Annotated in this window: 31 protein-coding genes and 1 tRNA gene; 11 read left to right on the top strand and 21 right to left on the bottom strand. The window is 72.4% G+C overall.

Annotated features, from left to right (window positions below; translation table 11 throughout):
- Positions 1-221: 221 nt before the first annotated feature.
- Positions 222-1,346, bottom strand: coding sequence for a zinc-dependent metalloprotease (locus MTQ10_RS02710; RefSeq protein ID WP_247461791.1), 1,125 nt, complete (start codon positions 1,344-1,346; stop codon positions 222-224).
- A 215-nt stretch (positions 1,347-1,561) separates the two neighbouring features.
- Complete coding sequence (gene dacB / locus MTQ10_RS02715; RefSeq protein WP_247461793.1) at positions 1,562-3,175, bottom strand: D-alanyl-D-alanine carboxypeptidase/D-alanyl-D-alanine endopeptidase; 1,614 nt, start codon at positions 3,173-3,175, stop codon at positions 1,562-1,564.
- 79 nt (positions 3,176-3,254) lie between these two features.
- Here dacB and MTQ10_RS02720 point away from each other — a divergent pair, with 79 nt between their 5' ends.
- Positions 3,255-3,746 (top strand): inorganic diphosphatase, encoded by a 492-nt coding sequence (locus tag MTQ10_RS02720; RefSeq protein WP_247461842.1) that lies wholly within the window; start codon positions 3,255-3,257, stop codon positions 3,744-3,746.
- Between the two features lie 150 nt (positions 3,747-3,896).
- A complete protein-coding gene (locus MTQ10_RS02725) occupies positions 3,897-5,621 on the top strand; it encodes a threonine/serine ThrE exporter family protein (protein ID WP_247461795.1) in 1,725 nt (574 codons plus the stop codon).
- 95 nt (positions 5,622-5,716) lie between these two features.
- Here the strand turns inward: MTQ10_RS02725 and MTQ10_RS02730 are convergent, their stop codons facing one another.
- A complete protein-coding gene (locus MTQ10_RS02730) occupies positions 5,717-6,748 on the bottom strand; it encodes a DedA family protein (protein WP_247461798.1) in 1,032 nt (343 codons plus the stop codon).
- A 132-nt stretch (positions 6,749-6,880) separates the two neighbouring features.
- Here MTQ10_RS02730 and MTQ10_RS02735 point away from each other — a divergent pair, with 132 nt between their 5' ends.
- Together MTQ10_RS02735 and MTQ10_RS02740 are read left to right on the top strand one after the other, a co-directional pair.
- On the top strand, positions 6,881-7,246 hold the full coding sequence (locus MTQ10_RS02735; protein ID WP_247461800.1) for a YbjQ family protein: 366 nt from the start codon (positions 6,881-6,883) through the stop codon (positions 7,244-7,246).
- A 4-nt stretch (positions 7,247-7,250) separates the two neighbouring features.
- Complete coding sequence (locus MTQ10_RS02740; protein ID WP_247461802.1) at positions 7,251-8,657, top strand: glutamate decarboxylase; 1,407 nt, start codon at positions 7,251-7,253, stop codon at positions 8,655-8,657.
- Positions 8,658-8,844: 187 nt separating this feature from the next.
- Here the strand turns inward: MTQ10_RS02740 and MTQ10_RS02745 are convergent, their stop codons facing one another.
- The 3 genes from MTQ10_RS02745 to MTQ10_RS02755 all read right to left on the bottom strand — a co-directional run bounded on the left by MTQ10_RS02745 (position 8,845) and on the right by MTQ10_RS02755 (position 12,205).
- Complete coding sequence (locus MTQ10_RS02745; protein ID WP_247461804.1) at positions 8,845-9,486, bottom strand: PadR family transcriptional regulator; 642 nt, start codon at positions 9,484-9,486, stop codon at positions 8,845-8,847.
- 139 nt (positions 9,487-9,625) lie between these two features.
- Positions 9,626-11,089 (bottom strand): aldehyde dehydrogenase family protein, encoded by a 1,464-nt coding sequence (locus tag MTQ10_RS02750; RefSeq protein WP_247461806.1) that lies wholly within the window; start codon positions 11,087-11,089, stop codon positions 9,626-9,628.
- Between the two features lie 291 nt (positions 11,090-11,380).
- Entirely contained in the window at positions 11,381-12,205 is an 825-nt protein-coding gene (locus MTQ10_RS02755) for a helix-turn-helix domain-containing protein (RefSeq protein WP_247461844.1), read from the bottom strand.
- Positions 12,206-12,572: 367 nt separating this feature from the next.
- Here MTQ10_RS02755 and MTQ10_RS02760 point away from each other — a divergent pair, with 367 nt between their 5' ends.
- Complete coding sequence (locus MTQ10_RS02760; RefSeq protein ID WP_247461808.1) at positions 12,573-13,070, top strand: ATP-binding protein; 498 nt, start codon at positions 12,573-12,575, stop codon at positions 13,068-13,070.
- Positions 13,071-13,272: 202 nt separating this feature from the next.
- Here MTQ10_RS02760 and MTQ10_RS02765 read toward each other — a convergent pair whose 3' ends face one another.
- Positions 13,273-13,542: a DUF397 domain-containing protein gene (locus tag MTQ10_RS02765; protein WP_110629541.1), complete on the bottom strand. Its 270-nt coding sequence runs from the start codon at positions 13,540-13,542 to the stop codon at positions 13,273-13,275.
- A gap of 481 nt (positions 13,543-14,023) precedes the next feature.
- Here MTQ10_RS02765 and MTQ10_RS02770 point away from each other — a divergent pair, with 481 nt between their 5' ends.
- On the top strand, positions 14,024-14,572 hold the full coding sequence (locus tag MTQ10_RS02770) for a hypothetical protein (protein ID WP_247461810.1): 549 nt from the start codon (positions 14,024-14,026) through the stop codon (positions 14,570-14,572).
- A 160-nt stretch (positions 14,573-14,732) separates the two neighbouring features.
- Complete coding sequence (locus tag MTQ10_RS02775) at positions 14,733-15,314, top strand: DUF4232 domain-containing protein (protein ID WP_374117554.1); 582 nt, start codon at positions 14,733-14,735, stop codon at positions 15,312-15,314.
- 161 nt (positions 15,315-15,475) lie between these two features.
- Here the strand turns inward: MTQ10_RS02775 and MTQ10_RS02780 are convergent, their stop codons facing one another.
- Positions 15,476-16,621: a DUF2786 domain-containing protein gene (locus MTQ10_RS02780; protein ID WP_247461812.1), complete on the bottom strand. Its 1,146-nt coding sequence runs from the start codon at positions 16,619-16,621 to the stop codon at positions 15,476-15,478.
- Positions 16,622-16,732: 111 nt separating this feature from the next.
- Between MTQ10_RS02780 and MTQ10_RS02785 the strand changes: the two genes are divergently transcribed.
- Both MTQ10_RS02785 and MTQ10_RS02790 read left to right on the top strand, forming a co-directional pair.
- Positions 16,733-17,470 carry a Clp protease N-terminal domain-containing protein gene (locus MTQ10_RS02785; RefSeq protein ID WP_247461815.1) on the top strand — a complete coding sequence of 246 codons (738 nt, stop codon included), beginning with the start codon at positions 16,733-16,735 and terminating at the stop codon, positions 17,468-17,470.
- A gap of 132 nt (positions 17,471-17,602) precedes the next feature.
- A complete protein-coding gene (locus MTQ10_RS02790; protein WP_247461816.1) occupies positions 17,603-19,303 on the top strand; it encodes a bifunctional 3'-5' exonuclease/DNA polymerase in 1,701 nt (566 codons plus the stop codon).
- A gap of 42 nt (positions 19,304-19,345) precedes the next feature.
- Here the strand turns inward: MTQ10_RS02790 and MTQ10_RS02795 are convergent, their stop codons facing one another.
- The 13 genes from MTQ10_RS02795 to bldG all read right to left on the bottom strand — a co-directional run bounded on the left by MTQ10_RS02795 (position 19,346) and on the right by bldG (position 41,321).
- Positions 19,346-22,873 carry an AfsR/SARP family transcriptional regulator gene (locus MTQ10_RS02795; RefSeq protein ID WP_247461819.1) on the bottom strand — a complete coding sequence of 1,176 codons (3,528 nt, stop codon included), beginning with the start codon at positions 22,871-22,873 and terminating at the stop codon, positions 19,346-19,348.
- 295 nt (positions 22,874-23,168) lie between these two features.
- The gene (locus MTQ10_RS02800) at positions 23,169-24,062 is read right to left on the bottom strand and encodes a glycosyltransferase family 2 protein (RefSeq protein WP_247461848.1); all 894 of its coding nucleotides are present in this window, start codon (positions 24,060-24,062) and stop codon (positions 23,169-23,171) included.
- Positions 24,063-24,251: 189 nt separating this feature from the next.
- Positions 24,252-24,328 (bottom strand) — tRNA-Thr (locus MTQ10_RS02805).
- Positions 24,329-24,493: 165 nt separating this feature from the next.
- Complete coding sequence (locus tag MTQ10_RS02810; RefSeq protein ID WP_247461821.1) at positions 24,494-26,116, bottom strand: alpha/beta hydrolase; 1,623 nt, start codon at positions 26,114-26,116, stop codon at positions 24,494-24,496.
- Positions 26,117-26,317: 201 nt separating this feature from the next.
- Entirely contained in the window at positions 26,318-27,523 is a 1,206-nt protein-coding gene (locus tag MTQ10_RS02815; RefSeq protein WP_247461823.1) for a DNA polymerase III subunit delta', read from the bottom strand.
- Between the two features lie 307 nt (positions 27,524-27,830).
- On the bottom strand, positions 27,831-31,082 hold the full coding sequence (tmk, locus tag MTQ10_RS02820; RefSeq protein WP_247461825.1) for a dTMP kinase: 3,252 nt from the start codon (positions 31,080-31,082) through the stop codon (positions 27,831-27,833).
- A 501-nt stretch (positions 31,083-31,583) separates the two neighbouring features.
- Positions 31,584-34,418, bottom strand: a complete 2,835-nt coding sequence (gene topA / locus MTQ10_RS02825) for a type I DNA topoisomerase (protein WP_247461827.1) — start codon at positions 34,416-34,418, stop codon at positions 31,584-31,586.
- A 257-nt stretch (positions 34,419-34,675) separates the two neighbouring features.
- Entirely contained in the window at positions 34,676-34,873 is a 198-nt protein-coding gene (locus MTQ10_RS02830; RefSeq protein WP_247461829.1) for a hypothetical protein, read from the bottom strand.
- Between the two features lie 438 nt (positions 34,874-35,311).
- Positions 35,312-36,826, bottom strand: a complete 1,515-nt coding sequence (locus tag MTQ10_RS02835; protein WP_441350993.1) for a DUF7059 domain-containing protein — start codon at positions 36,824-36,826, stop codon at positions 35,312-35,314.
- A 29-nt stretch (positions 36,827-36,855) separates the two neighbouring features.
- Positions 36,856-37,458: a small secreted protein gene (locus MTQ10_RS02840; RefSeq protein ID WP_247461833.1), complete on the bottom strand. Its 603-nt coding sequence runs from the start codon at positions 37,456-37,458 to the stop codon at positions 36,856-36,858.
- A gap of 269 nt (positions 37,459-37,727) precedes the next feature.
- The gene (locus tag MTQ10_RS02845) at positions 37,728-40,133 is read right to left on the bottom strand and encodes a sodium-translocating pyrophosphatase (protein ID WP_247461835.1); all 2,406 of its coding nucleotides are present in this window, start codon (positions 40,131-40,133) and stop codon (positions 37,728-37,730) included.
- Positions 40,134-40,445: 312 nt separating this feature from the next.
- Complete coding sequence (locus MTQ10_RS02850; RefSeq protein WP_247461837.1) at positions 40,446-40,871, bottom strand: ATP-binding protein; 426 nt, start codon at positions 40,869-40,871, stop codon at positions 40,446-40,448.
- A gap of 108 nt (positions 40,872-40,979) precedes the next feature.
- Positions 40,980-41,321 (bottom strand): anti-sigma factor antagonist BldG, encoded by a 342-nt coding sequence (gene bldG / locus MTQ10_RS02855; protein ID WP_009189842.1) that lies wholly within the window; start codon positions 41,319-41,321, stop codon positions 40,980-40,982.
- A gap of 82 nt (positions 41,322-41,403) precedes the next feature.
- On the opposite strand from bldG, the gene MTQ10_RS02860 reads away from it, so the two are divergent.
- Complete coding sequence (locus MTQ10_RS02860) at positions 41,404-43,746, top strand: DEAD/DEAH box helicase (RefSeq protein WP_247461838.1); 2,343 nt, start codon at positions 41,404-41,406, stop codon at positions 43,744-43,746.
- A 52-nt stretch (positions 43,747-43,798) separates the two neighbouring features.
- Positions 43,799-44,524 (top strand): molybdopterin-dependent oxidoreductase, encoded by a 726-nt coding sequence (locus tag MTQ10_RS02865; RefSeq protein ID WP_247461840.1) that lies wholly within the window; start codon positions 43,799-43,801, stop codon positions 44,522-44,524.
- Positions 44,525-44,639 lie beyond the last annotated feature (115 nt).

The following is a 44,639-nucleotide window of genomic DNA, read 5'->3' on the forward strand; positions in this document are numbered from 1 at the left end:
CGCCGCGACCGCAGGATGGGGACCCATGTCCGGTTCCCTTCATGAAGTTTTTTCGGGGGGTGAGCCCGTGTCGGTCACTCAGAGTGTGTCGATGGTGACAGAAACGGGCGGTTCCCTGAGCATTGCACGCCTGTCCACGGCTCACGGTCCCTCGGACGGGTGATTGGAGGGGCGTTCGCCTGCCGTCGGCCGAATGTGTTTCACGACGGTCGCCGCCGGGTTCACTGTTCGGGTTTGCGGTGCACCCGGGCGACCCAGTCCGCGGGTTTGGCGATCTCCGCTTTGGTGGGGAGGGTGTTGGGGGAGGTCCACACCCGGTTGAAGCCGTCCATGCCGACCTCGCCGACGACGGCCCGTACGAAGCGTTCGCCGTCGCGGTACTGCCTCAGTTTGGCGTCGAGGCCGAGGAGTTTGCGCAGGGCGAGGTCGAGGCGGGAGGCGCCCTTGGCGCGGCGCTGCTGGAACTTCTCGCGGATCTCGGCGACGGTCGGTACGACCTCGGGGCCGACGCCGTCCATGACGAAGTCGGCGTGGCCTTCGAGGAGGGACATGACGGCGGTGAGGCGGCCGAGGATCTCGCGCTGGGTGGGGGTCTGCACCAGTTCGACGAGGGACCGGCCGCCGTCGTCCTCCTCGCCCTCGGGCCGGCCGCCGGCCAGGGTCTGGGCGGCTTCCCGGATGCGTTCCAGCACGGTCATCGGGTCGACGTCGGTCTCCGCGAGGAATGACTGGATCTCGCCCTCGAGGTGGTCGCGCAGCCAGGGCACCGCGGAGAACTGGGTGCGATGGGTCTCCTCGTGCAGGCACACCCACAGGCGGAAGTCGTGGGGCTGGACGTCGAGTTCGCGCTCGACGTGGACGATGTTCGGGGCGACCAGCAGCAGCCGTCCGCCGCCGTTCTCGCCGGCGGGCAGGTCGCGGGTGGCGGGCGCGAACGTCTCGTACTGGCCGAGGACGCGGGAGGCCAGGAACGACAGCAGCATGCCGAGTTCGACGCCGGTCACCTTGCCGCCGACGGCGCCGAAGACGGCGCTGCTGGTGCTGGTACCGCGGCGGTCCTGCATCTTCTCCAGCAGGGGTTTGAGCAGTTCCCGGAATCCGGCGACGTTGGCGCGCACCCAGCCGGGGCGGTCGACGACGAGGACCGGGGTGTCGTGTTCGATGTCGGTGCCCATACGAGTGAAGCCCCGGACGTGCTCCTCCGAGGCTTTCGCGTGCCGGCGCAGCTCCGCGACGACGGCCCGGGCCTCGTCGCGGCTCACCTCGGGGCCCGGCCGCACGAGCCGGGTCGCGGTCGCCACCGCGAGATTCCAGTCGACCATCTCGGCTCCACCGATGCTCGTCATGCGTCAACGGTACGTGAGCACCGGCCGCGGGGGCAGGGCTGCGCGGCGGGGGCGGGGCGCGCGGGCTTCCGCGGCCCCGGTCGTACGGCTGCGGGCGGCCGGTGCCGGGTGCGCCGGGCGTCGGGCCGCACGGGCGCTCCGGGCGGCCCGTACGGGGTGCGCGGGGTGTGCGGTGGGCGCCGCCGGCCCGGCCGTGGGCAGCGGGGCCGTCCCGGTCAGCGGCAGCCGCAGCCCGCGAGGGTGGTGGCGGCCCTGTCGAGGGCCTTCTGGGCGGCTGTCGGGTCGGTCGTCCCCGACGACAGGAAGGCGAAGGCGAGGAGCCGGCCGTCCTGGTCGACGACGGTTCCGGCGAGGGTGTTCACGCCGGTGAGGGTGCCGGTCTTGGCGCGTACGACACCGGCGGCGCCGTCGCCGTAACGGCTGGTCAGGGTGCCGGTGAAACCGGCCACGGGGAGGCCGGTGAGGACGGGGCGGAGTTCGGGCCGTGAGGGGTCGCCGGCGAGGGCGAGCAGGTCGGTGAGCAGGTCGGCGGTGAGCCGGTCGGTGCGGTCGAGGCCGCTGCCGTCGTGGAAGACGGCGCCATCGAGGCGAAGGCCGAGCTTCTTCAGCTGGGCGGCGACGGCGCGTCCGCCGCCGGTGAAGTCGGCGCGTTCGCCGGTGGCGACGGCGGTGTGGCGGGCCAGGGTCTCGGCGATGTCGTTGTCGCTGTTGGTGAGCATGCGTTCGACGACGGCGGACAGCGGCGGTGAGGAGACGGTGGCGAGGGTCTGGGCGCGGCCGGTGGCCTTGGAGGGGCCGGGCGGGCTGGTCTTGATGCCGTGTGCGGCGAGGAAGCCGGCGAACTTGGCGGTGGCGTCGGCCGCCGGGTCCGCGACGCGGGGCGCCGGGCCGCTGGCGGAGCCGTCGGTGCGGCCCTCGTCGGCGGTGAGGGCGGTGACGAGGGCGATGTTGGGGTTGACCCCGATGGGGTGAATCCGCGGTCCGGTGAAGAGCGTCGTGTCGTACGACAGGGTGACCTGGCGGATGCCGCGTTTGTGCAGGGCGGCGGCGGTGTCCGCGGCGAGGTCGCGCAGATCTGCGGCGCCCGTGGTGTCCTGGCGTGCGGTGAGGGTGGGGTCGCCGCCGCCGACGAGGACGAGTTCGCCGGTGTCGGCCTCCAGGGCGGCGCGGGTGGTGAAGCGGTGGTCGGCGCCGAGCGCGGACAGCGCGGCGACAGCGGTGGCGATCTTGGTGGTGGAGGCGGGGACGAGCGCCTGCCCGGCGCCGGCGCCGTACAGGCGGGTTCCGGTGGCGACGTCGACGACGGAGGCGGTGTGCCGGGCGCCGAGGGCGGGGTCCTCCAGCAGAGGTCCGAGGAGGCGGGCGAGGGCCTTGGCGCTGGGCAGGTCGGGGGCCTTGGGGCCGGCCTGGACGGCGGTGGTGGCGCCGCCGAGTCCGGTGAGGACGGGGGGCGCGCTGGGTGCGGGCCGGGGGCTCGCGGTCGTTTTTCCGGGGGTACGGCCGTGATCTGCGCCACCCGTGCGCTGCTGGGCGGCGGCCCACTGCCGCTCGGCCGTACGCTGACCCGTGGCGTCCCAGGGACCCGCGGCGGACACCACTCCGGCGGCCAGTGCCAGCCCGGCGGTGGCGGCACCCGCGGTGTACTGCCAGGTCTTGCTGGTGTCCGGCCGCGTCACCCGCCTGAGCTGCGGTTTCACGGCCTGCGCGAGCCGTGCGACCCGCGGCCGGGCCACCGTCGCGACGCGGGCGAGACGCGGCCGTACGGCGGCGGCGATCCGCGCCACGTGCGGTCCCGCGACCCGCCAAGGCCTCAGTTCTGGCACGACCACCAGCCCCTTTCGCGATCACACACCTGCGTGAGGGACACTTAATCACCCGAAGTATGTGCTGATCATGGAGGAGCCACCGGTGGAGTTCGACGTCACGATCGAGATCCCGAAGGGTTCGCGGAACAAGTACGAGGTGGACCACGAGACCGGCCGGATCCGCCTGGACCGTCGACTCTTCACCTCGACCGCCTACCCGACCGACTACGGCTTCGTCGAGAACACCCTCGGCGAGGACGGCGACCCGCTCGACGCGCTGGTCATCCTGGACGAGCCCACCTTCCCGGGCTGCCTGATCCGCTGCCGCGCGATCGGCATGTTCCGCATGACCGACGAGGCGGGCGGCGACGACAAGCTGCTGTGCGTGCCGGCGACGGACCCGCGTGTCGAGCACCTGCGCGACATCCACCACGTCTCCGAGTTCGACCGCCTGGAGATCCAGCACTTCTTCGAGGTGTACAAGGACCTGGAGCCCGGCAAGTCCGTCGAGGGCGCCAACTGGGTGGGCCGTGTCGACGCCGAGGCCGAGATCGAGCGGTCGTACAAGCGTTTCAAGGAGCAGGGCGGCCACTGAGGTCTCCTGCGTCCCGTCCGCCCCTGGGCGGAGCGAGCGGGCCGTACGCGTGCGCGTGCGGCCCGTCCGCATGTCCGGGGGCAGGTGGGTAACGAGGTCTGTGCGCATACTGAGGCAGGGCGCAGGCGTCGTAGAGGGAGTGCTGCGGAAGTGACGGAGGCGGAGGACCGCAAGCCGCAGTCCGACGAGGTGCGGAGCAGCTACGACCCGGAGATCACGTCGGAGTTCGCCGTCCCCGAAGGGCTCGCCGTGCCGAAGACGGCCGGGGACGCGGAGACCACGTCGGAGTTCGCCGTCCCCGAAGGGCTCGCCGTGCCGAAGACGGCCGGAGAGCCCGAGACCACCTCCGAGTTCGCCGTCCCGGAGGGGCTGCACGTGCCGCAGCCGCCCGCGGGCGAGGCGGAGGGGTCGGCGTTCAGCCCGCCGAGCACCTACAGCGTCCAGAGCCCGCCTCCCGCGTTCACGCCCGCCTCCGGGCTGCCCGCCGTCAGCCTCACCAAGGACGTGCCCTGGCAGGACCGGATGCGCACGATGCTGCGCATGCCGGTCGCCGAACGTCCGGCGCCCGAGCCGGTGCAGCGGGGCGAGGAGGGCGGCCCCGCCGTGCCACGCGTGCTCGACCTGACGCTGCGTATCGGCGAGCTGCTGCTCGCGGGCGGCGAGGGCGCCGAGGACGTGGAGGCGGCGATGTTCGCCGTGTGCCGCGCCTACGGGCTGGACCGCTGCGAACCCAACGTCACCTTCACCCTGCTGGCGATCTCCTACCAGCCGTCGCTGGTGGAGGACCCGGTCACGGCGTCCCGGACGGTACGGCGGCGCGGCACCGACTACACGCGGCTGGCGGCCGTGTTCCGGCTCGTGGACGATCTCAGTGACCCCGAGACGCATGTGTCGCTGGAGGAGGCCTACCGGCGGCTCGCGGAGATCCGCCGCAACCGCCACCCGTATCCGGGCTGGGTGCTGACCGCGGCCAGCGGACTGCTCGCCGCCGCGGCGTCCGTGCTGGTCGGCGGTGATGTCACCGTGTTCTTCGCGGCGGCGCTCGGCGCGATGCTCGGCGACCGGCTGGCGTGGCTGTGCGCGGGGCGCGGGCTGCCGGAGTTCTACCAGTTCATGGCGGCGGCGATGCCGCCCGCCGCGATCGGGGTCGCGCTGACGCTGGCGCACGTCGACGTGAAGGCGTCCGCGGTGATCACCGGTGGGCTGTTCGCGCTGCTGCCGGGGCGGGCGCTGGTCGCGGGCGTGCAGGACGGGCTGACCGGCTTCTACATCACGGCGTCGGCGCGTCTGCTGGAGGTGCTGTACTTCTTCGTCGGCATCGTCATCGGCGTGCTCGTGGTGCTCTATCTGGGGGTGCAGCTGGGGGCGCACCTCAACCCCGACGCGGCGCTGGGCATCACGGAGCGCCCGCTGTGGCAGATCGGCGCGTCGATGCTGCTGTCGCTGACGTTCGCGGTGCTGCTCCAGCAGGAACGCTCCACCGTGCTGGCCGTGACGCTGAACGGCGGTGTCGCCTGGTCGGTGTACGGGGCGATGCGCTACGCCGCTGATCTGTCGCCGGTCGCCTCCACGGCCGCGGCGGCGGGGCTGGTGGGGCTGTTCGGGCAGCTGCTGTCGCGCTACCGGTTCGCGTCCGCGCTGCCGTACACGACCGCGGCGATCGGGCCGCTGCTGCCGGGCTCGCCGACGTATTTCGGGCTGCTGGCCATCACGCAGAACGAGCTGGACAAGGGGCTCGTGTCGCTCACCAAGGCCGCGGCGCTGGCCATGGCCATCGCGATCGGCGTGCACCTCGGGTCGGAGATCTCCCGGCTGTTCCTGCGGGTCGGCTCGGCGGAGAAACGCCGGGCGGCGAAGCGGACGCGGGGGTTCTAGAAGCTGTGGCGCAGGCCCGCCGGACGGGCAGGTCCGGCGGGCCGGGGGCTGTCAGGCGCGTGAGAGGTCACGGCCGTGCCGTCACGGGCGCGGCGTCACCGCCCGCCCTGGTCGTACGGGTACTGGCCCCCGTAGGGCTGGGGCTGCTGCGGCTGCGGCTGCGGGTAGTACGGCTGCTGGTGGCCGTGGTTCGTGTCGGCGTACTGGTCGTGGCCGTTGCCGTACCCGCCCTCGTAACCGTTGCCGTGGCCGTTGTCGTACCCGCCCTCGTAACCGTTGCCGTAGCCGTTCCGGTCGTAGCCGCCCTGGTTCTGGCCGTACCCCTGCCGGGGCTGCTGCGGCTGCGGGTACTGCTGCTGGGGCTGACGGGGCTGCTGCGGCCGGCCGTAGGCCTGGGGCTGCTGCGGGGCGTCGTCGATGCGGCGCAGCTGGGTCGTCGCGTCGTCCATGACCGGCGGGTGCGCCGTCGCGGCCTGCGGGTCCTGGTCCTGGAGCTGCTGCGGGGCGCGCTTCTTCTTGGCGCGCTCGCGCAGGTACTCGATGGCGATCGGCACGACGGAGATCAGGACGACCAGTACGAGGATCGCCTCGATGTTGGTCTTGATGACCGTGATCTGGCCGAGCCAGTAGCCGGCGAGGGTGACACCCGTGCCCCAGGCCGCGCCGCCGATGATGTTGTACGTCAGGAAGGTGCGGTACTTCATCCGGCCGGCGCCCGCGACGATCGGGCCGAAGGTGCGCACGATGGGCACGAAGCGGGCGAGGACGATCGCCTTGGGCCCGTACCTCTCCATGAACTCGTGCGCCTTCTCCAGGTTCTCCTGTTTGAAAAGCTTGGAGTTCGGTCTGTTGAACAACCTCGGCCCGAAGAACTTGCCGATCGTGTACCCCACCTGGTCGCCGATGACGGCCGCCAGCACGATCAGCGTGCACACCAGCCACAGCGGCTGGCTGATGTAGTTCCCCTCGGCCACGAACAGGCCCGCGGTGAACAGCAGGGAGTCGCCGGGCAGGAAGGCGAAGAGTCCGGACTCGGCGAAGACGATCAGCAGAATGCCGGGCAGGCTGAAAGTCCTGATCAGATAGTCCGGGCTGAGCCACTCGGGGCCGAGCGCAAGCGTGGTCACGGGATCGTGGCTCCTGCGGGTGGGAGACGGGCGGGACTGGCTGCCCAAACGTATCAACGTGGCGGTGCCGCCCCAGGTTCCATGGGTGCCCTCAGGATGCACCGTGGCCGCGTTGGGGCAAAGCTGTGATCCATGAGCCTTGACGACTTCGGTGGCGGCCAGGGGCCGCAGCCCGACGTGCTCGTGGTCACCACGAACGACGTGCCGGGCTACCGCGTCCAGCAGGTGCTCGGTGAGGTGTTCGGACTGACGGTGCGTTCACGGCACCTGGGCAGCCAGATCGGCGCCGGGCTGAAGTCGATGATCGGTGGTGAGCTGAAGGGGCTCACCAAGACACTCGTGCAGACCCGCAACCAGGCGATGGAGCGTCTGGTCGAGCAGGCACGCGCGCGCGGCGCCAACGGCGTGCTGATGTTCCGTTTCGATGTCACCGAGGCGGCGGACGTCGGCACCGAGGTGTGCGCCTACGGCACCGCCGTGGTCCTGGTCCGGGAGTAGGCCCATGGCTCTGCACCGAGGTCCGGGCGCGCCCGACGAGCGCCCTGTCGCGATCAACCCGTTCTACGGGGAGGCGAACCCGGCGGTCGGCATGACCGAGGCGCCGCCCAAGCACCGGCTGCCCGACTCGCCCATGCCGCCGTCGACCGCGCACCAGCTGGTGCGGGACGAGCTGATGCTGGACGGGAACGCGCGGCTGAACCTCGCCACGTTCGTCACCACCTGGATGGAACCCCAGGCCGGTGTCCTCATGGCCGAGTGCCGCGACAAGAACATGATCGACAAGGACGAGTACCCGCGCACGGCCGAGCTGGAGCGGCGCTGTGTGGCGATGCTCGCCGACCTGTGGAACGCACCCGACCCGAGCGCGGCCGTCGGCTGCTCCACGACCGGGTCGAGCGAGGCCTGCATGCTCGCCGGGATGGCGCTGAAGCGGCGCTGGGCGCGACGGAACGCCGACCGGTACCCGGGGGCGCGGCCCAATCTCGTGATGGGGATCAACGTCCAGGTCTGCTGGGAGAAGTTCTGCAACTTCTGGGAGGTGGAGGCGCGGCTGGTGCCGATGGAGGGCGAACGGTTCCATCTCGACCCGCAGGCGGCGGCCGAGCTGTGCGACGAGAACACCATCGGCGTCGTCGGTGTCCTCGGCTCCACCTTCGACGGCTCGTACGAGCCGATCGCCGAGCTGTGCGCGGCGCTGGACGCGCTCCAGGAGCGCACCGGCATGGACGTCCCGGTGCATGTCGACGGGGCGTCCGGCGCGATGATCGCGCCCTTCCTCGACGAGGACGTGGTGTGGGACTTCCGGCTGCCGCGTGTGGCGTCGATCAACACGTCCGGGCACAAGTACGGGCTGGTGTATCCGGGGGTCGGCTGGGCGCTGTGGCGGGACGCGGAGGCGCTGCCGGAGGAGCTGGTGTTCCGCGTGAACTATCTGGGCGGCGACATGCCGACGTTCGCGCTGAACTTCTCCCGGCCGGGGGCACAGGTCGTCGCGCAGTACTACACGTTCCTGCGGCTGGGCCGCGCCGGTTACCGGGCGGTTCAGCAGTCCACGCGGGACGTGGCCCGTTCGCTCGCGGAGCGGGTGGCGGCGCTGGGTGACTTCCGGCTGCTGACGCGGGGCGACGAGCTGCCGGTGTTCGCGTTCACCACGGCGGACGACGTGACGGCGTACGACGTCTTCGATGTCTCCCGGCGGCTGCGGGAGCAGGGCTGGCTGGTGCCGGCGTACACCTTCCCGGCGAACCGTGAGGATCTGTCGGTGCTGCGGGTGGTGTGCCGCAACGGGTTCTCCGCCGATCTGGCCGACCTGTTCGTGGAGGACCTGACGCGGCTGCTGCCCGAACTGCGGCGGCAGCCGCATCCGCAGACCCAGGACCGGGCGGCGGCGACGGGGTTCCACCACTGAGGACGCCGGGGACCATCGGGGGCAGCCGAGAACCACCGGGGACCGCAGGGGACCGCCGGGGACCACCGAGAACCGCAGGGGGCCGCCGAAGACCGCCGCGAACCGCAGGGGACCACCGAGAACCACCGGGGACCACCGGGGACCGTCGAGGGGCCGGCGCGAAGACGGTACGGCTGTGGGGCGGGCCTCAGAGGTCGTCGCCGGGGTAGTGCTCCCCGGTCGCGTAAGGGTTCTCCCGGCCGTCGGGGAGGACGGCGACGAAGGGCGCGCCCTCACCGGCGAAGGTGTAGGCGCCGCCCTCGACACGGTCGATGAGGCCGCGGGTCCAGGCGGCCTGGCTGTCGGCCGTGTGGAGCCACATGTTCATGACCTCGCCGAGGTGGCCGAGCTTCTCGGTGCCGCCCTCGGGGATGTAGTGGTCGGTGACGGACTCGCGCCAGACGGCGAGCCGGCGCAGCCGTTCCCGCAGCAGCCCGACCACCTCGGCGCGTTCCAGGTCGACCATGAAGCCGATCGCCGCCGACAGCACGTCCACGCCGCGGTCGGGCACGACGAGCGCCTCGCGCAGGAGGCGCAGATACTCCTCGCCCCCAGCGTCGGTGACCTCGTACTCGACGCGGGGTGGTCCGCCGGCCGTGGAGGGGGCCATCTCGTGCGCGCGCAGCAGGCCCTGCCGGGCCATCTGTTTCAGCGCGTGGTAGATCGATCCGGGCTTGGCGTGGGACCACTCGTGCGCGCCCCAGTACTCCAGGTCGTTGCGCACCTGGTAGCCATGGGCGCGCCCGTGCTGGCGGACGGCCCCCAGCACCAGGAGTCGGATCACAGACATGGGGCACAGCGTAAGCGGGGCCGTTTTTCGGACGTTTCCGGGGTTGGCCGGTCCCGCCTCGCATGCGCCGGGCCCAGGACTCTTTCAGGCTCTTCCGGGCTCTTCCGTGCTCTTTCGGACTCTTGCGGGCAGGCCGCCCTCAGAAGGGGAACGCGCTGCGCCCGTGCTGCACGGAGATCCACTTCAGGGTAGTGAAGGCGTCCAGGGTGGACTCGCCGCCCAGACGGCCGATGCCGGAGTTCTTCTCGCCGCCGAACGGCACCAGCGGCTCGTCGTGGATGGTGCCGTCGTTCACATGGAACATGCCGGTGTCGATGCGCTTGGCGAAGGCGACGCCGCGTTCGACGTCGGCGGTGTGGACGGCGCCGCTGAGGCCGTACGGGCTGTCGTTGACGATGCGGACGGCCTCCTCCTCGCCGTCGAAGGTGATGAGGAGGGCGACGGGGCCGAAGATCTCCTTGTGCAGCAGGGAGGAGCCGGCCGGGACGTCGGTGAGGACGCTGGGGCCGACCAGATTGTCGCTGGTCTCCCCGCGGACCAGGACGGTGGCGCCCTCCGCCTCGGCCTGTTCGACGGTGGCCGTGATCTCGTTGGCCTGGAGGGCGTTGATGACCGGGCCGATCAGGGTCTGCGGGTCGCGCGGGTCGCCGGTCTTGAGCGTACGGACCTTGGCGACGAACTTGGCGGTGAACTCCGGGGCGACGGAGCGGTCCACCAGGACGCGGTTGGCGGCCATGCAGACCTGGCCCTGGTCGGCGTACCGGCTGAACACGGCCGCGTCGACGGCGTAGTCGAGGTCGGCGTCGTCGAGGACGACAAGCGCGCTGTTGCCGCCCAGTTCCAGGACGGTGCGCTTGAGCTGGGCGCCGCACACGGTGGCGATGTGCCGGCCGATCTTGTCGGAGCCGGTGAAGGAGATGACCCTGGGCACGGGGTGCTCCAGGAACGCGTCACCGATCTCCGCGATGTCGGTGAGGACGACGTTGAGCAGACCGGGCGGCAGCCCCGCGTCCTCGAACAGCTTGGCGATCAGGGTGCCGCCGGCGATCGGGGTGTCCTGGTGCGGCTTGAGCACGACGGCGTTGCCGAGGGCGAGGGCGGCGGCGACCGGCTTGAGCGACAGCAGGAACGGGAAGTTGAACGGGCTGATCACACCGACCACGCCGACGGGGACGCGGTAGAGGCGGTTCTCCTTGCCTGCGACCGGGGACGGCAGGATGCGGCCCTCGGCACGCAGAGTGAGCTGGGCGGCGTCCCGCAGGAACTCCTTGGCCAGACCGATCTCGAAGGCGGCCTTGAGTCTTGTCCCGCCCAGCTCGGCGGTGATCACCTCGGTGATGTCCGCCTCGCGTTCCTCCACGAGCCGCAGCACCCGCTCGAACACGGCCCGCTGGCTGTAGGGGTTGGTCGCGGCCCAGGCCCGCTGGGCGCGGGCGGCGGCACGATAGGCCTGGTCGATCTCGTCGACCGTGGCTATCGGGATCGACGCCAGTTTGGCGCCGTCGTACGGATTGAAGTCGATGATGTCCCAGGAGCCGGTACCCGGACGCCATTCACCGTCGATGTACTGCTGAGCCAGGTCGGTGAAGCAGGACGACGACATGCGATCCCTCAAATCCGGTGGCGTCTCCGATCAGCCTGATCACTCGTCATCGTAACGGCGATTTACGCGAGTTGAAGGGGCTTCAGAAACCCATGGTGAACACATGGGGAACGCTCACAGCCACCCTTGGTTCCCACGCGGCGCGGGCACAATCGGCAGCCGGTGCGGTGATCGGTGACCGACTGACTGCCGGCGATCGCCTGCCGGTGCTCGACCATCGGCCATCGGCCATCGGTCATCGGTGACCGACTGCCGGTGATCGGCTGTCGGCTGTCGGCTGTCGGCGATCAGCTACGACAGCTGGAGCAGTCCGCGCAGCAGGTCGCGGCTCTCGGCCGGACCGGGGCTGTCCTGCTGGAGTTCCTTCAGGGCCTGCTCGTACTGCAGTACGTCCTCATGCTTGTCGAGGTAGAGGGCGCTGGTGAGCTGTTCGAGGAACACCACGTCCGACAGGTCGGACTCGGGGAAGCTGAGGATGGTGAAGGCTCCGGACTCGCCGGAGTGGCCGCCGAAGCTGAACGGCATGACCTGGAGGCGCACATTGGGCCGCTCGGACATGTCGATCAGATGCTGCAACTGCTCGCGCATCACGTCCCGGTCGCCGTAGGGGCGGCGCAGGGCGGCCTCGTCGAGCACGATGTGGAACTCGGGCGCGTTCTCCGCGACGAGATACTTCTGCCGCTCAAGGCGCAGCGCGACGCGCTTCTCCACGTCCTCCTCGCTCGCGCCCTTCATGCCGCGCCGGACGACAGCGCGGGCGTACGCCTCGGTCTGTAGCAGCCCGTGCACGAACTGCACCTCGTAGACACGGATGAGGGACGCGGCGCCCTCCAGGCCCACATAGGTGGGGAACCAGTTGGGCAGTACGTCGGAGTAGCTGTGCCACCAGCCGGCGACGTTGGCCTCGCGGGCCAGGGCGACGAGGGCGTTGCGCTCCTGCTCGTCCGTGATGCCGTACAGCGTCAGCAAGTCCTCCACATCCCTCGTCTTGAAGCTCACCCGGCCCAGCTCCATCCGGCTGATCTTCGACTCGGAGGCACGGATGGAGTAGCCCGCCGCCTCGCGGGTGATCCCGCGCGCCTCGCGCAGTCGCCTGAGTTGCGAGCCGAGCAGCATGCGTCGCACCACCGATCCGGGCTCTCCCGCGCTCACGTTCGCCTGCCTCCCCAACCGTCTTCAGGGCCCGAAGTCTGCCACTAAAACACTTCGAGCTGTACTCGCGCGATTACAGAGACGGAAAGAAGTCGAAGGGTCCGTTTCCGCATCGGTCCCGGTCCGGACGGCGGCAGGGTCGTGAACGGGTCAACGGATGGCGGGAGTTGCGCGAGAAGGTGGCGGAAAATATGGACAAGAAGCGGTACGGGAGGGTCCAATTCGGCCACGTGCACGTGCATCTGCCCTTGCATCTGTTGTGCGCATCCGAAACCATGGTCCCGCGCCACCGCCGCATCGCACCGACCGCGAATCTCCGGGAGTGCCTCGCATGGGGACGAATGGATCGACCATGCTCGAGCCGTTACGGCAGGGCCTTCCGCCGCTGGATCCCGCGGCCGTGTCCGACGCCGCCTCCTGCGCCCTCCCCGCCCGCTACGAAGCGGTGCGCGAGGCCCGGCAGTTCACCCGCAGCACTCTCGACCAGTGGGATCTCGGCGAACGTCTCGACGACATCGGTCTCGTCGTGTCGGAACTGGTCACGAATGCCCTGCGGCACGCCCTGCCGTCCGACCATGCGCGCATATCCGAGCAGCCCGCGGTACGGCTCCACTTGATGCGGTGGGCGGAAAGACTGGTGTGTGCGGTACGCGACCCCAGCAAGGAGTCGCCCGTGGCCCGGGAGACCGACGACTTCTCGGCGGAGTCGGGCCGCGGGCTTTTTCTTGTCGACTCCTTCAGCGACAGCTGGGGCTGGCACCCGCTCGCCGGCACACTCAGCGGCAAGGTCGTATGGGCCCTGTTCCGGCTGCGGCCCTGCGGCGACTGACGATCCGCGGCTCCTATCGGCGCTGCGGATCTACGCGCGTCGCCGCGGTTGTTCCGCCCACGGGGTTCCGTCTCGCCGAGCAGTACGGCCGTCGCGTCGCCGGGCGGCCGTCGCGTCGTCGGGCGGTACGGCCGTCGCGTCGCCGGCCGGTGCGAGGTGTGCGGCCCGCTGTGCCGGGTCGCCCCGCCGTGACTGTGCCGGGTCAGCCCGCTATGAGGTGGTCGAACTCGCCGTCCTTGACGCCGAGCAGCATCGCCTCGATCTCCGCCCGGGTGTAGACGAGCGCCGGGCCGTCGGGGAACCGCGAGTTCCGCACGGCCACGTCGCCGCCCGGCAATCGGGCGAACTCCACGCAGGAACCCTGCGAGTTGCTGTGCCTGCTCTTCTGCCAGGCCACACCGTGCAGCCGCGTGGCGGCGATGCCGTTGTACACGCCGGACGCGTCGTGTGCGTCGTACACGTCGTGATCCACAGGTCGCTCCCCAGTGGTGCACCGGCTGATGAGGCCGAAGATGCAACGGTTAATGAATGGGTCAACTGAGCCGGATCATAGCTGTGTTCACGTGCAGATGCATGGGCAGATGCACGTGCACACGGGGTGTTCCTCCGGTTACAGCTTTGACGGACGCTTTACCGAAATCCGTCCAGCGTCTGCCCCCAGGAGCGCATGACATGCCTGCGTCCTCCAGCCCCCGCCGCGATCCCGCGCACCGTCCGGCGCACCGGATCGTCCGGATCGAATCCCTCGTGTACTAGGAAGAGACGCTCGGGGCACCGTTCCTGTTCCAAGGTGGGGGTGATCGTCCTCGCGATCTGCCCGGAGCGGCGTCCTGGCCGAAAGGGCCGGGGCCCGTGTGACGGGAGACAGACACAGAACCGGTTGGTAACTTGCTGCGGACCATCGGCCGTCGCGGCGGCCGTACGGCTACAGCTTGGGGGCTCCAGTGATCTCGGTGAACTTCCCGCGCCCGTCCCGCCGTTCTCCCGGGGACCGGCCCCGACGACCGGTACGGGGTGCGACGGCGGTCGCCGCGCTGGCGGGCGCGCTGCTGCTGACCGCGTGCGGTGGCGGCGGCTCCGACGACCGGTCCGACGACAACGCCTCCGCCTCGCCGTCCCCGTCGGCCACGGCGAGCGCCGACACAGGCGGGGGCACGGGCGGCGGCGAGGCCTCCGGCAAGCCGGCCGACGGGATGGAGGGCAGCTGGCTCGCCACGACCGGCGGGAAGGCGGTGGTGCTGGTGATCACCGGCACCGACGCCGGGGTGTTCACGACCGGCGGCAGCGTGTGCAACGGCACCGCCGAGAACGCGTCCGGCACCCGGACCATCCGCCTCAAGTGCAACGACGGCAACACGGACCGCGCTTCGGGCACCGTCGACTCGCTCTCCGGGAAGACGCTGAAGGTCACCTGGACGGGCAAGGCCGGCACGGAGACGTTCACCCGCGCGGAGGGCGGCGAACTGCCGACCGGGCTGCCCACGGCGGGCATCGGGGGCTGACAGCCGGGCCGCTGGTGGGGCGGCCAGAGGCGACCGGTCGGGGGCGTCCGCTCGGCCGGACCCGCCTCGAAGTCCGCGCGCGGGGCGGGCGCGCCACGCCCCTGCACCAGGCCCGGCAACCTGACCTCGGGTCCGCGCGCGGGGCGGGCGGGATTGCGCGATGATCCTCGTGCACAGCAACGACCTCAGAGGAACCCTCATGCGCGTCCTGCCGATCAGTGTGACCGCCGTAGCCGCCGCTCTCCTCCTCACCGCCTGCGGAAGCGGCGACGACGGCCCGTCCGGTACGGGCGGCTCCGGTGCCGACGGCGGCGCCAAGAGCGGGGACGTCGTGGCCTGCCGGATCGGCGACATCGGCGCCGAGGTCGGCCCGGTCAGCGAGGCTCCGGCCGCCGGTGACACCGGCACGGTGACCGTCACCCTCACGGGGCGCGGCGACGAGTGCACCCTGGACGGCTTCCCGCAGGTCAAGCTGAACGCGGGCGGCACGGACACCGAGGTCCCCGCCGACGAGGCGGCGCAGAGCCAGAAGCTGACGCTGGCCGAGGGCACGGAGGCGTCCTTCACGGTCACCTATGTGCGCGGCGGGACCGGGGCGGGCCTTCCCGTCGACAAGCTGACCGTGGGCCTGCCGGGATCCGACGCGGCAAGCAGCTTCCCCTGGGCGTACGGCCCCGTGGCCGCCGACGCGAAGGGCGCACCCGAGGCGACGGTGAGTGCCTTCCAGCAGGGCGGGGACTGACGGTCCGGTGTTCGGTGCCGGGGTCGGGCGCCGGAGGTGCCGGGGCAGGCGCCCCAAAGCGGGAGCGGGCGGCGTTCGCGCCGGAGGCTGCCGGTGCGCGCGGCCGTCCCTGAGCGCCGTATCGGACAGGTCGTCGACCGACAGGCTCCTCCGCCTCCAGGTCAGGGCAGTCTGCGGCGGGACGCCACCTGGGCGCGGTCGGCGGCCTGGGCGCCCTCGGCCCAGCCCGCGGCGTCGGTCACACCGCGCAGGCGGGTCGAGACGGTCTCCGGGAACATGCGGTCGGCCGCGGCGGTGACGGCCACCTCACGGGAGGCGAGTACCGGCAGCAGCTCCGCACCGGCCTCGCTCTCGGCGACGGCTTCCTCGGCGGCGGACACCAGCCGTATGCCGATGCGGTGCGCGTAGGCGGCGAGGAACGACTGCCGGAAGGTCTTGGTCCGTTTGCGTCCGCCGCGGCGCTGCGCGGCCTCCGCCTTGGACAGCGCCGACTGCGCCTGCACCAGCAGCGAGGTGTACAGCAGCTCGACGGCCTCCAGGTCCGCCTCGTAGCCGACGACCGTGGAGAAGGCGAGCGGTTCGTTCCACACCGCGCGGCAGTGGTTGGCGCGGGCCACCGCGTCCAGCAGCACCGCTTTGGCCTGCTCGTACGGAGGTTCGACGCCGATGCGGCAGGCGCCGGGCGCGTCCGGGTCGGCGTCGCGCGCGGCGAGCAGCGCCTCGTCCACGCTGTGCCGGGCCATCAGCTCCTGCGCCTTGGCGGTGAGCGCCTCGGCCTCCTCCGGGTATCCCGTGGCCTCGGCCTTGGCGAGCAGCGCGCGGATGCGGGTGAGCATGCGGGAGTCGGCCGCGGTGTCCCGGCGGGGGGACGCGTGGCGGCGTGGTTCCTCCAGCGACTCCAGGGTGGGGAGTCGCAGCAGCAGCCGGTACAGCTCCAGGACGGTGGTGGCGTGCGTGAAGCGGTCCGTGCGCGGCGGCTCCTGCGAGGGCAGCGCCTCCAACTGCGCCGCCCAGCGCCGGCCGCGCGGGCGGTCGTCGGGCGCCTGGGCCCGGATCAGCGCCGATGCGAGGCGCACATGGGCGTCGGCCAGCTCGCGCCGCACGATGCGCTCCACGTCGGCGGGCTGCCAGCCGCGCCGCCAGGCAGCCGCGACGAACTCCCGGCCGCGCCGCGCGACTTCCGCGTCCGCCGAGGGGTCGGCGGCGAGGAGGGATGCGCCGGTGTCGAGGCCGGTGTCCCCGGCGTCGTACAGGCCGGCCGCGAAGGCTCGGTCGACGGTGTCCGTCGGGCTGTCGGTGGTGCTCACCCGTCGATCGTGACACGAGGGTCCGACAGCGGTGCTCCACGCCCGCCGGACCACCCGGGCACATGTCAACTTCGGGTTGACGCCCTCCTCTTGTCAACCTACGGTTGACAGATGTCGACCCACCCGAACATCACCTCCTCCGTACGTCTCGACGACCTCATCACGGCCATCAAGAAGGTCCACGACGAGCCCCTCGACCAGTTGCAGGACGCCGTGATCACCGCGGACCACCTCGGCGATGTGGCCGACCACCTCATCGGCCACTTCGTCGACCAGGCGCGCCGCTCCGGCGCCTCCTGGACCGACATCGGCCGCAGCATGGGGGTCACCCGGCAGGCCGCCCAGAAGCGGTTCGTGCCCAAGGAGTCGGCCGACCTGGACCCCGGCCAGGGCTTCAGCCGGTACACCGTCCGCGCGCGGAACGTGGTGATGGCCGCCCACAACGAGGCCATCGCCGCCCGCAACCCCGAGGGCCGCCCCGAGCATCTGGTCCTGGGCCTGCTGGCCGAGCCGGAGGCGCCGGCCGCCAAGGCGATCACCGCGCAGGGCGTCCTCCTCGACTCCGTGCGGCAGGCCGCCGGCGCCGCCCTGCCCCCGCCCGCCGAGAACGTGCCGGACCTGATCCCGTACGGCTCCGACGCCAAGAAGGTCCTCGAACTCACCTTCCGCGAGGCCCTGCGCCTCGGCCACAACCACATCGGCACCGAGCACCTGCTGCTCGCGCTGCTGGAGTTCGAGAACGGCGAGGGCGTCCTGTCCGGCCTCGGCATCGCCAAGGCGCCGATGGAGGCATGGCTGCTCACCACGCTCGACAAGATCAAGGCCACCTCGGACGACGGACAGGTCTGACGCCAGGCCGAGGAGCGGGCGCCCCCGGCCGGCGCACCGCCCCTGAGTCCGCGGCCCCCCGCCCCGACGGGCGGGCCCGCGCCGGAACCGGCGTGGAGGGCCGTTGTCAGACCCTCCTGCCACACTCGCACCATGACCGACCGCTGGGCACTCGCTCCGGCCGAGGACGGTGGCGTGGAGATCGCCCCCCTCGGCCCGGACGGGCTGCCCGCGGGACCGGTGCGCCGGGAGGACGACCTGGCGCGGGCGGTGCGGGACCGGCCGCATGTCGCCCGCTGGGTGTGGCGCTCGACGGCCGAGGTGTATCCGCGCCTGCTCGCCACGGGGGTGCGAGTGGAGCGGTGCTACGACATCGAGGACGCCGAGACGCTCCTCCTGGGCCACGAGGGGCGGTACGGGGAGCCCCGCTCGGCGGCGGCCTCGCTGGCCCGGCTGCGCGGCACCCCCGTACCGCCCGATCCACCCCAGCGCGCGGCCGAACCGGGCGCCCAGTCCTCCCTCTTCGACCCGCAGGGCATGAGCGACCGTCTGCCGCTCGCCGACCTGCTCGAGGTGTACGCCGAGCAGCAGCGGCGGCACGACCGGGCCGAGCACCCGGACCGGATGCGGCTGCTGACGGCCGCCGAGTCGGCGGGGACGCTGGTGGCCTCCGAGCTGAACCACACGGGCCTGCCCTGGCGGGCCGACATCCACCGCCAGGTGCTGCACGACCTGCTCGGCGAGCGCTACCCGGGCGGCGGTGAGCCGCGCCGCCTCGCCGAACTGGCCGAGGAGGTCTCGGCCGCATTCGGCCACCGGGTCCGCCCCGACCTGCCCGCCGATGTGGTCAAGGCGTTCGCCCGGGCCGGGATCAAGGTCAGATCGACGCGCCGCTGGGAGATCCAGTCGATCGACCACCCGGCCGTCGCACCCCTGCTGGAGTACAAGAAGCTGTACCGCATCTGGGTGGCGCACGGCTGGTCCTGGCTCAAGGACTGGGTGCGCGACGGACGGTTCCGCCCCGAGTTCCTCGCGGGCGGCACGGTCACCGGCCGCTGGGTCACCAACGGCGGCGGCGCCCTCCAGATCCCGAAGGTGATACGCCGCGCGGTCGTCGCCGACCCCGGCTGGCGGCTCGTCGTCGCCGACGCCGACCAGATGGAGCCGCGCGTCCTCGCCGCGATCTCCCGCGACCCCGGCCTGATGGAGGTCGCCGGCCGGGAGACCGATCTCTATCAGTCCGTGTCCGACCGCGCCTTCTCCGGCGACCGCGCCCAGGCCAAACTCGCCGTCCTCGGCGCCGTCTACGGTCAGACCTCCGGCGACGGCCTGAAGAACCTCGCCGCGCTCAGACGCCGCTTCCCGAAGGCCGTCGCCTACGTCGACGAGGCCGCGCGCGCCGGAGAGGAAGGGCGGCTGGTGCGCACCTGGCTGGGCCGGACCTGCCCTCCGCCCGCCCGGACGCGGGAGGACACCGAGGAGGAGGCGGGCATACCCGACCCCTCCGGCAGCGGGGAGGACGACGGCGACACCGCCTGGGTGCCCGGGTACGCGTCCACCGACGCCCGCGCCCGCGGCCGATTCGCCCGTAACTTCGTCGTGCAGGGCAGCGCCGCCGACTGGGCGCTGCTGATGCTCGCCGGGCTGCGGCAGCGCACCGCCCGGATGGCCGCCGAGCTGGTCTTCTTCCAGCACGACGAGGTGATCGTGCACTGCCCGGCCGAGGAGGCGGACACCGTGGTGGCGGCGATCCGGGAGGCGGCGGAGCTGGCGGGACGGCTGACGTTCGGCGAGACGCCGGTGCGGTTCCCGTTCACGACGGCGGTCGTGGAGTGCTACGCCGACGCCAAGTGACCCGGCGTCAAGGCTCGTGGCGGCCATGACGCCGGTACGGGATCAGCCGACGGGAGCGCCGTCGAGCAGGGCCCGCAACTCGTCGGCGACGCCCTTCTCGTCCGTGCCGTCCAGCGCGGCGAGAGCGGAGCGCCACGCGGTGCGCGCCTCCGCCGTACGCCCCTGTTCGTGCAGCAGCAGGCCCTGCTCGTGCCGGGTGAGAGCGCCGGTGTAGCAGTCGGCGCGGGCGGCGGCCCGCTCCAGCAGGTCGGTGCACTCGCGGCCGGCCCGCTCGGTGCGGCCGAGCAGGCGCAGGGCGCGGACCAGGCCGAGCCGGGTCTGTGACTCCCCGTGCCAGTCGCCGTGAGCGCCGAGGATGCGCAGGCTCTCCTCGAAGTGCGGCAGGGCGGCGGCCGGTTCACCGAGGGACAGGTGCGCGTGGCCGATGTTGCAGTGCGCGGTGTGCTGCACGATCACATCGCCGACGGCGTCCCCGAGGGCGAGGGAGCGCCGGTGCTGCTCGATCGCGGCGCGCGGGTCGGTGTGCTCGTACAGGTTGCCGAGGTGGCTGCGGGTGACGGCCTCGCCGTGGAGGTCGCCCAGCTTTCGCGCGTGGGCGAGGCTCTGGAGCAGCGCCTCCCCCGACTCGGCGTACCGGCCGAGGCCTTCGAGGAGCAGGCCGCGGTTGTTGAGGCAGCGCTGCACGTGGGAGACGTGGCCGAGGCGGCGCCAGATGCGCAGGGCGCGGTCGTTGAGGGCCAGGGCCTCACCGAGCCGGCCGGTGAGGAAGCGCACGCCCGCGACATCGACGAGAGCGTGCGCCTCGGCCGGCGGGTCGTTCAGCCGGCGTGCCGCGCAGAGCGCGGCCCGGCCGAGCACCTCCATCTCGGCGACCCGGCCGCCCCGCCGCAGGCAGGGGAAGAGGAGGCGCAGGAGGGTGGCGACCGGGGCGTCTGTGGCGTTGCCGGGCGCGTCCGTGGCCCGCTCCACGAGCGCCACGATGTTCTCCGACTCGGCGTCGGCCCAGGCGAACGCCGCCGCCGCATCGTCGAACGGCGGTACGGCCGCCACGCGTGCGGCGTGCCCCGTCGGTTGGGCGGCGGTCGGCTCACGCCGGTCCTCCACATCACGCCGCCGCTCGACGACCGCCTCCAGCACACGCTCGGCGACGGCGGCGTACCAGTCGAGCGCGGAGAGGGAGGCGGGGGCGACGGGCGCGGCGGGCGCGGAGGAGAGGGCGCAGCCCCTCGTGGACTCGGTGGCGGTGGCTGGGGTGCCGCCCGAAACGGGCTCGGGACCAGCGGCGGAAGCGCCACCCGAAACGGGCTCGAAACCGGAGGCGGGGGTGCCACCCGAAACGGCCTCGGGACCGGCGGCAGGGGTGCCGTCGGGGCCGGTGTCGGTGGTGCGTCCGCCTCTCCCGAGAGGGTCGGGGGCCGGAACGCGGGGATCACCGCCGAGGGCGTCGGGACCCGTGGCGTGGCTCGTCGCCGTGTCGTCACCGCCGGTGGCGGCCAGTTCGCGGGCGCAGTCGCGTACGAGGTCGTGGGGGGCGTAGCGGCCGTACGCCGTCTCCTCCAGGAGCGCGACATCGACGAGCCGGTCGAGTGCGGCCTCGGCCCGGCGCTCGTCGGCGCCGATCAGGTGCGCCACCAGGGTCGCGCCGTACGAGGGCAGGTCGAGCGCGCCGATGTGGCGCAGGGCGACGGCCGCGTCCCGGTCGGCCTCCCGCTGCCCGCGGGCCAGCGCGTCATGGGCGACGGCCAGGGAGCGGCGGACGCTCAGGTCGTCGTACTCCAGATGCGGCAACCTGCTCTCCGTCGCCGCCAGTTGGTCGGCGAGCACCTCGGGGGTGAGCGCGCGGCGCGCGGCCAGCCGGGCGCCGAGCACGCGGAGCGCGAGCGGCAGCCGACCGGACAGGTCGACGAGCGGATGGTCGGCGTCCAGTCCGTCCCGCCCGGACACGGCCCGCAGCAGGGCGGCGCTGTCCTGCGCGGAGAGCGGAGCGAGCGGTACGCGACGGGCGCCGTCGAGGGCGGTCAGCGGCGAACGGCTGGTGATGACGACCGCGCAGCCCGGCCCGGCCGGGAGCAGCGGGCGTACCTGCGCGGCGCTCGCCGCGTCGTCCAGTACGAGCAGGGTGCGGGTGGGTGCGAGCAGGGACCGGAGCAACGCCGCTGCCGCGTCCGGGTGTTCGGGGATGCGGCGCGGGTCGGCGCCGACGTCCCGCAGCAGCGAGGCGAGCGCCTGGCCCGGGGCGACGGGGGCCATGCCGGGGGTGGCGCCGTGCAGGTGAACGTAGAGCTGACCGTCGGGGAAACGTTCCTTCAGCTGATGGGCGAGGTACAGGGCGACGGCGCTCTTGCCGACGCCCGCGGTGCCGGTCACGACGGTGACGGCACCGGTGCCGCCGGTCAGCGCGGAGCGCAGCTCGGCCAGGACGGCACGGCGGCCGGTGAAGTGGGCGGGGGCGGGAGGCAGTTGCGCAGGCCGGGGAAGCCAGCCGCCCTTCATGACCGCGAGCGGCCGGCCGACGCCCGGTGTGCCGGGGAGGCCGCCGGTGTCGCCGGGCCGGGCGGTGCTGCCGGGGCTGTTCTCACCGCCCTCGACACCCCGACCGCCGCCCTCACCGGCGGACCGTTGCTCTCCGGACTCCCCCGGCCCCCGCAGCACCTCGAGGTGGGCCACCCGCACCGCGGGCCCCGGTTCGACGCCCAGTTCGTCCAGCAGGCGGGCGCGCAGATCGCGGTGGACGGCGAGGGCCTCGGCGCTGCGTCCGGTGCGGTGCAGGGCGAGCATCAGCTGGCGGTGGCAGGCCTCCCGCAGCGGATGCTCGGCGGCGAGTGCGGCCAGCTCGGGCACGAGGGCGTCCAGCCGGTCCCCGCCTCGGGCCAGCTCGGCGTCGTAACGGAGTTCGAGCAGCAGCAGCCGTATCTCCTCCAGCCGCTCGACGAGGGAGTGGCTGACGAGGCCGTACGGCAGCCCGCTCCCCGGGGCGCCGCGCCACAGCGCGAGGCCCTCGGTGCTCTCTTGCAGGACCCGGTCCCAGGCGCGCTCGGCGTGGGCGCTGCGTGCGGCGGCGAGGTGGCGTTCGAAGGCACGGATGTCCAGTTCACCGGGGTCGACGCGCAGCAGATAGCCGGGCGGCACCGTGCGCAGCCGGTCGGGATCGTCGAGGAGGCGGCGCAGCCGGGTGACGTGGTTGTGCAGGGAGGCCCGGGCGGTGGCGGGCGGGAAGGAGCCCCACAGAGCCTCTTTGAGCGCGTCGACGGAGACGACCCGCCCGGCCTCCAGCAGCAGGGCGGCGAGCAGCGCGCGCAGTTTGGGACTGCCGACGGGGCGGGCGACGGGAGTGCCGGTGCCTTTGGTGACGGGCGTGCCCGTGCCGGTGCCTTTGGTGACGGGCGTGCCCGTGCCGGTGCCTTTGGTGACGGGCGTGCCCGTGCCGGTCGGGGAATTGGTGCCGGGATCGGCATGGATGCCGTCGCCGTGGGCAGAACCCTGCAACGGCGCCGGTGTCCCGCCCGGCTCCGGCGGTACGAAGAGGACGGGCGGCCCCAGAAGGCCGAAGCGCAGCGCGTATCGCTTCACGCCGCCACTGCCTTCCCGCGCTTTTGCGCGCCGGATCGCGCCGCCCGGCGGTCCCCCGCCGTTCCGGCGGACGTCTGCCACCCAGAACTGTTGGCCATATGTTAGCCGTCTGTTGGCGCGCCCTGATGTGATCATTACACCGGGTTCGGCCCCGACGGTGCGCGCGTCGATCGCGTTGCTCGGGGGAGTGTCGCCGCCGTGGCCGTATCCGGGTGACGTGTCAGGGGCTCCGGTCGATGAGGTGAACGACCGGAGCCCCTGTCCCGTGTCGGGCGCGTCTGTCGAAGCCGACGCTTCAGAGCACCGGCGGACGCCCCAGGCGCGTGAGCCGCCACACCGTGCGCCAGCGCATGGGCCGGCGCTCACCGGCCGGTTCGCGCACCCCCTCCATGAACCCGCCGAACCAGGCGCGCAGCCCGCCGAGCGACCGGACGCGCAGCAGCGTGACGGCGATCCAGATGCCCAGGTGGACGGGGATCAGCGGCAGCGGCAGCCGGCGCCGGACCAGCCAGACGCGGTTGCGGGCGTTGACCCGGTAGTAGATGGCGTGCCGGGCGGGCGAGGTCTTGGGGTGCTGCAACAGCAGCTCGGGCGCGTAGAGGATCTTCCAGCCGGCGTCGGCGGCCCGCCAGGCGAGGTCGGTCTCCTCGTGGGCGAAGAAGAACTCGCCGGGCCAGTCACCGATCTCGTCGAGCATCGCCATGCGGAAGGCGTGCCCGCCACCGAGGAACCCGGTGACATAGCCGCCCTCCATGGGGTCGGAGTTGCCGGGGCGCGGCACGTGCCGCCGCTGGGTCTCGCCGTTCTCGTCGGCGATACGGAAACCGACGATGCCGAGGCGCGGGTCGGCGGCGAAGTGATCCCGTACGCGGCGCAGCACATCGGCGTCGACGAGCAGACCGTCGTCGTCCAGCTCGACGACGATGTCGGTGTCGCCGTACTCCCGCAGCCGCGCCAGGGCGACGTTGCGGCCACCGGGGCACCCCAGGTTCTCCTCGGTCTCCAGGACGGTGACCTCGCCGGGCAGGGACAGACGCTCGGCGAATCCGGGCAGCTCGCAGCCGTTGCCGACGATCACGATGCGGGCGGGCGGCACGTCCTGCTTGGCGACGGACTCCAGCAGGGCGTCGACCTCCGCGGGCCGGTTGCCCATGGTCACCACGGCGACCGCGATCCTCGGCTCCTGCACGTCCCTCACCAACCCATCCGGCACCGGCGACGCGTCCCTGCCGCGCGCCGCCCGTCGTTCACCAAGATGTTGCCTCAAGCACCCCGCCCGCCTTGACGCCGGTCCGCCCACAACCGCCGCCCCGGGCGGACCCTCCCCCGCCTCACACAAGAAAACCCCAGATCAGAAGCTTCTGACCTGGGGTCCCAGTGGAGCCGCTTTCGGGATTCGAACCCGAGACCTACGCATTACGAGTGCGTTGCTCTGGCCATCTGAGCTAAAGCGGCGCGCTGTCCACACCTATGGTGCGATCAGCAACGTCGGTAAGTCTACACAGTTTCCGGGGGTGCTTCGTACCGCCCCCCGGCCCGGGCCCGGTGGGGCCGGTGCGGGGGACGGGGGACGGGCCGAAGCCGATGCGTGCGGGGGCCGGGTGCCGGGTCCTCGCGCAGTTATGAGCAGCGCTTTCCGTCGGCCGGGGGTGTGCCGTGCAGCAGGTAGGCATTGATCGCGGAGTCGATGCAGGCGCTGCCGCGGCCGTAGGCGGTGTGGCCGTCGCCGTCGTAGGTGAGCAGGTGGCCGGAGGAGAGCTGGCCGGCCAGGGACTGCGCCCAGCGGTACGGCGTGGCCGGGTCGCGGGTGGTGCCGACGACCAGGATCGGCGCGGCGCCCTTCGCCTCGATGCGGTGCGGTGCGCCCGTGGCCCGCACCGGCCAGTACGCGCAGTTCAGGGAGGCCCACGCCAGGCCCTCACCGAAGACGGGGGACGCCTTTTCGAACGCGGGGAGCGACTCCGTCACCTCACCGGGGCCGTCGAAGGCGGGCGGGAGGTCGACGCAGTTCACGGCGGCGTTGGCGGACATCAGGTTGCTGTAGCGGCCCTCGGAGTCCCGCTCGTAGTAGCTGTCGGACAGCGCCAGCAGGCCCGAGCCGTCGTTCTGCTTCATCGCCGACGTCAGCGCCGATCGCAGCTGCGGCCACGCCCCTTCGTCGTACATCGCGGCGATCACACCGGTCGTGGCGAGGGCTTCGCCGAGCTTGCGGCCGTCGGCGTCCCCGGCCGGGATCGGCCTGGCGTCGAGCCGGTCGAAGAACGCGCGCAGCTTGCGGCCCGCGTCGTCGGGCTTCGTGCCGAGCGGGCAGTCGGCGTGCCGCACGCAGTCCTGTGCGAACGACCGGAACGCCGTCTCGAACCCGGCCGTCTGGTCCAGGTTGATCCGCCGCGCGTCCAGCGACGGGTCCATGGCGCCGTCCAGCACCAGCCGGCCCACCCGCTCCGGGAACAGTCCCGCGTACGTCGCCCCGAGGAAGGTGCCGTACGACGCCCCGACGTATGTCAGTTTCCGGTCGCCCAGCGCCGCCCGCACGATGTCCATGTCCCGTGCCGCCTCCACGGTGGAGACGTGCCGCAGCAGCTGCGGGGAGTCCGCGCCGCAGCCCTCCGCGAACTTCTTCTGCGCGCCGGCCAGCAGATCCTCCTCCCGCGCGTCGTCGGGCGTGATGTCCGTCTGCGTGTACGCGTCCATCTCGGGCCCGTTCAGGCAGTCCACCGGCTCGCTGCGGGCGACGCCACGCGGGTCGACCGCCACCATGTCGTACTGGGCGCGGACCTCCGCGGGGTAGCCGAGCGCCGCGTACTGCTGGAGGTAGCCGATCGCCGAGCCGCCCGGGCCGCCGGGGTTGACCAGCAGGGAGCCGAGCCGCTTTCCGGGGCCGGTGGCCTTCTTGCGGGCCACGGCGAGCCGTACGTCCCCCGCGGACGGCTTCGCGTAGTCGAGCGGCGCCTTCAGCGTGGCGCACTCGAAACCGGGCACACCGCAGCTGCGCCAGGCCGGCCGCTGCCCGTAGTACGCCGCCAGCGCGCTCGGCGTCGCCGCGGGCAGCGCGTCGAGTGTCGTCGCCGCGCGGGCCGCCGTGGACGCGGTGGAGCCGTCGGCGTCATCGGCCGAGCAGGCGGAGACGAGGAGGGCGGCGGCCAGGAGTGCCGCCGCGGCACGCGCGCCGCGGCACGCGGCGCCGCCCGGGCCGGACGGGAAGACGGTGCGGGTTGTGCGGTCGGGACGCCTTGAGTGCATTCCGTGAGCGTAACCCTGCGCGACGTGACCGTGGCGCTGCGTGTGCGATGCGCTTCGTTCGGGGGATGCCGTCAACGCGGGTGGGGGCGTCACCCTGGACGGTGCCCCGCAGGGCAGGGGCGGGGTCGGCCCGCGCCCCCGCCCCGGAGGGCAGGGCCGAGGGTCAGCCCGCTCCCCCGCCCCGCAGGGCAGGGCCCGGGGTCAGCCCGCTCTCAGCGCCATCGTCATCGCCTCCACCGCCAGCAGCGGCGCCACATTGCGGTCGAGGGCCTCCCGGCACGCGGCGATCGCCTCGATACGGCGCAGAGTCGCCTCGGGTCTGCTGGAGCGGGCGATGCGCTCCAGCGCGTCCTCGGCGTCCGCGTTGGCGATGGCGACCCGGGAGCCGAGCTGGAGGGCGAGCACGTCCCGGTAGAAGGAGGTGAGGTCGGTCAGCGCCAGGTCGAGGCTGTCGCGCTGGGTGCGCGTACGCCGCCGCTTCTGCTTGTCCTCCAGGTCCTTCATCACTCCCGCGGTGCCCCGGGGCAGCCTGCCGCCCTGCGCCGCGCCGAGCGCCGCCTTCAGCTCCTCGGTCTCCTTGGCGTCCAGCTCCTCCGCCAGCGCCTTGGCGTCCTCCGCCGCCGCGTCCACCAGCTCCTGGGCGGCCTTGAGGCAGCCGCCCACGTCGTCGAGGCGCAGCGGCAGTTTGAGCACGGCGGCGCGGCGCTGCCGGGCTGCGGGGTCGGTGGCGAGCCGGCGCGCACGGTCGACGTGGCCCTGGGTGGCGCGGGCGGCCGCGGCAGCCGCATCGGGCTCGACACCGTCACGCCGTACGAGCATGTCGGCGACGGCCTCGACGGACGGTGTGCTCAGGTTGAGGTGACGGCAGCGGGAGCGGATCGTCGGCAGGACGTCCTCGATCGAGGGCGCGCACAGCAGCCACACCGTGCGCGGGGCGGGCTCCTCGACCGCTTTGAGAACGGCGTTGGCGGACTTCTCGTTCAGCCGCTCGGCGTCCTCGACGAGGATGATCTGCCAGCGGCCGTTGGCCGGGGACGTGAAGGACTTGCGGACCGTGTCCCGCATGTCCTCGGCGAGGATCTGCGTGCCGACCGCGGCGACGGTGGTGACGTCGGCGTGCGTGCCGATCAGCGCCGTATGGCAGCCGTCGCAGAAGCCGCAGCCGGGGGCACCCCCGAGCGCGCGGTCGGGGCTCACGCACTGAAGGGCCGCGGCGAAGGCCCGCGCCGCCTGGACATGGCCCGCGCCGGGAGGGCCGGTGAACAGCCAGGCGTGCGTCATCTTCGACGCCTCGGGCGGCGGGGCGTCCGTCTCGGCGGCCGTGACCAGCGCGTCGGCGTCCCGGGCGGCGGCGGCGAGCTGCTCGCTCACCCGCTCCTGCCCGACCAGGTCGTCCCACACGGTCATGGGTCACGCCGTCCTTCCAGCTCCGACACCTTGCGATACGGATCAGACATCAGGGTCACGATCACGGATCCCTGATCCCGGATCCCGGTCTGCGCGTCCCGGTCTGCGCGTCCCGGTCCGTGGATCCCCCGGAAAATGCACGACGCCTGCGTCCCCTGCCGGGCATCACAGCCCGCCCGCGCCGTGGATCACACATCGCGTCTTGCGGGATCCATTGTGGAGGGTGGCACTGACAACGCGGGGTGACCGGCCGTGGACGGCCACCCCGCACCGGCTTCCGGGCTGGGCCGAGGCCCGCTGCCGAGGCTCAGCGTCTGCGCCCCCGACGCCGGTCGTCGTCGTGGTCGTCCTCGTCCCGGTACGGGCCGAGCAACTCGTCCGCCAGCGTCGGCAGGTCGTCCAGCGGTGTCTCCTCGGCCCAGTCGGACCGCTGCCGCCTGCGGGGCGCCTCGTCGGGGTCGATCCGCGGCATCTCCCGCGTACCGCCGTCGTCGGGGCCACTGCCCGGTGCCGTGCCGTGCGGCTCGTCCCGGAAGAAGCCCTGCGGGACGCGGTCGGCGGGGTCCTCCTCCCGCACGGGCGGCAGTACGGCGGTCTCGTCGGCGGCGCCCTGCGGCACCGGCGGCAGCACCGCCGTCTCGTCGGCCGCCCCGGGCGGCACCGGCCGCAGTACGGCGGTCTCGTCGTCGGCCCCGGCCTCACCCGACGGCGCCGGTGGCTGCGGCAGCTCGGCCGTCGTCTCGGCATCCGAGGGACCCGCGGGAGACGCGGGAGACGCGGGAGACGCGGGCGCGGATGCCGCCGAGGCCCGGGCGGCCCCCGCCGATCCACCCGTCGTGGCGGGCGCACCGCCGCCCCTGCGGGCGAGGTCCTCGGGGGTGACCACCGGCGTCGGCACCGTCGCCGCGTCGGGCGTCACCACCGGAGGCTGCGGCCTGGGGCCTGCCAGGGCCGCCGCCGCGGCCTGCTCTGCGGCCCGCCGGGCCTCCTCGGCACGGATCAGCGCTTCCTCCGCCGTGCGCTGCTTCTCCAGGCGGCGCGCCTCGGCCTCGGCACGCAGCCGGGCCTCCTCCTCTTCCTGCCGGCGGCGCCGCTCCTCCTCGGCCTTGCGGCGGGCCTCCTCCTCGGCGCGGGCCTTCTCCTCGGCGAGCAGCCGCTGCCGCTCCTCCTCCGCACGGCGGCGGGCCTCCTCGGCGCGCTGCCGGGCCTCCTCGGCCTGCCGTTCCGCCTCGCGGCGCTGCGCCTCCTCCAGCTCGCGCCGCTTGCGCTCTTCCTCCTCGGCGCGCAGCCGGGCCAGCTGTTCCTGGCGCTCGCGCTCCAGGCGCTCCTCCTCGGCCTTGCGGGCCGCTTCCTCCTCCGCCTTGCGGCGGGCCTCCTCCTCGGCCTTGCGACGTGCCTCCTCGCGGGCCTGGATCTCGGCCTCGGACAGCGGCAGCACCTGGTCGAGCCGGGCGCGGATGACGGTGGTGACGGCCTCGGGCTCCTGGCCCGCGTCGACGACCAGGTAGCGCCCGGGGTCGGAGGCCGCGAGCGTGAGGAACCCGGAACGCACGCGCGCGTGGAACTCCGCCGGCTCCGACTCCAGCCGGTCCGGCGCCTCGGTGAACCGCTCGCGCGCCTGCTCGGGCGCCACGTCAAGCAGCACGGTCAGGTCGGGTACGAGCCCGTCGGTCGCCCAGCGGTTGATCCGGGCGATCTCCGTCGGCGACAGGTCACGGCCGGCGCCCTGGTAGGCGACGGAGGAGTCGATGTACCGGTCGGAGATCACGACGGCACCGCGCGCGAGGGCGGGCCGTACGACGGTGTCGACGTGCTCGGCGCGGTCGGCGGCGTACAGCAGCGCCTCCGCGCGGTGCGACAGGCCCGCCGACGACACGTCCAGCAGGATCGACCGCAGCCGCTTGCCGACCGGGGTGGCGCCCGGTTCGCGGGTGAGGACGACCTCGTGTCCCTTGCCGCGGATCCACTCCGCGAGCGCCTCGGCCTGGGTGGACTTGCCGGCGCCGTCGCCGCCCTCCAGAGCGATGAAGAAGCCGGTGCCCGCGGGCGCCTGTACGGGGTCGTCGCCGCCGAGCAGCGCGTCACGCAGGTCGTGCCGCAGGGGCACGCCGGACCGGTCGTCGACCTTGGCCAGCACCAGCGCGGCGACGGGCAGCAGCAGCGCGCCGACGAGCATCAGCGTGAACGCGGCACCACCGTGCGCGAAGACGAACTTGCCGCTCTCCAGCCGGTGCGGCCCGATGAGCGCGGCGACGAGCGGCGCGATGACCGTGCCGAGCGCGACGAGGACCCGTACGACGGCGTGCAGGTGCTCGGTGACGCGGGCCCGGCGGTGGTCCTCGGTCTCCTGGTCGAGCAGGGTGTGCCCGGTGTTGGCGGCCACGCCCGCGCCGACACCGGCCAGCGCATAGATCAGCAGCACGCTGGTGACGTCGGGGACGAGGCCGGCGGCGAGCAGGGCGACGCCGGTGAGGGCGGTCGCGAGGGCCAGCATGCGGCGGCGGGACAGCGCGGGGACGATCGAGGGCGCCGTGCGGATACCGACGACGACCCCGCCGGTGACGGCGAGCACCAGCAGGCCGTACAGCACCGGGCCGCCGCCGAGGTCCACGGCGTGCAGCACGGCCACGCCGACGGTCGCGGCGACCGCGCCTGCCACGGCGGCGCAGGCGAGCACCAGCAGCGGGATCGCGCCGGTGCGGCCCCGGTCGACGCCGGCGGCGGTCTTCGGGCGGCGCAGCCCCTCCAGCGGGGAGCGGGCGCGCGGGGTGCGGGTGCCGGGCAGCTCCAGGAAGGTCAGCACGGACAGGGACGCGGCGAACAGTCCCGCCGCCACGTACGAGCCGAGGGCGGCCTGGTGCTGGTCGAACCAGTCGATGCCGGTGCCGAGCAGGTTGTTCAGCAGTCCGGCGGCGACGAGCGCGGCGGCGGCGAGCGGTACGGCGACGAAACCGGTGCGCAGGGTGAGGCGGCGCAGGGTGCCGATGTGGTCGGGCAGCGGTCGCACCGACGCGCCCTCGGGCGGCGGGGCGGGCAGCAGCGCGGGGGCCGCGCTCTCCCGGCACACCGTCCAGAAGCGCTCGGCCACGGCGGTCAGGAAGACGGTGACGAGCAGGACGGCGACGGCGCTGTCCGGCGTCCAGTCGATCCACAGGGGCGCGACGATGAGCAGCGCGGCGCGCAGGCCGTCGGCGCCGACCATGGTCCAGCGGCGGTCGAGCGGGCCGTCCTGGGAGGTCAGCGCGGTGAGCGGGCCGAGGAGGACCGCTCCGAACAGGAGGGTGGCCAGGATGCGCACCGCGAAGACGATCGCCACTGCGAACGCCAGGCCGCGGTAGCCGCCGCCGAAGGAGCCCTGGAGGAAGGCCGCCTGGAGGGAGAGGACGACCAGCACAAGCAGCGCGAGGGTGTCGCCCACTCCGCTCACCAGCTGGGCGCTCCACAGCCGCCTGAGCTGCGGATGGCGCAGCAGAGCGCGGACGGCGCGCTCGCGGGAGTCGGCCACGAGGGCGTCGTCCGGTGCCGGGTGGGGGGCCGTTGGCTGCTCGGCTCGGGTCATGCAATCAGCCTATCGGGAGGTACCGACACCCCGAGCGGTGCGCCCGAACACCCACGCGCCCGGGCGGGGGTCGTGCAGCGGGCCGTTCGTTTCGCGAATGGGCCGGGGTGCGGTCGGGGTGACGAGCGGAGCGTCACCACCAGCGGGGACAGCTGCTGTCCGGCCCCCGGCGGGGGCTCGGACAGGGGCTGCGAAAGGTTCGCACCGGTACCGTGGAGCGGGCGCCGGGCAGGGGCCGGCCGACCTCCGCGGCGAGACCGACCCGCAGCGGCGACCGGCCCGAAGCGAGACCGACCCCCAGCGAGACCGACCCCCAGCAAGTCCGGCCCGAAGCGAGACCGACCCCCAGCGAGACCGACCCGCAGCAAGTCCGGCCCGGAGCGAGGCCGACCCCCGGCGAGTCCGGCCCCGCCGAGCCGCGGCCGGTCCGCGCTGCGGCGCGCTCGGCCGGTGGCGCGGTCGGCCTGTGGCGCGGTCGGCCTGTGGCGCGGTCGGCCCTGCTCAGTCCTCGGCGGTCTGCGAGGCCGCCGTGGCCTTCTTCGCAGCCGTCTTCTTCGCGGCCGTCTTGGCGGTGGTCTTCTTCGCCGCCGTGGTCGTCTTCTTCGTCGCGGTCTTCTTCGCCGTGGTCGTCTTCTTGGCGGCGGTCTTCTTCGCCGCCGCCTTCTTCGCGGTCTTCTTCGCCGGGCCCTTCGCCCGCTTCTCGGCGAGCAGCTCGAAGCCGCGCTCGGGGGTGATCGTCTCGACGCTGTCGCCGGAGCGCAGGGTCGCGTTGGTCTCCCCGTCGGTGACGTACGGCCCGAAGCGGCCGTCCTTGACGACGACCGGCTTGCCGCTGACCGGGTCCTCGCCGAGCTCCTTCAGCGGCGGCTTGGCCGCGGCGCGACCGCGCTGCTTGGGCTGGGCGTAGATGGCCAGGGCCTCTTCGAGGGTGATCGTGAAGATCTGGTCCTCGGACTGCAACGACCGCGAGTCGGTGCCCTTCTTCAGATACGGCCCGTAGCGGCCGTTCTGCGCGGTGATCTCCTGGCCCTCGGGGTCGGTGCCGACGACGCGCGGCAGCGACATCAGCTTGAGGGCGTCCTCCAGAGTGACCGTGTCCAGGGACATCGACTTGAACAGTGAGGCCGTCCGCGGCTTCACGGCGTTCTTGCCGGTCTTCGGGGTGCCCTCGGGCAGCACCTCGGTGACGTAGGGGCCGTAGCGGCCGGCCTTGGCGACGATCGGGTGGTGCGGCGGCTCGGGGTCGGTGCCGAGCAGGCGCTCCCCGCTGCCGTTGGCCAGCAGTTCCTCGGCCAGCTCGACGGTCAGCTCGTCCGGCGCCAGGTCGGCGGGGACGTCGGCGCGCTGGTGCTCCTCGGTGTCCTTCTCGCCGCGCTCGACGTACGGGCCGAAGCGGCCGACGCGGAGCACGATGCCGTTGCCGACGGGGAACGAGGACACCTCGCGGGCGTCGATCGCGCCGAGGTCGGTCACCAGTTCCTTGAGGCCGCCGAGGTGGTCGCCGTCGCCGTTGCCGGCGTCCGCGGCGGTGCCGTGGCCGCCTTCGCCGAAGTAGAACCGCTTCAGCCACGGCACGGCCTGGGCCTCGCCGCGGGCGATGCGGTCGAGGTCGTCCTCCATCTTGGCGGTGAAGTCGTAGTCGACGAGCCGCCCGAAGTGCTTCTCCAGGAGGTTGACCACGGCGAAGGACAGGAAGGACGGCACGAGGGCCGTGCCCTTCTTGAACACATAGCCGCGGTCGAGGATCGTGCCGATGATCGACGCGTACGTCGACGGGCGGCCGATCTCGCGCTCTTCGAGCTCCTTGACGAGGCTGGCCTCGGTGTAGCGGGCCGGGGGCTTGGTGGCGTGCCCGTCGACCGTGATCTCCTCGGCGGAGAGCCGGTCGCCCTCGCCGACCTGCGGCAGGCGGCGCTCGCGGTCGTCCAGCTCGGCGTTCGGGTCGTCGGCGCCCTCGACGTAGGCCTTGAGGAAGCCGTGGAAGGTGATCGTCTTGCCGGAGGCGCTGAACTCGACGTCCCGGCCGTCGGCGGCCGTACCGCCGATCTTGACGGTGACGGAGTTGCCGGTGGCGTCCTTCATCTGGGAGGCGACGGTCCGCTTCCAGATCAGCTCGTACAGCTTGAACTGGTCGCCGGTCAGGCCGGTCTCCGCGGGCGTGCGGAAGCGGTCGCCGGAGGGACGGATCGCCTCGTGCGCCTCCTGCGCGTTCTTCACCTTGGCGGCGTAGGTGCGCGGGGCGTCCGGCAGGTACTCGGCGCCGTACAGCTGCGTGACCTGGGCGCGGGCGGCGGCCACGGCCGTGTCGCTCAGCGTCGTGGAGTCCGTACGCATGTACGTGATGTAGCCGTTCTCGTACAGCTTCTGCGCGATCTGCATGGTGGCCTTCGCGCCGAAGCCGAGCTTGCGGCTGGCCTCCTGCTGCAACGTCGTCGTACGGAACGGGGCGTACGGCGAGCGGCGGTACGGCTTGGACTCGACGGACCGGACCGAGAACTGCGTGTTCTCCAGGGCGGCGGCGAGGGCGCGGGCGTTCGCCTCGTCGAGGTGGAGGGTGTTCGCGCTCTTGAGTTGTCCCTGGGAGTCGAAGTCGCGGCCCTGCGCGATCCGCCGGCCGTCGACGGTCTGCAGGCGGGCGACCAGCGACGACGGGTCGGACGGGTCTCCTGCGCGGCCGGTCGCGAAGGTGCCCGTGAGGTCCCAGTACTCAGCTGAACGAAACGCGATGCGCTCACGTTCCCGCTCGACGACGAGTCGTGTCGCGACGGACTGGACGCGGCCCGCCGACAGCTTCGGCATGACCTTCTTCCACAGGACCGGCGACACCTCGTAGCCGTAGAGGCGGTCGAGGATGCGGCGGGTCTCCTGGGCGTCGACGAGGCGCTGGTTGAGCTGGCGCGGGTTGGCGACGGCGGCCTGGATCGCCGACTTGGTGATCTCGTGGAACACCATCCGCTTGACGGGGACCTTGGGCTTGAGCACCTCCTGAAGGTGCCAGGCGATGGCCTCGCCCTCGCGGTCCTCGTCAGTGGCGAGATACAGCTCGTCGGAGTCCTTCAGCAGGTCCTTGAGCTTCTTGACCTGCGCTTTCTTGTCCGCGTTCACCACGTAGATCGGCTGGAAGTCGTGTTCGACGTCCACGCCGAGCCGCCGGACCTCGCCGGTGTACTTCTCCGGCACCTCGGCGGCGCCGTTGGGGAGGTCGCGGATGTGCCCGACGCTCGCCTCGACAACGTATCCGGGGCCGAGATAGCCCTTGATCGTCTTCGCCTTGGCAGGCGACTCGACGATGACGAGTCGGCGGCCGCCCTTCGCGGTCTCGCTGGTCGGGGACAACTTCGCTCTTCTCTCCGGTCGACGCTGGGGCCTCCCCAGGCCTTGGTCCCGGGGTCGGACGGTGGTGACGCTGCGGAGTGTGACGGTACATCCCGCCCCCGTGTCAAACGGGAAAAGCCCGCAACGGCCACTCGAACGGTAACCCGACTACCACCATTCCTGCCGCCCGGACCGCCCCGCGAACCGGGCGCGCCGGTCCGGAGCGTGATCTCTCACTTGCCGCCGGGCAGGGCCAACCGCGCCGCAGCCGACCATGGTCACAGGCGCGTCGCGCACCACACGGCGACGGCGAGCGCCGCCGCCGCGACGACAGCGGGGAGGGCCGCCGATGCGATCCGGTTCACACCGAGGGCCACCGGCTCGCCGCGCCGTACCCGGAGCGCCGTCCAGGTGAGCAGAACCGTCCCGAACAGGCCGAACACCAGGCCCGTGAAGATCGCCGGTCCGCTGTCCATGGCTCCTCCGCGCCCCTCTTCCGCCTTCCCGAGTGCCCCGTCGCGGGGAGCGCGGCACGCGCGGGAGACGCGCGGGCGAACCGGCGGTGAACGACAGGCCGGCGTTCGTCCCGCCATGCAGGCGGTGATCGTCCGCGGGCCGGAGGAGAGCGCCCGCGGACAGATCGGACACCGTCTCGAAGAAAACGGGCAGAGGAGCGAGAAGAAATACGTCGCCCCGGACATCGAACACGGCGCGAAATCGTCGGATCACGCCATGTGCCCGTCCTGGCCGTGCCGCCAGGCGAGACACCGGGAGCCCAGGGACCCCCCAGGGGGCCCAAGGACCCCAAGGACCCCAAGGACCCCAGGGAGCCCAGGGGGCCCAGGGAGCCCAGGGACCCCAGGGGGGTCGGCTGGCCCCTGGGGCCCCGTGTACCTCAGGAGTCCGGCCTCCGTCTACGCCGGATCGAGGAAGCCCTGCTCCACCAGGAGCCGGATCTGTGCCGGTGTGCGGTCGCGCAGGACGACCGGGTCCTCGCCCATCAGCTGGGCGATCGCGTCCAGGATGCGGCCGGCGCTGAGGGTGCCGTCGCAGACACCGGCGAACCCCGCGCCGACGGTGTCGACCTTGGTGGCGCGACGCATGCCGCGGTGCTGGCGCAGCACGACGTGCTCGGGGTCCTCGGCGCCCGGCAGCCCGACCTGCTCCTGCACGACCTCGGGCGCCAGCTTGAAGTGGGCTTCGAGCAGGGCCGCGTCGTCGTGCGAGCGGAGGTAGTCCAGGCGGTCGAAGTGGGCGCGGATGGTGTCGCCGAGCGGCTGCTCGACGGGGTGCGGCCACTCCTCGACGGTCACCGTCGGCTCGGCGGCCCCGGTCCGGCGCAGCGTGATCCAGCCAAAGCCGACCGCCTTGACCTTGCGGGCTTCGAACTCCTCCAGCCAGGCGTCGTACCGCGCCTGGTACTCCGCCGGGTCCATGCGGTGGTCACCGGCGTCCCTGAGCCACAGCTCGGCGTACTGCGTGATGTCCTGCACCTCGCGCTGGACGATCCACGCGTCGCACCCGCGCGGCACCCATGACCTGAGTCTGTCCTGCCAGTCCTCCCCTTCCACGTGCTGCCAGTTGGCGAGGAACTGCGCGAACCCGCCCTCGTTCAGCCGTTCCCCCGCTCCTTGAACGAGCGAGCGGCACAGATCGTCCCCGCCCATGCCGCCGTCCCGGTACGTCAGCCGGGCGCCGGGCGAGATCACGAACGGCGGGTTGGACACGATCAGGTCGAACGTCTCCCCGTCCCGGACCGGTTCGAACAGCGAGCCCTGCCGCAGATCCGCGGCCGGCGCGCCGGACAGGGCGAGGGTGAGGGCGGTGATGTGCAGGGCGCGCGGGTTGAGGTCGGTGGCGGTGACGCGGGTGGCGTGCAGCGCGGCGTGCAGCGCCTGGATGCCGGAGCCGGTGCCGAGGTCCAGGGCGGAGGGGACGGGCGTGCGGACGGTGATGCCGGCCAGGGTGGTGGAGGCGCCGCCGACACCGAGGACGACGCCCTCGTCACGGTTGCCGATGCCGCCCGCCCCGCCGACGGCGCAGCCGAGGTCGGAGACGATGAACCAGTCCTCGCCGCCGGGTCCGCCGTACGGCCGTACGTCCACGGTGGCGGCGACCTCGTCGCCCCCGGTGCGCCTCAGCCAGCCCGCTTCCAGGCAGGCGTCGGCGGGCAGCACGTCCGCCACGCGCGCGTACGGCACCGGCTGCTGAAGCAGGAACAGCCGTACGAGCGTCTCCAGGGGGGTGTCCCCGCGGGTCGCCCGCAGCGCGGGTACGGTCTCGCTGCGGGCGAGCGCGGCGTACGCGGGGGCGCCGAGCAGGTCGAGCAGGCCGTCGGCGGTGAAGGACGCCGCGAGCAGGGCGTCCCGCAGCCGGGCGGCGGTGTCGGGGTCGGCGGTGGGCAGGGGGAACGAGGTGGTCTCACTCACGCACCCCATTGTGTCCCGCGCGGGACGGCTCAGCCCGTGGTGGCCGACGGCGACGAGACGGCCTTCTTGCAGCCGGGCTGCTTGGCCACGGCCTGCTTGACGTCGCCCTCCTCCAGCTTCTGCAGGGCGGTCACGGCGCTCTTGTACTGCACCGACACGTCCTTCATCCGTTCGGAGACGGCGTCCAGTCCGGCGGCGAACTTCGACTGGTTCTTGGTGTCGAGCGCGTCGACCTGCTTCTTCAGGTCGGCGTAGGAGGCGGACAGGACGGTGAGCTTGTTGACGGCGTCCTGCTGCTTCGTCTTGCCGTCCTCGACGCCGGGGGGCGCGCCGGCGTTGTTGATGGTGGTCGCGCGTGCCTTGAAGCCGTCGGACAGGTCCTGGAAGGCCTGGGAGTCGGTCTTCTGGAGCTCTGCGGGCGGTCCGTCCTTGGCGGCTTTGGCCAGCGCGTCGAACGCGGCCTCGATCTTCGCCTGCTGCGCGGGCACGCTCGTGCAGACCTTCGCGGCCCAGGCGTCGAGCTCCTTGTTGTCCTTCTCGCCGCTGCTGCATGCCGTCAACGCCATTGCGAGTACCGCACCGCCGGACAGCGCGGCCGCGAGCTTCTTGTTCACCGGATCGGTCCCTTCCATGGCTCTCGGCCCCGGAACATACACGCCGACCCGACAACACCCCTAGAACAAATGACCGCTTTGATAGGTCTTGCTCCGCTTTACCCCTTGTGAGAGAAGGCTCACGGCGAGACGCGACGCACACGAAGTCCCCCGCGCCCGGCGCCCGCGCTCCCGACCCACCCGCCGCACACGCCCGGCACAGCGCACGCGGCGGGCGCACGACAGGCGTACGGCGCCTCAAACAGCGCCGTACGCCCGCCGGTTGCTCCGGACGCTCCCCTCTCCGGCTACGAAACCACCGCAGGATCGGCTGACTTGGACGACCGCTCGGCCTCGCTGTCGTCGCCGACGGCGATCCCGCGCCGCTTGGAGACATACACCGCGCCGACGATCACCAGAAACGCGATCGCCGCGACCAGGATCCTGACGCCGATGCTCTTGTCGTCGCCGTAGGAGAACTTGATGACGGCGGGGGCGATCAGCAGCGACACCAGGTTCATCACCTTCAGCAGCGGGTTGATCGCGGGCCCCGCGGTGTCCTTGAACGGGTCGCCGACCGTGTCGCCGATGACGGTCGCCGCGTGCGCCTCACTGCCCTTGCCGCCGTGGTGTCCGTCCTCGACGAGCTTCTTGGCGTTGTCCCAGGCACCGCCGGAGTTGGCGAGGAACACCGCCATCAGCGTGCCCGCGCCGATCGCGCCCGCCAGATACGCGCCGAGCGCCCCGACCCCGAGCGTGAACCCGATGAAGATCGGCGCCATCACGGCGAGGAGACCGGGTGTGGCCAGCTCCCGCAGGGCGTCCTTGGTGCAGATGTCGACGACCTTGCCGTACTCCGGTTTCTCCGAGTAGTCCATGATCCCGGGCTTCTCCCGGAACTGCCGGCGCACCTCGAACACCACCGACCCCGCCGACCTGGACACGGCGTTGATCGCGAGCCCGGAGAAGAGGAACACGACGGCGGCGCCCGCGATGAGACCCACCAGGTTGTTCGGCTGGGAGATGTCCATCATCAGCGTCATCGGCGCGCCGTCGCCGGAGAGTTTCTCGCCGACGTCCCGCGCACCGGTGGTGATGGCGTCGCGGTACGACCCGAACAGCGCGGCCGCTGCGAGGACCGCGGTCGCGATGGCGATGCCCTTGGTGATGGCCTTCGTGGTGTTGCCGACGGCGTCCAGGTCGGTGAGCACCTGGGCGCCCGCGCCCTCCACGTCGCCGGACATCTCCGCGATGCCCTGCGCGTTGTCGGAGACCGGACCGAAGGTGTCCATGGCGACGATGACACCGACCGTGGTGAGCAGGCCGGTGCCGGCGAGCGCCACCGCGAACAGCGCCAGCATGATCGACGTACCGCCGAGCAGGAACGCCCCGTACACACCGAGCCCGATCAGCAGCGCCGTGTAGACCGCCGATTCGAGGCCGACGGAGATACCGGCGAGGACGACGGTGGCGGGGCCGGTCAGGGACGTCTTGCCGATGTCCTTCACGGGGCGCCGCCCTGTCTCCGTGAAGTATCCGGTGAGCTGCTGGATCACCGCGGCCAGCAGGATGCCGATGGCGACCGCGACCAGCGCGAGAATGCGCGGGTCGCCGCTCTTGGCGAGGATCGCCTCGTCGGTGACCCCGTCGAGGTCGGAGTACTTCGACGGCAGATAGGTGAAGACGGCGACGGCCACCAGCGCCAGCGAGATCACCGCGGAGATGAAGAAGCCGCGGTTGATCGCCGTCATGCCGCTGCGGTCGGCGCGGCGCGGCGCGACCGCGAAGATGCCGATCATCGCGGTGAGCACACCGATCGCGGGCACCAGCAGCGGGAACGCCAGCCCGGAGTCGCCGAAGGCCGCCTTGCCGAGGATCAGCGCGGCGACCAGGGTCACCGCGTACGACTCGAACAGGTCGGCGGCCATCCCGGCGCAGTCGCCGACGTTGTCGCCCACATTGTCGGCGATGGTCGCGGCATTGCGCGGATCGTCCTCCGGAATGCCCTGCTCGACCTTGCCGACCAGGTCGGCGCCGACGTCGGCGGCCTTGGTGAAGATGCCGCCGCCCACCCGCATGAACATCGCGATGAGCGCCGCGCCCAGACCGAAGCCCTCCAGCACCTTCGGCGCGTCGGCCGCGTACACCAGCACCACGCAGGAGGCGCCGAGCAGGCCGAGCCCCACCGTGAACATGCCGACGACGCCACCGGTACGGAAAGCGATCTTCATGGCTTTGTGCGAGACGCTGGTGAGATCTTTTTCCGGCTCGCCTTCCGCGGGAGTCGCTTCCCGTGCCGCGGCGGCGACGCGCACATTACTGCGTACGGCCAGCCACATGCCGATATAGCCGGTGGCCGCCGAGAACGCCGCACCGATCAAGAAGAACACGGATCGCCCGGCACGCTGATTCCAGTCGTCCGCGGGCAGCAGCATGAGCAGGAAGAACACGACGACGGCGAATACGCCGAGCGTGCGCAGTTGCCGGGCCAGATAGGCGTTGGCGCCTTCCTGGACGGCTGCCGCGATCTTCTTCATGCTGTCGGTGCCCTCGCCGGCCGCCAGCACCTGGCGCACCAGTACGCCCGCGACCACGAGCGCGGCCAGTGCGACAACGCCGATGACGGTCACGAGGACCCGGTTGTCATCGGTGAGTACTGCGGCTGCGAGGGCCGTGAAGTGGCCCGACTGATCTGTGGTGGAAAGCCCCGCCATTCGTCCTCCTTGACGCTTGGGCTGAGCTCAAGATGTGCACGGGATTGTAGGTACCCCGCGCTGATCAAAACAGGGCGCGGTAAACAGAATTGGTCTCCGCGTACAAGTAATGCCCTGAAAGCATTGAGCGCGGCTGTTTGCTGTCGAATGGACGCCGTTGATCGTGAAGGAATTCACGAAATGCGTGGTGACCATTACGGCTTGTTCCCGGGTGACTCGCCATGCACCACTGTAGGGGCGGGTACTGACATCCGCACACGCCGAAGGGCCCCACGAGGGGGCCCTTCGGGTGGTGGTCGTGCGGTGCGGCGGTCAGTCGAGGGCGGCCGGCGGGGGGGTGGTCGGCCAGGTCATACGGATCAGGCCTCCCCGCTCGCCGGTGGTGACCTCGACGTCGTCGACGAGGCCGCTGATGACCGCGAGGCCCATCTCGTCCTCCTCGGCGTCCGTCTCGGCACCGTCGGCGGCCTGGCCGCCCGGCACCTGGTGCGGTGCCTCGTCACCGACCTCGATGGAGAACTGTTTCTCCTCCTCGATCAGCGCCACTTTCACGGGCTCGGTCACCCCGCTGAGCTGGTGCAGCCCGACAGCGCGGGAGCAGGCCTCACCGACGGCGAGCCGGACCTCGTCGAGGACGGCCTCGTCCACCCCGGCCCTGCGCGCCACCGCTGCCGCCACCAGACGGGCGGTCCGGACGTGCTCGGGAAGCGCGCTGAAGCGGAGTTCAACGGTGGCCATGCATCCCCCTCGGTACTTCGGGCGTGCGATGTCGGGGGGCCGGGCCGTGTCGAGCCCGGCCCCCCTGCGGGTCAACCAGCCGTCCCGGGCCGGGCCCGGGCGCGGTCGTCAGTCGGTGGCCGCCACCGCTTCGTCGACCGAGGTGTGGATCGGGAACACCTTGGTCAGACCGGTGATGCGGAAGATCTTCAGAATGCGCTCCTGGTTGCAGACCAGGCGCAGGGAGCCCTCGTGGGCACGCACACGCTTCAGACCGCCGACCAGCACGCCGAGCCCGGTGGAGTCGAGGAAGTCCACGCCCTCCATGTCGACGACGAGGTGGAAATTCCCGTCGTTCACCAGCTCGACCAGCTGCTCGCGCAGCTTGGGCGCGGTATATACGTCGATTTCGCCACCGACCTCGACGACCGTACGATCGCCGACGGTACGGGTCGACAGGGACAGGTCCACGGATCCTCCAGCACCTTGCTATCGAGCGGTCGTCCCTCGGGACACCTCGGCTTGAAGCCCCCAGGACGGTTCGCCAGCCGCGATGGCATTCAATCACTTACCGGCAGGCGTGCACGACGCCTTGACTCCATTGTCCGTCACGCCAGTGACACACTCGGTGCCGATGGCCAAGAATCACCGATCCGATCGACCCTCGTCGGAACCCGTGTCCGGGCCCGCTCCGGGCGCGGTCCTGGACCGGCTCGCATCCGGGCCGAACCGGGCGTCGCGCATCACTCATACGGAGCACTTGCCCCCGCGGGCGGGTCGGCATGCCGTCTGGCCGGACCGGATCCGCGCCGAGGTCGTCGCGGCCGTGCAGGCGTGCGGGATCGAGCACCCGTGGGCCCACCAGGCGGAGGCCGCCGAGCACGCCCTGGACGGCGACTCCGTGGTCGTCGCCACGGGCACCGCCTCCGGCAAGTCCCTGGCGTACCTCGTGCCGGTCCTCTCCGCGCTGCTGGACGGCGCCGAGGCCCCCAACGGGCGCGGCGCCACCGCGCTCTATCTGGCGCCCACCAAGGCCCTGGCGGCGGACCAGTGCCGGTCGGTGAAGGAGCTCGCGGGCAGCCTGGGCAGCGCGGTGCGGCCGGCCGTGTACGACGGCGATACTCCGTTCGAGGAACGGGAATGGATCCGCCAGTACGCGAACTACGTGCTGACCAACCCGGACATGCTGCACCGCGGCATCCTCCCCTCCCACCCCCGCTGGTCCTCCTTCCTGAAGACGCTGAGGTACGTCGTCATCGACGAGTGCCACACCTACCGCGGAGTCTTCGGCTCGCACGTCGCCCAGGTGCTGCGCCGGCTGCGCCGCCTGTGCGCCCGCTACGGCTCGTCCCCCGTCTTCCTGCTGGCCTCGGCCACCGCCGCCGAACCGGCGGTCGCCGCGCGCCGACTCACCGGTCTGCCGGTCGTCGAGGTGGCCGACGACGCCTCTCCTCGCGGCGAACTGGTGTTCGCGCTGTGGGAACCGCCGCTCACCGAGCTGCACGGCGAGAAAGGTGCACCCGTCCGGCGCACCGCCACCGCCGAGACGGCCGATCTCCTCACCGACCTCGCCGTGCAGGGCGTCCGCACGGTCGCCTTCGTCCGCTCCCGGCGCGGCGCCGAGCTGATCTCCGTGATCGCCCAGGAAAGGCTCGCCGAGGTGGACCGCTCACTGGCCCGGCGTGTCGCGGCGTACCGCGGCGGCTACCTCCCCGAGGAGCGGCGCGCCCTGGAGCAGGCCCTGCACTCCGGGGAGCTGCTCGGGCTCGCCGCGACGACCGCCCTGGAGCTGGGCATCGACGTCTCCGGTCTGGACGCCGTCCTGATCGCCGGATACCCGGGCACGCGCGCGTCGCTGTGGCAGCAGGCCGGCCGCGCGGGCCGCGCAGGACAGGGCGCCCTGGCGGTCCTGATCGCCCGCGACGACCCGCTGGACACGTATCTCGTCCATCATCCGGAGGCCCTGTTCGACCGTCCGGTGGAATCGACGGTCCTCGACCCCGACAATCCGTATGTCCTCGCCCCGCATCTGTGCGCCGCCGCCGCGGAGCTGCCCCTGACCGAGGACGACCTCGCCCTGTTCGGCCCCGCCGGCGCGGAGCTGCTGCCCCAGCTGGAGGCCGCGAAGCTGCTGCGCCGCCGGACGAAGGCCTGGCACTGGACACGCCGGGAGCGGGCCGCCGACCTCACCGACATCCGCGGCGAGGGCGGCCGGCCGGTGCAGATCGTCGAGTCCGGCACCGGCCGTCTGCTCGGCACGGTCGACGCGGGCGCCGCGCACACCACCGTCCACGAGGGCGCCGTCCACCTGCATCAGGGCCGCACCTATCTCGTGCGGTCGCTGGACCTGGAGGACTCCGTCGCCCTCGTCGAGGCGGCGGCCCCGCCGTACTCGACGGTCGCCCGCGACACCACCTCCGTCTCCGTGCTGGAGACGGACGTCGAAGTGCCCTGGGGCGAGGGCCGGTTGTGCTACGGCTCCGTCGAAGTCACCAACCAGGTGGTCTCCTTTCTCCGCCGACGGCTGATCACCGGCGAGGTGCTGGGCGAGACGAAACTCGATCTGCCTCCGCGCACGCTGCGCACGCGCGCGGTGTGGTGGACGGTCACCGAGGACCAGCTGGACGAGGCCCGGATCACCCCGGAGATCCTCGGCGGCGCCCTGCACGCCGCCGAGCACGCCTCCATCGGCATGCTGCCCCTCTTCGCGACCTGCGACCGCTGGGACATCGGCGGCGTGTCGGTCCCGCTCCACCCCGACACGCTCCTGCCGACCGTCTTCGTGTACGACGGCCACCCCGGCGGCGCGGGTTTCGCCGAGCGCGCCTTCCACACCGCCCGCGACCGCGCACTCGGCGTGCGGCGGCCCCGCCGGGCAGGCCTTACGGAAGTCTGACGCCCACCGCGAGACCCTTCTGCGCCACGCCCCCGAGTGTTCGAATGGATACGTGAACACCCCGCAACCCGCCGAGGAAGGACGGCCCGTCGGCCGCCGCGTCCTCCTCGGCACCCTCGGCCTGGGCGCCCTCGGCGTGGTCACCGCGCCCGTCCTCCAACGCGGCCTCGAGGCCTTCCTCGGCGCCGCCTCCGGCAAGGACCCCACGGGACTGACCGGCCTGCTGCCCAACGGCGGCGGATTCCGCTACTACTCCGTCACCGCCTCCGTCCCGCACCGCGGACCCGCCGACTACCGCCTCACCGTCGACGGCCTCGTGGACCGCCCCCGCACCTACACCCTCGCCGACCTGCGGGCCCAGCCGCAGACCCGGCTGGTCAGGGACGTCCAGTGCGTCACAGGCTGGCGTGTGCCCGGCACACCCTTCGAAGGCGTGACGCTGTCCAGGCTGCTGGAGGCCGCCGGAGTGCGCCCCGAGGGCCGCGCCGTCCGCTTCACCTGCTTCGACGGCGCCTACACCGAGAGCCTCACCCTCGACCAGGCCCGCCGCCCCGACGTCCTCGTCGCGCTGCGCATGCAGGACAAGGACCTCGGCCACAGCCACGGCGGCCCCGTCCGCCTCTACGTCGCCCCCATGTACTTCTACAAGTCCGCCAAGTGGCTCTCCGGCATCACCGTCACCGACGAGGTCGAACCCGGCTACTGGGAGCGACGCGGCTACGACGTCGACGCCTGGGTCGGCCGCTCGAACGGACGTGACGATGACCCCACGAGCTGAGGCCGCGCCGGCACGGTCGGCCGGGAGTGGGCGGAACGCGAACACCCGCTGTGGCGGCCGTAGCCACAGCGGGTGTGCACGATCGACCGGGAACGCCGGACGCTCCGGCGCCGGG

The organism is Streptomyces sp. XM83C (genome assembly GCF_023072675.1).
In the GTDB taxonomy this organism is placed as follows: domain Bacteria; phylum Actinomycetota; class Actinomycetes; order Streptomycetales; family Streptomycetaceae; genus Streptomyces; species Streptomyces thermocoprophilus.

Bases quoted from the DNA above. Each gene is read 5' to 3' on its own strand.
- MTQ10_RS02710 (WP_247461791.1), bottom strand. From the start codon at position 1,346: ATGACGAGCATCGGTGGAGCCGAGATGGTCGACTGGAATCTCGCGGTG.
- MTQ10_RS02735 (WP_247461800.1), top strand. From the start codon at position 6,881: ATGAGCCTTGACGACTTCGGTGGCGGCCAGGGGCCGCAGCCCGACGTG.
- MTQ10_RS02740 (WP_247461802.1), top strand. From the start codon at position 7,251: ATGGCTCTGCACCGAGGTCCGGGCGCGCCCGACGAGCGCCCTGTCGCG.
- MTQ10_RS02745 (WP_247461804.1), bottom strand. From the start codon at position 9,486: ATGTCTGTGATCCGACTCCTGGTGCTGGGGGCCGTCCGCCAGCACGGG.
- MTQ10_RS02750 (WP_247461806.1), bottom strand. From the start codon at position 11,089: ATGTCGTCGTCCTGCTTCACCGACCTGGCTCAGCAGTACATCGACGGT.
- MTQ10_RS02755 (WP_247461844.1), bottom strand. From the start codon at position 12,205: ATGCTGCTCGGCTCGCAACTCAGGCGACTGCGCGAGGCGCGCGGGATC.
- MTQ10_RS02760 (WP_247461808.1), top strand. From the start codon at position 12,573: ATGGGGACGAATGGATCGACCATGCTCGAGCCGTTACGGCAGGGCCTT.
- MTQ10_RS02775 (WP_374117554.1), top strand. From the start codon at position 14,733: ATGATCCTCGTGCACAGCAACGACCTCAGAGGAACCCTCATGCGCGTC.
- MTQ10_RS02785 (WP_247461815.1), top strand. From the start codon at position 16,733: ATGTCGACCCACCCGAACATCACCTCCTCCGTACGTCTCGACGACCTC.
- MTQ10_RS02790 (WP_247461816.1), top strand. From the start codon at position 17,603: ATGACCGACCGCTGGGCACTCGCTCCGGCCGAGGACGGTGGCGTGGAG.
- MTQ10_RS02810 (WP_247461821.1), bottom strand. From the start codon at position 26,116: ATGCACTCAAGGCGTCCCGACCGCACAACCCGCACCGTCTTCCCGTCC.
- MTQ10_RS02815 (WP_247461823.1), bottom strand. From the start codon at position 27,523: ATGACCGTGTGGGACGACCTGGTCGGGCAGGAGCGGGTGAGCGAGCAG.
- tmk (WP_247461825.1), bottom strand. From the start codon at position 31,082: ATGACCCGAGCCGAGCAGCCAACGGCCCCCCACCCGGCACCGGACGAC.
- MTQ10_RS02830 (WP_247461829.1), bottom strand. From the start codon at position 34,873: ATGGACAGCGGACCGGCGATCTTCACGGGCCTGGTGTTCGGCCTGTTC.
- MTQ10_RS02840 (WP_247461833.1), bottom strand. From the start codon at position 37,458: ATGGAAGGGACCGATCCGGTGAACAAGAAGCTCGCGGCCGCGCTGTCC.
- MTQ10_RS02845 (WP_247461835.1), bottom strand. From the start codon at position 40,133: ATGGCGGGGCTTTCCACCACAGATCAGTCGGGCCACTTCACGGCCCTC.
- MTQ10_RS02850 (WP_247461837.1), bottom strand. From the start codon at position 40,871: ATGGCCACCGTTGAACTCCGCTTCAGCGCGCTTCCCGAGCACGTCCGG.
- MTQ10_RS02860 (WP_247461838.1), top strand. From the start codon at position 41,404: ATGGCATTCAATCACTTACCGGCAGGCGTGCACGACGCCTTGACTCCA.